The following is a 54,441-nucleotide window of genomic DNA, read 5'->3' as shown; positions in this document are numbered from 1 at the left end:
CCCTACCGGAACCTTCCGGTAGGGCGCCCCGCTGGCTTTGACGGCAGTAGTTGACGGCAACATCAGCGGACGGGTGCTGCACAAAGTGGCGGTTCGTCGCCGTCGTCAGGCCGGGCGGCGGGCTCGACGGGAGCACGGAGGGCATTGCCGAGGAGGTCTATGGCATCGCGCTGGAGGCGGAGCCGGACGTGGGCGTACACCGTCGCGGTCACCCCGATGTGGGCATGACCCAACAGTTCCTTGATGACGACGAGTTCGACGCCCTGTTCCAGGAGAAGGGTCGCCGCCGAGTGGCGGAGGTCGTGGAACCGGATGCGTCGGAGCCTGGCCCGGCGGAGCAGGGCGGTGAAGTGCCGGGTGAGGGTGGCTCCCTCGGTCGGGGCTCCGTCGGGCCGGGTGAAGAGGTAGCCGCTGTCCTTCCAGCCCGCGCCCGCTGCTTCGCGTTCCCGGGCCTGCCGGTCGCGGTGCCGTTCGAGGGAGTGAAGGCACGGTGTGGGCAGCGCGATGCGCCGCTCGGAGCTCTGGGTCTTGGTCGGCAGGGCGGTCAGGCCGCCGGAGTTGGTGCGCTGGAGGGTGCGGCGGATGCTGGCAGTCCCGCCGGCCAGGTCGAGGTCTTCCCAGCGCAGGCCGAGGAGTTCGCCCTTGCGGAGCCCGGTGCGAAGCGCGAGTTCGAACAGCGCGTGCAGCCGATGGCCGCTGGTGGCGGCGAGGAACGCGCGCGCCTCCTCGGTGGTGAGGGGTTCGAAGCGGCGGGGCCGGGGTGTGCCCATGCGGACGTTACGGGCGACGTTGCGCGGAATCTCCTCTTCGCGGACGGCGTGCTCCAGGGCCGACTTGAGCACGGAGTGCACGTAGGCCAGCGTCAGCGGGGAGAGGCGCTTGGAGCAGCACTTCCCGATCGCGCAGCAGTGAGGCTGATCGCGGGTGGCGTCGAGGCCGCGTGCGCAGCACTGGCAGGTGGTGCGGAGTTGATCGAGCCAGGTGCGGACGTCCTTGGCGGTGAGCTTGGCGAGCTTCTTCTTACCGAGGCCGGGGATGAGGTAGAGGCGGGTGCAGGCGGTGTAGCGGGTGTGAGTGTTCTCGCGGAGCCGGTGGACGGCGACGGTCTCCAGCCAGTACGTGAGGAACGCGGCGACGCTGCCCTGCGCGGAGGGGGCGGGGACGCCGCGGTTGCTGGTGGCGATCTTCTCGGTGAGCTTGGCCAGGGCCTCTTTGCGGGTGCTGCCGTAGACGCGGACGCGCTTGCGGGTGTCGCCGACGGCCAGGACGTAGCCAGCGGCTTCCCAGCCGCGGAGATCATGAAGCTCACCGTTGCCCAGTCCGGTCTTCCCGAAGGGCTGAAGCCGGGCGTCATGGTGCGGCCGGTGGACCTGTTCGCCACCCCGTGGGCGCGGCTCTTCAACGGCCAGCTCTCCGAGGGCATCGCCTACCGGGCGGGCCGCCTGGAGACGGTCAAGTGATCTGCACTGTAGAGACGTTGACATACCCGATGCCCGTTCCGACCGGCGCCGACAGCCGGTTCGCCCTCGGCTTCATCTACAGCGTGGAAGGCAAGAAGTGAAGGACGTGAACGAGATCGCCCCGGTCCTGATCGGGGCGATCCGCGCTCTGGGCATCCCCACGGCGGCACTCATCGCGTCCGACGCACCGGAGCCCGTGGGTCGGGCGGAGGAGCCGAACCGGCTCAACCTCATCCAGCTTCGCGCCGCGCTCACCCCGGCGGTGGGGCTGGTGGACCAGGACGCCCAGGCCGTGGGCGAGGAACCGAACCTGCGTGCCTACGCGCGAACGGTTCGAGACGCGCGGGTGCTGTACTTCTCCGACAGCTACAAGAGCGTCGCCGCCCAACTGCCCGGTCTGCTGCGGGACGCCGCGCGGGCCGTCGCCCACTACGACAGCGGCGAAGAGCACCAACAAGCCCTGCTCGCCCGCGCCGAGGCGTTGCGCCTGGCCGGCACGTACCTCACGCAGGTGAGGCAGTACGACATCGCCTACACGGCCCTGCGAGGAGCCATCTCGGACGCGCGGGAGGGCGGGGACCTGCTCGCGGCTGGCTCCGGAGTCGGCTGCATGTGCTGGCTGCTGGTGCGGCAAGGCCGGCTGGAGGAGGCGGAGCGGATCGCCGCACAGAGCATGGACGTGGTGGAGCCGAAGATCACCGGCGCCGAGCCCGACCACTACGCGGTGTGGGGCGGTCTGGCCATGGAGGCCGCAGCCGCGGCGGCACGCAACAACCGCCCGGACGAGGCCAAGGAGTACCGCAGGGCGGCGCGGGTGGCGGCAGCCGCCGTCGGCACGGCGCACCGCAACGTCTCCCGGCACTGGTCTGTCTTCGGACCGGTGACCGCCGCCATCAAGGCGCTCGAAGACTCCATGGTCGTCGGTGACGCCCGCGCGGTGGTGCGCAAGGCAGGCGAAGAGGTCGAGCTGTCGCCGAAGGTGTGGAAGCGACTGGGCAGGCCCAGCACGAACGACGGGAACCGCTTCACCCTGGACATGGCGCGCGCCCACACGCGAACCGGTGACCTGTCGGCTGCCATGGACGAGCTGACCCGCGCTCGTGAAGTCGCCCCCGAGTGGCTGAGGCACCAGAACTCGGCGGCCGAGACGATGCAGGAGATCCTGAGCAAGCGCAAGCGCACCCTGACCAGCGACATGCGCGAGATGGCCAGCTACCTGGGCGTCGTCGGATAGCTGCTAAGCAGCGTGGCAGTTCACGGACCTTACGTTGCAATCTGCCCTGCTGGGCCCGTGGATTGACGTGTAGTCAGGTCGTTACGGTCGCCGTGTCCTATTCCAGCGACCAAGGCCGGAGATCCACTATGGGCATGCCGAGGAGCGACGCGGACCGTCTGCGTCGCAGGGAGTTGCACGAAGCGGCGTCGGGCATGGCGGGACCCCGCCTGCTGCCATGGACCACCGAGGACGGGCGCCCCTGCTACGTGAGCACCGACGGCAAGGGCTACATCTCGACGCTCGCCGACGGCATTGAAACCGTGCAGCTCGGCATGGGTCAGGAGCTGCTGGAGTACGCCCGGGGCATCCTGGCCCCCGGAGCCAAGGCGCAGTCGGCTATCGAATACCGCTGGCTCGCCTGCCGGCTGACCGAGGCCCTGTCGGATGCGCTCAGGGTCGCCGAGTCGCGCGGAGAGCGCATCCCGGTGCCGCAGGAGGAGGCGGCCGAGGAGGGTGAACCTGCGAACGCCAGCCCCCTTGGCGGACAGGAGGAAGGCTGATGGGTAAGGCCACCCGTTACCGCTTCCGCGAGTACCACGTGACCACCGGGACCGACCCCATGGCGCTGCCGACCTTCGAAGCGGTCTGCGTCACCGGCGAAGAACGGAACTGCGCCGCCGCGTCCGGCGAGCTGCACACCCCCGAGGAACTCACCCGCTGGATCGCCGGACACTGCGCGCAGACCGGACATCAGTCGTACGAGCAGACCACCCGCACCATCGTCCGCGCCGAGCCCGGAGCTTGGCAGTAGGATCACGCGCGCCGCCGTTGGCGAGGGCGATTGGTCTACACCTCTGACGGCAGCGGCGACGGCAACAACCACGGACTTCAGCGCACATCCACGGACACCGAGGGACCGTCAAACCACCGTTGACCTGCGAAAAAGCAGGTAGAGAGGGGCCGCGTAGCACACGTACTATGTCCTCGCAGGCACCACGCCGGTCCTGGTTCATAACTGTGGAAATGCAAGTGCCGACGACCTTTATGCGGCAGCCACGGGAAATGCCAAGGGTCAGTTGACGCCCGCCGGTCGAGCTCTTCAGAAGCATGGAGATCCCAGCCCTGGAAATATCGCTAAGCGCGGGCAGGCGCATGTCGATCGATATGAATTCGGCAAGGTAAATAATAGCCAGAGGTCCGAGATTGCCGATGAGATGATTCAGGAGATCCTCTCGCACCCGAACGCCACCGATATGCTCGATACATCGGCATCCGCCCATTATGGCGGCGTCACTCGAGATATCAAGATGCCTGGTGGCTGGGGTGCGCGGTGGAGCATGCGTGGCGGGAATCTCACCTTTGAAGGGTTCCTCTAATCGAGCCGAGAAATGGAGAAGCAAGGATGCGCTATCAACGTGAGGACTTCCTGGTAGACGGGGCGCTGCGTGATCTCTGCATCCTTGACGCCAGCGTTGAGGACTGGCAGCGGATGATCTCTTCGCTCTCATCTTCTGAGTGGGAGGTGTCGTTCACCACGACCCTTTCAGAGGAGCCCCCGGGAGTTCTGAACAACGCGAGGGAGCTGTTTGAATCACTTGCTATTGATGGGGAAGCTTCGGCTACATTGGCGATCCTTGTTGATGGCATATGGTTCACGTGCTACTTCTTTGACATGGAGGAGGTCGAATTCACCTTCGATCCCGGGGACGTGTCGGACGAGGCTTCTTTCCGGTCGGTAGAGAGATTCATGAAGTGGCTCGGCGATACTTGCGAAAGGCGAGTGATCATGACAATGGAAGGCACTGATCACCGTTCAATGCCTGCTCTTCTGGAGTACGCACCCGCTTAACACAGAAGCCCTTCCGGAGTTGGTTCCGGAAGGGCTTCTTGGCGTCTTGACGGCAGTAGTTGACGGCAACGTCAGCGGACGGGTGCTGCACAAAGCGGTGGGTCGTCGCCGTCGTCGGGATCGGTGCCGGCCTCGGAGAGCTTGCCGAGAGTGCGACCGAGGAGGTCGATGGCGTCGCGCTGGAGGCGGAGTCGGACGTGGGCGTAGACGGTGGCGGTGACGCCGATGTGGGCGTGGCCGAGGAGTTCCTTGATGACGACGAGTTCGACGCCCTGTTCCAGGAGGAGGGTCGCGGTCGAGTGCCTGAGGTCGTGGAAGCGGATCTGGCGCAGGTGCGCTCGGCGGAGGAGTGCGTTGAAGTGGCGGGTGAGAGTGGCAGGCTCGATGGGGTGACCGTCGGGCCGGGTGAAGACGTGGCCGCTGTCCACCCAGCCCGCGCCGGCCTTTTGCTTCTCCTGGGCCTGGTGCTTGCGGTGGGCTGGACCACTTCGAGGGCCGCTCCTGGACCGGCTGGCACCGCCACGTCACCCTCGTCAGTGCCGCCCACCTCTTCCTCACCGAACAGCGCACCCTCCCAAAAGCCCTGTCCAGGGCCTGACCTTCGGCCAGGCCCTGGACCTCCTCCAACTTCTCATCGCGACATGGACCGGAACCTGCCCCACCTGCCGACAACCCACCCCATGGCAGCCCTACGGCACCACCTAACAAAGCACTACTAGTCGTCCAGATACTGGTTCTTCCAGGGAACGCAGGTGGGGCGTTGTCCTCCTGACGACAGGAACTCCTTCACGGCCTCCCGGACAAGGTCGAGGGGGATTTCCACCTGGTCCGGGAACTGGGTCCAGTGTCCGGCGAGGTAGTACTCGGGGGCGTTCCTCGAATCTGCGGGGCCGGCGGTCACGAAGTTCCCGCTGCGGTCGATGAAGAGCAGAACCCCCACCTGGAGTTCCTTGTCCACTCCGACCTGGAGCTCGTGGTCCGGGATCTCCGTCCCGGGGCGGGCGGGGCCCCCGATGATGATCCTTTCCCGGTCCAGGTGGATGATCTGGGCCAGGTTCTCGTTCACCGGGCCCGCGAGGAGCTCGTCGATCAGGACGTCGACGTCCTCCAGGGAGTTGAGATGGTCGGGGGGCTCGATCCGGTCCCGCCTGTATCGGACCTCAGCACGTAGCGACATCCCGTCACCCTAGAACCGACCATAGAAGTGCGAGGCCGCCGCCGGGTCACCAGGGCGCCGGGCTGCCGTGGCGGCCGGGCAACAGCCTCCAACAGGGCCTGCCGCGCGCCCCACAGCCGGCCCCGCTCGGCGGCCAGGGCATCAGCCGCACACACCGGCAACGGCCGCCCGAGCGCCTTCGCCTCCATCGCCTTCGCCAGCGCGGCATCGGCCTGTTTCCAGTCCTCCAACTGCCGGACCAGGCCCTGCACGAAGACGTTGACGGCCCCCAGCAGGGCCCTGCCCGTCCTGGCGAGCCTCCTGGGCGACCTCGCCGAGGACGTCCTCGTCCAGGTCCTCGAACACGGCCTCCCACCGTGCGGCCGCCAGCCGCCGATGGTCGCCAACACGTTCTGCAGCCCGTCGTCGACCGCCTCCTGCGACCAGGGAAGCGGGGACCGCGGCGCCCGGCCCACGACGGCGAGGGCCCGCCCGGCGATGCACGGCCCCAACCCGGCGCCCCCGCGCCGCGGGCGGGCAGAGGCAGTGCTGCTCACCCCCGCTCCAACGCCAACGACCCCGGATCCGTCACCCCGGCCATCGAAACCCCCAGCCCGTGACTGCACTTCGTCGCCGAGCGTGCCGACCGCAGCCCAGCATCGCCGAGTTCGCCCTCCTGCTGGTGTGCCAGGTCCTGGAGGACGGACTGGTCGACGTCGACGCCGTCCCGGTCCTCGGCTGGTCGGCCGCGCAGCTTGTGAGGTGTCTTCCCAGACACCCTGTCAGGCGCCTTGCAGGGCACCTACCCGGGTGTCGTGTGAGCACCCGACGACTCGCCTCCGCAGGGTGTCACCCCAGGCCAGAGCCTGTATGGAGGGGCCGGGAAATGCCGACAACCCCTTCTTCTCCTTCCTGGTCTTGGTGGCTATGGTCGGTTCGGGGTCCGCGCCTTCGGCGGGCTGTTGGTCCCTTCGCGTCCGGCGGTGCCGGCTGCACCGCCCGGCGAGCAGCCTGCGCCACCGGGCCACCCCCGGACTCGTTGAACCGCCGTGAGCAACCCGCCGTCCACCCGACCTCGCCCGCGACCTCGGCGACGGCCTCACCGCCCACGGCTGGACCACCCACCCGGACCTGATCGCCGTCGCCCACCACGGACACCACCTCGGCCTGGTCGAGGACAGCCCGGCCGGCCTCTCCGGCTGGGCCGCCACCGACGCCGCGCCCACCTGCTCCTCGACGCCGACGACCACCACGTCCTCCTCGCCGACCACCCCCGACGCGCGATCGACCTGCTGCGCCTGGCCCGCCACCAGGGCATCCTCTGAGCCCGGGCGGTGCGCGCGCGGGCAACGGGGAAGCGGCGCGCACCGCCCACCCCGGTCCTCCCCGGGCCGCCCGTGCCCATCCCATCAGGCCCCGTCATGTGCCTTTGCACGCTCGTTGGCCAAACGGTGCACCGTGGTTGGCCAGGCCAGCGGTGCCGATTCTGAGCAGCTGTCAGCTGCTCAGCGGAGTTGGTCGACGGATGGCAGGGAGGTCGGCGCGTCGTCGGTGACCCAGGCGTACTCCAGGGCCGACAGGGTCGTGCCTCCCTCTGCCCAGAGCAGTAGTTCGCCGATGTACTGGCCGGAACAGTCGTAGACGTCGGCGCCGGTCGGCAGGAGCGTGGATGGCGCGGCGGGGTGCTGTTCCAGTCCGCGCACCCGGAGGTCGACGCTCACCGATCCGGGGCCCCAGGTGGCGACCACCTCGGTGTGGTCCAGCTGGCCACGCAGCGCCGCAGCGCCGGCGAAGTCGGCTTCCAGGAGGTGTTTCAGCACGGCTCGCTCAGAGGCGTTGAGGGGTCGAGGCTCGATGGATACGGCAGGCATGCATCCATCGTCGCGGGTCACCGCGGTTCGAGCTGCCCCGGTGCAGGCCAGCAGCACCTGGCCAACAACGCTGAACAGCCTGGCCAACCAGCCTGCAAGGTAGGCCACCTGCCGTGCAAAGCACATGCCCACCGGGTTGCCCCGGAGGTTGCTTCGGGACGACCCTTCAAAGTCACTGAAATCGCAGGTCAGCCCCTACGGGCAAGGGTCCTCGAACAGGCCGACTGCTTCTCTCCACGGGGTCTTCGGCACGGGAGCGGAGCAGTACTCGGGGTGTCCTGTAGGCCCTGGGTCCGGTGGTGTGGAGGCTGCGTGCGTGCGGTCGGCGGGCGCCCCGGCCCAGGCCCGGCCCCGGTCCCTGGCCTGGGCCTGGGCTGGTGGAGCGGCCGCGCGGGGGCCGGGCCGGCCCTGGTACCCGGCGGTCTGCCGGGTACCAGGGCGCCCGCCGGCCGCCAGGGCGTCGTCCGGGTCCGGGTGGTGGCCGTCACCCGGGGCGGGGCCGGTTCGTTGGTCCGCCTGTGAACGACGACGATCTCGGTGGTGGTTTCGGGTTCGGCCGGGTGGAGGTGTGCCCGGAACTGGGTGCGGGTCCGCTGGGCTGCGTGGACTGTGCGCGCACGCTGCTGATGGTCCAGGCGCTGGCCGGGCCGGGGGTGTCGGCCGCGCCGGGCGCCTGCACGCAGTGCGGCACCCTGACGGCCGATGTCGCCGCTCTGGTCGGCGTTCCCGCCCTGGCCGGTCTCGCCACCGCGGCGGACCGTGCCGTGCCGGGTACCCGCCCGGCGCCGGCCGTGCGCCACCGCCGGGGCGGGCCCGTGTCCGCCGCGGGCCTGCCGGGTTCGGGCGGGCGCCACCGCAGGGCCTGAGCGGCCCCGGGCTGCGGGCGGGCGGTGCGCGCGCACAGGCAATCGGGAGCGGCGCGCACCGCCCACCCGATCCTCCCAGGCCGGCACGGCCCGCCCCGCAGCAGCCCCCGGAGCTCTGTTCGCCGAACGGTCACCGTGACGGTTCGGGCGGTACTCAGAGCGCTGCCGGCCGTCCGTCCGCGGGCCCCGCCCCCTTGGGCCCCGCCCTTTCGGCGGGAGGCCCGCCGGCCCAGTCGTCGGCTGCCCTGCGCATGGCGGTCTCGGCTGCCTCGGCGGCGTGCCGCCATACCGCCCGCTCCGCCCTGGACAGGTCGGCCGGCGGTGCCATACGCCGCAGGCCTGAGGCCGCAGTCTCAACAGCCCCGGCCTCGGCCTGCACCAGCAGCACCCCGACAGGAGGTGTATCCCAGAGCCCGCTCAGCCGTGCGGCCGCCGGCCCGCGTCCTGTTTCTCAGAATTTCCCATGCCCTGGTCAACGGCCGCACCACGCAACGAGCACGCCGGGAGACCCACCGAACCACCGCCCTGGCGGCCGGCCCCGGTGGCCCGTGCGGGGTACCGGCGCAGCCCCCCGGGGGGGCGGGTGGCGCCCACCGGCCCCCCGCCCCCGAAAAGGTGCGGAACTGCCCCGCACGGCGCCCCCGGAGCCGGTCCTCGGCGACACGCCGCCGTCCGGCGGTCCCCGGCCGGGACCACTCGTTGGATCCGGCACGACCGAAACTACCGGGCCCGCCCCAGCCCCCCGCAGGCCGCCCCACCGGCCCACCGACGAAGGGCCGCCAGCCGGCTCCGGCCCGTGGTCCGCCCGCAACGACAGACCTGGGCCGACACCGCAAGCCGGACCGTCGTCGTCAGGATGGAAATCATCAACAGCATCGCGATCACCCGCCAATGAGCTCATTTCCGGTTTCCTATCTGGTTTCCCTTCCGGTTTTGCAGCCGGTTTCGTTCCGGTTTCTTCTCTGGTTTCGACTGGGGTGCCGGGCCGAATCCGGAAGGAAAAGAAGGCGCAGGCCGGCGCCGGTTTGTTCGCCGCCTGGGTGCCGACTTGCCTCTGTACGCCCCCGCCTTTTTGCCGATCGCATGGGGGGAGGGGTGCGCGCGGTCCGGGGGACGCTGCATTGTGCCTTTTCCTTCTCGCCCCGGCCGGGCGGGGTGCCCACCGGTCGGCGGGCGGCCGGCCCGGCCGGGGCCGCCCGGCGCGGGTCCTGACGCAGCTCCTGACGTGACCCCTGCCCCGGGTTCTGACGTGACTCCTGACGCGGGCACCCCCGGCCTCGGGCCGGTCCCGGTACCGCCGCAGGTCGGACGGTCTGTGGGAGGGGCCGGAAATTCCGGCATCCCTCCTGTGGCCCCTGCTCCTGCTCTTCTGGTGGTGGTCGTGGTGGTGGGTGCCGGGCCGTGGTCGGGACCTGGGCGCTGCGCTGTGCCGGGGCGTGCGGCCGGACGCGGGGTGCACCGCCCGCCGCTACAGTCGCCCTCTGTGGAGACAGTGAGCGTGGAGCTGTACGACGGCCCCCTGGGCGGCATGCGCGTGCGTGGACGTCGACCCCGCCGACCCCGACCCCTGGATCGCGGTCGTCGCCGACGGCTGCCACTTCCCCGGGGGCCGCAGCCTCTGCGTCCCCGTCCCCGGGCCCCGCTGGACTCTGACACCCGCGCGGGCTCCGGGCCCGCGCGCCTACGCCGATCTCCAGGGCCGCGCGAGTGTCCATGCCGTCGACCTCCCGGCGGCGCTCTAGCAGATGACCTTCAGGTGCAGCATTATGTCTAATAGTGATACTTATCAGGAGAAAATCGACTACTTGGTCGACTATGCCGAGATGTCTCTCGTTTACTTCCATCCCGTCCGCTGGTCTGCGGAGAGCCTTGCAGGTGAGGATGCGACGGAGGGGGAGATCAGGAGTTTCACCTTGCGGATCATCGGTGACATGATTGACCGTGGGGTCACTGTCGGGGACGTCAGCCCCAACCCTGGCGAGGATCTGATTCCGTGGAGGCTTTCCAGGGCCGAAACTTTGTCCAGGATCTCTGATGAGATGGAACGGAAGTCCACCGTGAAGGATTTCATTGAGATCTGTTGGTTCAGGACGATCTGACGTTGGCTCTGGCGTCCCGAGCATAGCGGGGGTTTTTACGCTGTGGTGGTGCCTTTGGGCTGGGGGGTTGGTGGGTTGGGCGAGGCAGGGTTTCGGGGCGATAGGTGGTCGGACGGGGCCCGGCGCCGACTCCGGGCGCCGATCCCGACCCCGGCGCCCGGAAGCGCCGCACCGCCGGCCGGTCGGAGTGTGGAGGCCTGATGCGCTCCGGCTTCCCGGGGGTGGGGCGCGAGGGCGTCGGGTGCTGGTGCCCGCCGGCCCCTGCCCGGTGCCGTACGCCCCGTGCGCCCGGGTGCCGGAAGCCGTCCGGGGCGTGCTGCCAGTGCTCCAGTGCTGCGCCGTACGGTGACGGGCGATCCGGACGCGGACGGGCCGCTGCGGGTTTCCGCAGGCCTGTGGGTACTGACGGAGGCATCGGACACCACGCCGTTCACCCCGACGTGCCCGGTTCGGCGCCTCACCGCGAACCTGGAGCCGGTGGTGGCGGGGCCGAGCCTTGTGCTTCACGGCCGCACCCGCCGGCGAGGTACGGCAGCGGCCCCACCCCGCTGCCCTGGGCAAACCCGGTGGCACGGACAGCCTTCCGGCGGCAAGACTGCACCGGTGAACACCCTGCCACCGCCGCCCGACCTGCTCCTCCTGCCGTTACGGGACCCGCGCGCCGGCGACCTCGTTCTCGACTATGCGCAGATGCACGCCCTGGTCGGCGACCTCGTTCTGCCCCACGGCGCGTCGATGTACGTCATGAGCGCCTTGGAGACCTCCCGCGAACTCATCCGGCACTCCTACTACCGGTACGAGTTCGCCACCGTCGCCGTCACGCATTCCCTGTTCGCCCTGGAGCACGTCCTCGCTGACCGTACGACAACGAACGAACTGCTCCACGCCCTCATCGAGCGGGCCACGGACGCAGGGCTCATCACGGCCGAACTCGCCGCCGAACTCGATCGCGGCCGACTGCTGCGCGACAGGCTCGCACAGGGCACCGCCTCGAGTGCCGCCCTGCGCCCGCTCCGGGCCCTCGCCATGCTGCGCGCCGTCTTCGACGCCGTCTCCCTGCTCCTTCGCCCACCGCCCGCGCCAGAGACAACAGCCGCCGACGCGGGCGGAGCACAGCCCGAAGGCGCACTCGCCCGGCTGTGGGAGGACCACCTGCGCGCACCGTTCCCCGACGGTTTCCGCGGCGTGGACTTCGACGGCGTGGACCTGGTCCTCCTGGACGCCGACGTCGCCGGCCTCGTGCAGAGGGACCTGAAGGGCGGACTCGACGACAGCGGCATCGCCTACCTCTGGGGCTGCATCGCTGACCTCGACAAGACCGTTCCTCGCATCAACGAGGAGTACTGCGCCTCCTACTTCGCGAAACTCCGGACGATGGCCCAGCTCGCAGCAGCGCCCCACGTCCCCACCGCCACCTGACAACCACGGCACAGATGCCCTCCCACGGCCTCGTCAGGGTCCGGCCCGGTCCCGTCCGACGATGCTCTCGGGCCGCTCGACCCCCTTGCTTGACGTCGCAGCGGGCGGCAGGTCGTCTGGGAGGTGGATGCCGCCGAGCGCTGCGAGGCCGGGGGCGGGGATGCCGAGCACGCCGGCGAGGCCGGCGACCAGTTCGGGGGTTGCTTCGACGGTGCCGCGGCCGATCCCGCCGATGGTGGACGGTGACAGGCAGATCCGTCCGTCGGTGACCGCATACAGGGCCTTGGCCGTGCCCGTCCAGGTGAGGTTCCGGCTGTGGGCGAGTTGCAGGAGCACCGCGCCGAAGTCCGGCTCGTACCGGTGCTACGGCCGGTCGACCCCGCCACGTCCCTCGCGTCGCACCAGGGGCTGGGCTCGGATCGCGTCCAGCAGCGGTCGCCGGTTCTCGGCGGGCATGACCATCGTGTTGTAGACGACGGTGCCGATCGACCAGTTCGGGTTGCAGGTGATCGGCGTCAGGTCGTCGGGCACCGGGTGTCCGGCGAGGACGAACAGGTCGGCGGCGTGCAGGCCGAGTACCGGTCCGAGGTCTCTGAGCAGCCGTCCGCTCGGCGCCTGCCCGCCGAGCACGGCTGGCAGATCTGCCGGGTCGGTGCCGGCCGCCGCCGCGAGCGTGGCGCAGTCGAGCGCCCGCTGGCCCGTCAGGTGTGCCAGCAGCGGGCCGAACCGCAGTAGGCCTGTCATGCCGTCAGCCTAACGACGGCCGATCCGCCGTTTTGGAACGTCGTCTGGATCTGCGGGTTCCCGCTGCCGCGCCCCGCCGCTCTGCTGCCGCAGTCTTGCACCTTGCGTTGCACCGGGCTGCGCCGGTCGAGTGGCAGAAGCCACCATCCGTTGTCCCGTCTCAAATGATCCGGTCTGCGGGTAGGGCTGTGACCTGCGGCGACCAGATCAATTGAGACGCCGGGCTGATGAGAATCTCGGTTGATCCGGTCCCGGAGGGTTGGATGCCGGGTGCTGTCTCAGTCGATCTGGTCTGGTGACGCCGTTTCGAGCTGATACCAAGGCCGGGTGGTCAAAAATCGGTGAAGCACCGGGCTGCGGCGGCGTCATCCACCGGCCGCTCGCCCTCCCGCACGGCAAGGCCATAGCTCATGGGCGCAGCCTGCCGCCCGTCACCGACGGTGGCACTTCTCCTGCCGCGACGAGTTTGGTCGGGATGGGTGCCGCTGACCTGGGCGGACTGCAATGGACGCAACAACAGTCACGCCCCGGGACGAGGCGTCAGGTTCTGCTCCTCCCATGCCTCGTTCGCCTCGATATAGAGCGGCTCCAGGTACTCCCAAGGGTCGAGGCCCTGCTCGCGCATCTCGCGCTCAACACGCCAGTGGATGAACCGTGAATGGGGAGCCCCGAAGACCAAGCGCCGATCGAAGTCGATGTTCGAGGCCTCGGTCAGCCACTTCACCAGGAGGCCGGTCATGCTCAGATCGAATTCGACGAAGGGGCGGGGACGTTCCCACAGGACAACCGGCCATTGCTCGGGAACGGACCCCGTCGTGCGCCAGTAGACGGCACCCCACAGGTCGCCGTTGCCGTCCACCAAGCGGAGCCCGCACACCAGCGCCCCGGGCTCTGGCCACAGTGGATAGCGGGACTTCGTGTGCAAAAGCCACGCGGTCTTCTCAGGAGTCGGGGTCATCTGACCCACGGACGCGATCCCCGACTCGTGCTCTCCGCTCACAGCTGGGAGCACCATCAGACACTCGTCGACAGTGCCCACGCCATAGACGGCGATAAGGTCACGGAAATCGGCCGGCAACTCGCACCCGAGCTCCCGCTCAACCTCCAGCCAGTCGACTCGCTCCCCGTCCTCCGGGCCGGGCGGCATCAGCGCCATGAGGCGCTCCACGTCAGGGTGCACAGTCGCCGTTCCTTCACAGCCGCATGAGCATGAGCGGCCCAACTGTACGCCCGCCTCAGCACGCCCACGCTGCCTCGACTGGATGAGAACAGTCGGCAGCAACGGACCCATCTGAGACAACGAGCGAATCAGACCAGATCATCTGAGACGGGGACCAGATCGCCTGAGACCCGACATCCGTCATACCCTGAACTGGTGATGTTCGTTTGAATTGTGTGATCCGTAAGTTACTTTCACGGTAGGGTGCGGGCTGGAGGTGAGGTGTTGATGAGTGAGGATCTGTTCGCGTCGATCGATGCGCTGCTGGCGCGGCCGAAGCCGGTGGAGGACCTGCCGGTGCCTGCGGAGCGGGAGCGGCTGCGCAAGGCCGGCGAGTACACGCAGGAGGAGCTGGCGGCGGCGCTGAGGACGCGGCGGGAGACGATCGTGCGCTGGGAGGCCGGGACGACCGAGCCCCGCGCGCCGAAGCGCGAGGTGTACATCCGGTTCCTGGCGACGCTGGCGCTGCAGCACGGCACGGTCGAACCGTCCGAGTGGCTGCGCCGTGCGCAGGCCGCCGGTCTCGTGCGGCTCGTCGACCGGCCGGCCGCCGCCCCGGCCCCGGGTGCTCCGGCGGTGGCCGTTGTGCCCGCGCCTGCGGTGCTTCCGGCGCCGGCTCCGGCTGCCTCCGCTGCTACTCCGCCTGTCCCGGCGCTACCGGCGGCGTTCGGGGGCGGGGGCGGGGACCGGGCGGTGGTGGAGCTGGACCGGACGGCGGGCGGGGAGCTGGTCGCCGGTCCGTCGGCGCCGTGTGTGCGGTGCGGTCGGCTGACGCCGTATCGCGCGCAGGGCCGGCCGATGCACGTGGGCGGCTGGTGCACTCCCGACACCGGCGTCGCCGGACTTCTCCAGGCCGGTCCGGCCGCTGCGGCCGTGCTCGTCGAGGCCGTCACCGCCGAGCGCCCCGTGTCCGCTCCCGCGGCTGCCACGGCCTCGCCGACCGCCCCCGCGCCCGGACCGGCGAACACGCCGCACCGCGCGGCCTCGTCGCGCCCGGCCTCCTCGGCGCGGGCTCCGAAGGCCCCAGCGCGCAAGGCCCCGGCGAGGAAGCCGGCCGCCAAGGCGGAGGGGCCGTCGGACTGGGAGACGGCCGCGGCCGCGAGGTTCCCGGCCGGCCCGCTGGCGGTGCTGGACGTCGCACCGTCGGGCAAGGCCGTGGTGGCCTACCTCGCCGACGGCACCCCCGCGCCGGCCGCGCCGGCCGGGCGTACGCTCGCCGACGTCGTCGAGTGGGCGCTGGAGACCAGGCTCGGTTCGCCGCGGCTGCACCGGCACGGCAAGGACGGCGACGCCCTGGTCGTCGTCTCCGACGCCGCGCTCGCCGAACTCGGCCTCCCGGCGACGGGCCGCGACGAGAAGCGCGACTTCGTGCAGCGCCTGGGCGCGCTGCCGAAGACCCACAGGGCGGTCAAGGCACTGGAGAAGGCCGGCTGGCTGCTCACCCAGCGCGGCCTGGGCCCGTGGGCCAGGGTCTACCGCATCCCCGAGGACGGCAAGCGGGTCTGCGTGCAGCTGTGCATCCCCGGCTGGGGCGCCCTCGCCAGCGGCGGCTGGGCCATCCCCGACGGCCTGGACGCCCCCGGTCTGGCCCGCCTGCTCGGTACCTACGCCACCCGCGTCCTCACCCCGCGCGGCTCCACCGCCGTCTCCGGCCTCGAACTCGTCACCGCGCTGCGCCCGCCCACCCGCGCGGTGCGCACCGAGGCCGGCTGGACGTCGGGTGCGGTGGAGGGCTCCCGCCCGAAGGTGGCGTTTGACCCGGCGCCGCCGGAGGTCCCGGACGTCCACCCGCTTGCCCAGGACCGGGAGCCGGGCGGCGAGCTGGTGACCGAGGCGTGGGACTGGCACCGCGACCTGACCGACGAGGAGGCTGCGGCGCCGTTCGCGGTGGGCCTCGATGTGAACATGGCCTTCCTCGCGGCCGCCGGCCGCTTGTCGCTGCCGCTGTCCGGCCCGGTCCACGAGCTGAACCCCGCCTTCGACAAGACGGTGCCCGGCTCCTGGCTGGTCGACCTCTCCCACGCCGACACGGACCCGCTGCTGCCCAGCCCGTTCTCCGCGGACGGCTCCCGGCCGACCGGGCCGGCCTGGTACTCCACGGTGAAGGTCGCCTACGCCGTCGAGCTCGGTGCCGCCGTGCGGCCGGCCGAGGGGTGGCTGCGCCACGAGAGCGGCCCGTACCTGGACCCGTGGCACAAGCACCTGCGCGCCGCGTACCTGGACACGATGGCCGCCCTCGGCATCCCGGGCGACCTCGCCGGCACCGACCCGCTCGCGTTCCTCGACGCCATGGCGAACCTCAAGACCGCCGGCGACCCGGCGGAGCTCGCCGTCCTCACCGCGATCAAGCAGACCGCCAAGGGCACCATCGGCAAGATGCGCGAACGCCCCCGCGGGCACGGCTACAAGCCGGGCGAACGCTGGCCGGCGCTGGAGCGGGCGACCTGGGACCCGCTGATGCGCGCCCTGGTCATCGACACCGCCACCGTCAACCTCCACCGCAAACTGTGCAAGATGGCCGCCGACACCGGCCTGCGCTGCTTCGCCGTCCTCTCCGACTGCGCCGTCTTCGCAGCCCCCGGCCCCGGCGCCCTGGACATCCTCACCAAGCCCGACGGCACCCTCACCACCTCCCTGCGCCTCGGAGTCAGCCCCGGGATGGTGAAGTTCGAGGGCTCCCGGCCCATGGCTGAGATCGCCGAACTCATCGCCGACGACGCGAACCCGGCCCGGTACATCAAGACCGGCGGTCAGGTGTCCGCCGACGAGTAGCACCTGCGCGGCCCGCCGCCACCCGCCCGGCGGGCCGCCCACCCCACCGCCACACGAACACGAGCCGCCCCGGCCCGGGGCGGGGAAGGACCTGATGCCCCGTGGGGGAGATCGACGAGGGCCTGGAGCGCGCCGAGCGCACCCGCCCCATCCCGGCGCACCTCAACACCCGCGTGCGTTTCCTGTGGGAGAAGGTCGCCAAGGAGGACACCACCGCTCTCGCCCGCGCGGCCGGCGTCTCGGTGCGCACCGCGCAGCGCTGGGTGCACGCCCTCAAGGCCGCCGCCGAGGGCGAGCTCAAGGGCGACATCCCGATGACCAAAGCGAACGCGGCGAAGGTCGAGCGCGCGGTGCGGGCCACCTGGCAGCCGCGGGTGAGGAAGCGGGTGCGCCGCGACGCCGAGCAGCGCGGCTTCATGCTCCACATCCAGGCGACCTTCGGCTACAGCGCGGCGGCCGCCTCCACCGACGACCCCCGCCAGCGTTCGATCACGCAGAAGATGCCCGGCGAGGTCGCCCAGCGGCTGTACGCGGCCCGCGACGCCGGAGCCACCCAGGCCGAACAGGAACAGATCCTGGCTGACGCCCTCGGCGAGCACTACTTCCGCCAGGGCGGCCGCGCCCGGCGCCTGGACGTCGACCTGAACGACATCGCCTGGATGGACCTGGAGCTGTAGCCAGGCCCCGACACCCCTCGTGTCGCCGAAAGATGTGACTGAGCGCTTCAGTTGGCCGGTGAGCGGTTGAACTGGCCAGTTGAGCAGAACCCACAGAAAGGACGACGTGTGAAGACGCTGGTGGCGGAAGACGTTGTGGAGGAACTCCGGACCGGGGGAGACGAGGCGGTTCGCCTGTACGTTGCAGCCTGCGCCGAGCGGATGGCGCCATTGTTCATCGGTCTGCGGGCGGGCGAGGCGGCACGGGAAACCGACGTGGACCTGTACGTGGCGGCGGTGGGCGACCTGTGGAAGACCGACCGCCCGCTGTCCGACAGTGCCGACCGGCTGCACTCGCTGGACCGTTTCCCTGAGCTGCAGCTCGCCGAGGACGGCATCACTGAAACCATCGACACGTACGTCTTCTTCGCGTGCCTGGTCCTGCGCCATGCCCTGCGGGCCGGCAGTTCTGGGAACGCGGACCAAGCCATCTCGTGCGGCCACGCGGTTCTGACTGCGATGGGCATGCTGGACCAGAACATCGTGGGTGCCGTGTTCAAGACTGACGAGCAGCGGCTTCAGAGCCTCTCGGCGTCCGGTAGCGCTGCGGGCCTGTGGGACGCGAGCGTGGCGGCCGGGCGGGAGCGCCTTCGCGCGGTGTTGAGCCGCGTCGCGAGAGAGACCCTTGAAACGGCTGCTCAACTGGCCAACTGAAGCGCTCGGTCACAAAGTCGCGGGCGCGAGGCGCAGGGCGATCTCTCCCGGCGCCCGGTGGTTCTTCTGCTGCTCGGCGGTCAAGGACCGGCCGGTGGTGATGTGCCGTCGCCATGCCCCCGGTGTGGCGCTGCGCCGTGGTCCAGCGTTCGGTGTCCGTGGCGGCGTTCCGGCGGTGCCGGAACGCCGTGTCCGTGTGTCGGCCCGCTCCTGGCCTGGGCGGCGTTCGGGTCGGCTCGCCGGGGATGTGTACCCGGTGGTTGCCGTGTGCGTGTCCGGGAACTATCGGATCAGTTTGTGCAGGGCGGGCACGCCCGCTCCGGAGGCGGTCAGTCCGGCCAGGACCGCGCCGGCGGTGGGCCCGCCGCCGAGGAAGGCGAGCCCGCCGGTGACGAGGCCGATGACGGCGGCGGAGAGAAGGACGACGGTGGTACGGACGGTCAGCAGCGGGGCGGGGTCGGTGGGCGGGGTGCCCGGGGTCGGGTCGGACGGCGTCATGTGATCCTCCATCGGGCGGGCAGGGGGCAGCGGCGTGCTTGCTCGCCCCCTTGGATCGGTCCGGCGGTCACCGGCCCTGGGAGCAGCGTGGGACCGGTTGCGGCAGTCCCCGAGCCGGGGAGACGTTCGCGCAGGTAAGGTCCGGACAACGCGGGGTTGTCCCGGATTGTCCGGACCAGGGGGCCTGCCAGGAAGGGGAGTTGGGTATGGGGAGGCCGTGGGGGCCGGTTCGGGCGCGAACGCCCGAAGCGGAGGAGTTGGCGCTCTTCCTGCGGAAGCGGGTCGATGAGTCTGCGTTGACGATGACCGAGGTTGCGGCGCGGCTTCCCTTCTCGAAGTCGCGGGTCGGGGCGTTCCTCCCTGGCGACCCGGTGCCCGAGCGGGCCTTCGTGGTCGCGCTGGTACGGGTGACGGTGCCCGAGCCGGTTCTGCGGCAGCGGCACGAGGCCGACGCCTGTCGTCTGTGGGAGGGGGCCGAGCACCCGCAGAACCGGGACGGGCGGGACGGCGGTGGGGACCTTGCCGGGGAGCTGGAGTCGGTGCGCGCTCGGCAGGTGGACACCTACGAGCAGCTGACCCGTTCCCTGGAACAGCGTGCCGAGCTCCAGCAGGCGGCGCAGAGCTCCATTCAGCTGGTCATGCTTCTGCTGACCATGATCAACGATCTGGAGGGGAGGGTGCAGGCCCTGTCCGCGGAGCGTGACCGGCTCCTCGGCCGCGTCGGCGACCGCAGCGAACTGGAGGAGACACAGGCGAGGCTCGCCCGTGCGCTGGATCAGGAGCGGCGGGCGAAGGAGGAACTCGACCGGGCGCGGGGCAAACAGAGGCAGACGGATGAGCTCGCCCGCCGTATCGAGGCCCAGGTGCGCGAGCTGACCGACGAGCTCGACCGGCTGCGCGCCGACGGCCCCGATCCCGAACCACCGGTGGTGGCCGCCGGTGCCGCGCAGACGGCGCCGGGTGCTGCGTCCCTCGTAACGGACCCGGCTGCCGACGTCGTCGACCGGGCCCTCGCTCGCGCGGCCGCCGTCAACGACGCCGATGACGAGACCCTGCGGCGCATCACCGACGCACTCGGGGACAGCGTTCGGAGCCGGGCTCCCGAAGGGGCCCGGCCGGCTCCACCACCGGCCCGGCCGTCACCGTCGCCGCGGAGAGACCTGCCGGCCGGCGCCGGTCCGACAGATGGCCGGCAGCCACCCAACTGCTCCTCAAGGTCCTGCCGAACGCCGATATCCCCGCCGGCCGCTACGACCGTGCCGTGCACCTGGGCGCAGCCGGTGATCACAGGGAGGCCGCCCTACTGTTCGCGGGGCTGGCCCGGGACCGTGCGCGGGTGCTGGGGCCCAACCACCACGACAGTCTCACCGCCCGCCGCCAGTGCGCCATAGAGCTCGGCAGGGCCGGTGACCACCGGGAGGCGGCCCGTCTCTTCGCCGGCCTGGCCCAGGAGCAGGCACAGGTAATAGGCCCGGACCACCCCGACACCCTCATCAACTGCCAGTACCACGCAATGCATCTCGGCGAGGCCGGTGATCGCCGGGGCGCGGTCCGCCTTTTCGCGGACCTCGTCCAGGACTACGCCAGGGTGTGGGGCCCCGACCAGCTCATGACCTTCTCTGTCCGCCATCACCACGCCCTGCAGCTCTGGAGCGCCGGTGAATACCGGGAAACGATCGGCCTTCTCGGTGACCTGGCCCGGGATCAGGAGCGGGTGCTGGGTCCCGACCACCGCGGAACCCTCTCCGCCCGCTACCACCACGCAGTGAACCTCGGCCGGGCCGGTGAGCATCAGGAAGCGGCCCGGCTGCTCGCGAAACTCGCACAGGCCTATGCGTGGGTGCAGGGTTCCGATGATCCCGCTACCGGTCTGGTCTGCGGAAACCACGCTCATTTCTCATCCTGAAGCGATCATGATCAAGGACTTGCGCCAGCTCGGGCCGATCTGTCGGTACCGGTCGCATGGCGTGACGACAGAGTGTCAGCCATGAGTGATCATTCCGGTCTTCCGGCCCGCCCCCTGTTGTGGCGGCCGTTGTCCGAGCCTGCCGCCGCGAGGCCGCCCCGGCGGGCGGTGGCCGGGGCCCGGGAGCGGGCACGAGCGGCGCGCTGCTGTGCCTGCGCGGCGGCGTCCTCGCGCTCGGCCGCGAGCTGGACGCGCGGGGCCTCGGCGAGGACGCCGCCGAGTGCGGGCAGTGCGCAGCGGCTGGAGCGGCTGGAGCGGCTGGAGGTGCGCGTGTGCCCGTGGCCCGACCGAGCCGGTCCGGCCGCCGTCGAGGCCGGTGTTCTTCAGGGGGTCGGGCGCTGAAGCGGCGGGCCTGGGGCGGCGGTGCGGCCGGCCTCGACGGCGGCGCCCCTTGTGGCGGCGAGTGCGGGCAGCTCGCGTGCCAGATGGCCGAGTACCGCTCCGGGTATCGCCGCGGCCGGCGCGCGCACCGCCGCCGGTGCGACCCGCTCACCGGTCGTCGGCTCGGGCAGCCCGTTGGCGAGCGGAGTGCCGGTCACGGTACCGGTGCCGAGGTCGTAGGCCGGTTCCTCGTCCAGCTGCCCCTCCCCGCCCGGCACGATCTCCCGCCCGCAGGCCTGTGCGATGGCGTCGGCCGCCCGCCCCGGCACCGTGCGGTGCGCCTCCTCGGCCTGCCGCCCGGCGAGCCCGCGCACCCGCCCGGCCGTCCGCCGGCCCGACTCGCGGTCTGCGAGGGCCACTTCATGGGCGACCCGGTCGCCCTGGAGCACGCCTGCACGCCACCCCGGAGCATGCCGCCCGCACCGTGCACCAGGTCTGCCTGCAGAACCTCTGAGGCCATGACCCGGTGGGGTGCTCACTCCGCAGCCGGGTGCGTGGACACCCTGTCGCCCGTGCGGGGCAGGATCCGAACGCCGCAGGCGGGCCGCTCCGGGTGAGGCGGGCGGGTCGCGCTCCAGCGCGTCCGACGAGGGCCTGGAGCGCGGCGGGCGCCGCCGCGGTCGCCCCGGTCGGGCGCCCCCGCGCCCTTTGTCGGCCTGGCTCTCAGGGCTGGCTGGCGTCCGGTGGTGTGTCCCGTCGTGCTGTGCTCCCGTGCTCGTGCGGGGCGTGGGAGGCAGGGTCCTGCGGGCGTGAGCGTTCCCACAAGGTTCTCCACCATGCGAGGCGGTCGGCCGAGTCCTGGGGGAAGACCAGGTGGACGGTAGTGGCGAGGAAAGCGAGCAGGACCCCACCTGCCTGGGCCCACCAGGGCGCTCCGGCGAGCGCGGGAACGAGGACGGCGGGCCCCCAGTACGGTGACGGTGTCCGGGCTGGTCGTCTCGGCATGGTCTTCGTTCCCCTCCGTCGGGTCGGTCGTGGTCCCTTCACAGTGGCGGCCTGCGTGATCCTGCAGAACCGGGAACCGCTGTTTTCCGGGGGTTGGTAACCACGGGAGCGGGCATGGTGGGAGGATCGCGGCCACGGCCGTCTGGCCGGGAGGGACTTCCGGGGGGCGGGAGCGATGGGCGAGGCCGATGAGGGCCATGAGAACGCGCTGGTTTACGGGCAGAGGATGAGGGCCCTGTTCGAGGCATGCGGCAGGCCGCCGGACGTCACCCAGAAACGCCTCGCCGCAGCCCTGTTCATCGCCGAGGGCACCCTCTCGCGCTACCTGGCCGGCAAACGGATCGCCCCCGAGCGCATCCTCGACCTCTTCATCGCCTTCCTCGCCGACCACGGCCAGCCGCTGGACGACCGGGAACGGACAGGCCTGCACGAACTGCGGGAAGAGGCACAGAGGACCAGCTCACAGCCTGCGGTGCGGCTGGCCTACACCCAGGGCGTCGTCCGCAAGCTGCGAGCCGAGGTCGCACAGCTGATCCAGGAGCAGGAACAGGAGCGGGCCGTCCGACAAGCGCGCGAGCGCGCCGCGGCCGCGGACCTGGCGGAGGAACGTGGACTGCGCCGCGCGGAGGCGGACGCCGCCGACAAGGAGCTGGAAGCCGCACGCGAAGAGCTGGACCGGGAACGCGTCCGCGCCGAGAGACAGGAGGCGGCCACGGCCGAGGAACTGGTCTCGCTGAGAAGCCGTCTCACGGTCGCGGAGCAGGAACGCGGCCGACTGGTGGAACTGGTCCGCGTCCAGGAGAAGAAACTCCGGGACGCGGCCTCCTACAGCCGCGGCATCGAGGACGACTACAGCCGCGTCCGCGAGAAGGCTGCGGACCTCGCCCGCGAACTGGCCACCGTCCGACACCAGGTCGAGATGCTCAACGCCGAGCAGGTCCACCCCACCGCCGCTCACGTTCTCCGTCTCGCCGGCGCACCGGGAGAACTACGTGTCACGCCCACCGTTTCCGCCCCGGAAACGCCTGCCGCCATCGCCTCGCAGCAGACCACAGGCACCCCCGCCGTGCCACCGCCCCGCAGGAACACCCCCTCGGGAGAGCGCCGCCCCCCAGGTCGGCTGCGTGCGAGGTGGACCGGTTTCCCCAACGACCGGGAGGCCTCGAACCGCAGGCGCCGACGGCGGGTCCTTATGCTGGTGGCCGCCGTCGCGGCACTGTCCGTCGGCGTGGCCCGCTGGCCGGGCGAGCACCGGGACGCGACGGCGGATCTGTACGCGCCTGCCTGCGCGGTGGCCAGCCCCCTCCAAGAAGGTTGTGTCGTCCACGAGAAGGGACAGGTGACGGACAAGCATTCCGAAGGCAGCGACCCGCCCGACCTGGACCTCACCATCCTCCACGAATCCGGCCACAGCGCGACATACACCGTCGGGGGCGACATCTACAACGCGGCCCAGCACGGTTCCACCGCCGATCTCAAGATCTGGAAAGGCCGCGTCACCGCAATCACGGTCGCCGGCAAGACCGACCGGCAACCCGCCGACCTGGACTGGCCCGAGATCTGGACCGCGCTCCTGATCGGGCTGGGAACCGCGCTGTCCGGGTACACCCTGCTGCGCTGGCGTCGGGGCCCGAACCAGATGTCCGTCATCGGTATCCTTTTCGCTGCTGCGTGGACTGGGCTGGTGGCGGCCATTTCCCTTGGCGTCACCACTCTTCTGGCACTCCTCGGCGGGGCTGCGTTCTGGCTCTTCGGCGCGGCTATCGCGGCAGTCTTCATCGGCATTGAATGAGACGTCCGGCACCTGCACCGACCGCTCAGCGCTGCCCGGGCCACCAGCGAGCCGACCTCACGAGCGCAGGTCACCGCCCCGCGAGGCCGACGGCCGCTGCGTCGGCCGCACTTCGGCGCGGGGGTGCAGCAACAGGACACGGTGGCGCAGCCGCGCTACCGTGCTGGTCGGGTCTCGCCCCACGCCGGGCAGCAGGGCGAAACCCGGCAGGGCCGTCGGGCCCGGTGGCCAGGATCCCGGGCATGGACAGCGCCCCGCCGACCGCCACCACCGGCCAGCCGTCCACCGGCGCGGAACCGGCCCTGCTGTGCGCCCGGCCAGGCTGCTCCCACCCCGTCCCCCGGCACACACCGGCCGGCCGCGCACCCACTGCTCGCGCTCGTGCCGCAGCAAGGTCGACCGCGCCGAGGCCAAGGCCCGCGACGAATCAGCACAAGCAGCAGACGCCCCTGCACCCGCCCCGGCCGCCGCACCGCCCGGTGCAGCAACCGGCCCCGCCGCTGGACCGCCCGGTGCAGCACCCGGCCCCGCTGCTGGACCGCCCGGTGCAGCACCCGGCCCCGCTGCTGGACCGCCCGGTGCAGCAACCGGCCCCGCTGCTGGACCGTCCGGTGCAGCACCCGCTGCGCCTGCCGCACCGGCGGCGGCCGCCGGGGCCGACGACGTCCCGGCCCGCTGGGGAGAGGACGGCCGACACCTCCTCGGCACCGCCGACGCGCTGCGCCGCCGGCTGACCCGCTTCCTTCAGGAGACCGCCGCCGGCGACCCGGCCGCCGCGTTCGCGGACCTGGCCAAGACGTTGCCCTCCTACGGCACCCGCGCCTGCATGGCCGAGCAGGAGATCCGGGACAAGGCCCGCCGGCCGCACCTGGACGAGCAGGAGCGCCTCATGGCCCGCTCGTGCGAGCGGATCGACCGCTGGGACCACGACGAGGACCCGGACGACGTTGCCGTCCCGGAGGAGACGAACGCCCCGCGAGGCGAAACCCCGACCATCCCCGCCCCCGCCTTGGCTCCTGCACCGGCCGTCGGGCCGGTGCAGGCCCGGCGGCCGGCAGCCGCCGCAGCCGACCAGGCTGTGCAGGCCTGCCGGGAGGCCTGCACCGACCCCGAGCACCGCTTCGACTTCCCCGATCTCCTGGACGGCCTGGAACCCACCTTCGGCCCCGGTCGGGAACTCGGCTCCTGGCTCGACCCCGCCGCCCAGGGCGTCCTCCAGCTGCGCCTCGACAGCACGCCGATCGGCTGGACCGCGCCCCTGCCCGACGGGCCGTGGGGACAGGCCGGCTGGATCTCCTGCCTCTACCAGCCGGACGGCGCCCGGCTCCTCGTCGACACCCTGTCCCGGCCCGTCCCAGGACTGTTCCCACCGCGGACCAGGCGCTGGACGCCATCCTGTGCGCGCACCTGACCAGGGCGTCGGCTTCCGCTCGCTGGCCTGGCCTCACCAGGGCGGGGCCGCCGTGGTGAGGCCAGGCGACAGGGTCCGGCAATGCCGGCCGCGCACCCCGCAGCCGGCGGTGTCTACACGTTCGGCTGCAGCTCGGCGGCCGGCTCCACCGACGACCCCCGCCCCCGTACCATCACCCACGAGATGCCCGGCGACGTCGTCGCCCGCCTCTACGAGACCCGCGACGCCGGAGCCGGCCAGGCCGAGTGGGAACGCATCCTCGCCGACGCCCTGCGCGAGCACTGCTTCAAGGACGGCGGCCGCCGCGCCCGCGGCCTCGATGTCGAGCTGAACGGCGTCTCCTGGATGGACCTGGAAGGGCTGTGGACGCCCCGGACACCCCGCCGCACCCCTCCGTGTCGCCGGAAACGAAGTCCCGGCCGCCTTGAGCGGCCGGGGCTTTCTGTTTACGCGACCCCGTACGCGAATTCACCGACAGAATTCGGATCACTGAATGAGCGGCCGTTACGACCACGCCGACGGCCTGCTGTCCCTGCCGCCGGCCGCCGTCCCCGGCCTGCCGAGCGGCCGGCTGATGATCCCGGCCGCCGTCGGACCGCGGAGGTGTGCGCTGTCTCCCTCACTGGCTGCGCCGACCAGCTGAACGTCGATTGCACTGCGGCCGCCAGGCGGGCTACCGATCCCGTTTGCTGACCCTGCTCGCGCCGGCTGACCCGCCGCTCAACCCGCCCGCAGAGGGCCCGCCTCCCCGCACACCGGTGAGGCGGGCCCTCTGCGCATGTCCCGGACGAAGGAGGCCGTGATGCCGACGCCGCACTGCACCCCCGCCGCCAGCACCCTCAGCTGCCCGGAACACGGACGGCGGGCCGACTCGGTGAAGCTGCGCCGGGTGCGCCGCGCCCTCGATCGCCTGGCCGTTGACCCGCGCAACCCGGGCCTGCGCACCCACCCGTACCGGGCTCTGCCCGGACACGGCCGCTTTGCCGGGCGTGGACGTTGTACGTCGACCAGGGCGCCGACGCCCGGCGACTCTTCTGGACCTGGGGCCCGGCCGACAACGACCAGGACCACGTCGGCCGGGACGGCGGGGTACTCACGGTGCTGTTGATCGGCCCGTACCGTCGATCAGCCCCCGCCGAACCACCACGCTGCGACTGATGCCGTCGGCCCACGTCCGGCGCCGGGCCCGGGTCACCGGGCGAATGAACCCGGCGAACGCCGGCAGAGCGTCCAGCAGATTCAGAAAGCTCCGCTGGCCGGGGCCCGCCGAGTGCTGCCGATCGTGATCGCCGGGACCGTCGACGACGTGGCCGCCCGACCGACCTGACCCGGCCGCGGGCGGGTCCGGCCACCGGCCCGATGCCTGTCCCTTCCCGCTCCGTCGTGGACCGGCGGTTGCTGCGCAGGTCCCTCGACGACAACGGCTACGGCGAGGTCCGCATCGACACCAGGCGGGACGGCAGCATCAACCTCAGCCGGTAGGCCGGCGTGACGCGCGCGCCCCGGGCGGGCGCCGCCCGGTGAACGGGACCGGGCACCGGCCGGGTGAGAGTGGTAGCGGTCCCGGCCGCACGGGACGTACAGAGGAACTGGGAGTGCCCACTCCGTGTACGGGATCGTCGGTGTCGTCTTCAGGCACGCAGGGCGCTCGGCCGGGGAACCCGGCCGAGCGCCCTGCGGAGGCGGTCTGTGGCGTTATCGACCGACCGTACCGGTGGTGCAACGGCCGTTGGGAGTCGTGGTGCTGATGGTGGTTCCTTTGTGCGGGAGGGATCAGTACCAGCGCTGGTTGTCGTTGTTCCAGTCGGTTCCGTTCACGTAGACACCGCCCCAGCCGCCGTTCCCGCTGTAGTCCAGGAATCCGCCGCTCTGGACGTTCTGGAGTTTGAACCCGGATCCGGTGTAGATCTCACGCCACCGCTGCCAGGCGTTCGTTCCGTCCCGGCCGGAGTTGCAGTCCTCCGTGTAGGCCAGGTTGCCGTACCCCGTCAGGCACCGCCCGTAGGAGTCGACTTCGTTCCAGGTGCCGTCGCTGTTCTGGACATCGTGCCAGCCGAATCGGTAGTTCGTGACCCCGACGCTGCCGCCGGCCGAGTTCGATATGAGATAGAGGCCCGCTCCGCCACTGGTGTGGGAGGGGTTGCCGACCCCGTTCTTCCAGGTGATGTTTCCGTCGGCCGAGGCGGGGCCGGCGAACCCGATCGTCAGGGCAGGGATGATAGAGGCCGCTGCCAGGATCTTGAACATTCGAGCCTTGGTCATCAGAAATCCCCCAATGAAGACATTTCCTGTGCCGAGAGTTGTCGGACGTCCTCGAACGGTCTGACCATATCACCGGATCGCAGGAAGAATTGCCCCATGAAGTCTTCTTTGTCTGGCTTCAGTTCGAATTCAACGTATGTCTATTCCGGCGGTCACCCTGGATCGCAGTTCGCTATTTCGCCTGGTCGGCCGACATATTGCAGGACTGATGAACGGCTTTCCGGCAGTCATGGGCTCGGCCCGAGAAATCATCCGACAGGATGGTTTCGGGCGGGTGTGGGCCTCCTACCAGCTTCTTCCCGGTGGTCGGTGGTCGGTGGTCTGCGGTGGGGAGCGGCGTGCGGCGGTCGGGATGCTCTGCGACCGGTGGCGGGCTCGCGAGGCCCGGCCTCGCCCGGGAGGCGGGGTGCGACATACGCCCTTGCTGCCGATCGGCGTGCGGCGAACGGGCTTCTGTCCCGTCTGGCCGGTGTCGGCCGATCGGTCTGGTGGTGCCGGAACATGCCTCGTCGCGCAGGCATGTCTCCGTGGGGCCGGAGCTGACAGCGGGCAGGGGCCCGCTGGTCCTCGGGGCGGGGCCGGCCTCACTGCTGTGTGTGGAGGCGGGCGGTCGCCTTGCCGTTCCGGCGGGGCGGCCCTCGCGGGACCGACGCGGCCGTTGCAGCGCCTGGCCCGAGGTTTCCCGGATCGGGCTCTCTCCTGGCGCGGCGTCAGTCCCAAGGCTCGCCATCCGGTCGTTGCGCGGATGAAGCGGCGGACCGTAGATGGAGAGCCGGAGAGCCGGAGAGCCGGGGCGCACGCCGGTATGCCGGCATGCGCCCCTGGGCAGCCGGGAGGCTAGATGGAAACGAGCCCGGACTGGTCGAAATTCCCTCCCCAATCCCGGATCATTCCGACCATGTGGTCCCAGGCGCCTGTCAGAAGCAGTACCCCCACGATCACCAGCATGCTGCCACCCAGCCTCATGACCAGGACATAGTTTCGCTTCACCCAGCCAAACGCCCCCAGTGCCCCGCGGAAGGCGATCGCTGTGACCAGGAATGGAAGGCCCAGTCCGATGCAGTAGGCGGCACTGAGAAGGGCTCCACGTCCGGCGCTCGCCTGGTCCATCGCCAGTACTTGTACGGCGCTCAGCGTTGGACCCAGACATGGCGTCCAGCCGACACCGAATACCAGGCCGAGAACGGGAGCGCCGATCAAGCCGACGACCGGCCTCCGATGTATCCTGAGCTCGCGCTGGGAAAATTTCGGCAGCAATCCGGCGAATGCCAGTCCCATCAGGATTGAAAATATCCCGGATGCTTGCTGAATGATGCGCTGATGTTCTTGGAAGAAGTATCCAAAAGATCCAAAGAGCGCCCCTGTGGATACGAATACGATCGTGAACCCTGAAACGAACAGGGAGGCGCCCAATAGAACTCGGCCGCGCTTTCTTCCATCGGCTTCGGCGAGATCGGCGGCGGAAAATCCGGTGACATATGAAAGATAGCCGGGAACAAGGGGGAGTACGCACGGAGAAAGGAACGAGAAGAGGCCGCCGAGCATTGCCACCGGCACTGCCAGGACGAGGGCTCCCGTAAAGATGGTCTGGCTTCCGTCGAAAGCCAGAAATAACTGTGCATTCTCGCTCACGTCGCCACCATGATCACGGCACAGTGCATCTCTTGTCGGCAGCCGGGTAACGAGACGAGCGCTCGGAGGCGCTGAATCAGAGTGCAGCACATGAGACAGAGCCTCTCACGCACTTGGACGGAGCCTGAGTGCAGGGCCGACCGCGCCGAGCCCGCCCGGGTGGTGGGCACGCTCGTCTGCGGCTGCCCGGTGCGGTTCCAGCCCTGGCCGTCGCCATTGTCGTTGGTGTCGGGAGCAGGGGCCCGGCTCCAGCATCCGGTCCTCCTGAACGGTGTCCTCCTCGTCGGGCAAGAGATTGGCGGGCAGGAGGTGGCGGAGAACACAGGGAGACCCAGTTGGTGGGCGGGCGGCCGTGCGCCGGGCGTCCGGCATCGTCAGCTCGACGAGCCGCTCACCGACCCGCTGACCAGGGGAGAAGATGACGACCGACACCGCCGGCGCCGAGCGGCGGCCGTGGCTGCGCACCGAGCACGGCGCCACCATCGGGCACGCCGAGGCGTGGTGCTGGGGGCGCACCGTGCGGCTGCAACTGCGCAGGATCCTGCATGAGGACGACGGCGAGAGTGGCATCATCGACGCCCGCCAGCTGGTGATGGCGCTGCGGATGGTCCTGCGCGGCGCCCAGATGACCCACCGGCACCTGACCACCGACGCGGGCCGGGCGATCCTCGACGAGGGTCTGGCCGCGTTCACCGCCGCCGTTCCCGGCGGCAAGGAGGCCCGGGACGTCATCGAGCACTTCGACGAGTACACCCAGGGCACGGGCCGGCTCCAGCAGCCCGCCCGCCCCCGGCTGCGGGTGCCCGACGAGGAGCAGGCCCAGCGCTTCCACATCGACTTCCGCCGGGACGACGGCGCCGACGGCCGGCAGCGCCCCGTCCTGGTCGTCGGCCTCTGCCCGGTCGACCTGATCACCGCCGCCGGCGCCGCCGAGCGCCTCGAATGCGACATCTACGAAGCGCTGCGCATGGACCAGGGCAACCCCCTCCCGCGGGGCTGGGCCTACGACGTCCGAACCGTCCCGGGACCCTGACCGCCCCCGCGCCGCCCCGCACCCGGTCCCGGCCGCTGCGCCGCATGTTCCTGCGGCGCTCACCGTTCCTCGCCGTGCCGGGCGAGGAGGTCGCGGGCCTGGCGGCCGCGGTAGTCGTCCTCGCCGGCGCGCCGGTCGCCGGTGATGACGTACCGGCGGCAGGCCAGGAACAGCTCCGGGTCCTGGCCGACGTCGTCGGCGTAGACCGCGGGGGCGGGCAGGGCGTTGCGGTCGGAGAGGTGCGCGGGCGCGAGGCGCGGGGCGGTCTCGCCCAGCGCCCGGTCGCTGCGCTGCTGCTCGGCGGCCAGGGTTCGGCCGGTGGTGACGTGGCGCCGCCATGCCTCGGTGTCGTACCCGTCCGGCCCGCCGGCGACGGCGAGCCCGACGGTCGGCACGTCCGGGCGCTCGCGCAGTTCGGCGACGGCTGCGGCGACGATCTCGCCGACCCGGCCGGGCTCCAGCGGCGCGGCGCCGGCCTCGGCCTGGGCGTCTGCCAGGTGCTCGGCGATCAGGTCGGTGAGCTCCGCGATCCGCCCTTGAGGTCGACGACCGCCCGCACCGGTAGCACGAGGCCGGTGTCCCACGCGTGGGACAGCTTGGGGCCGGCCTGGCGGGCGACGGCGTCCTCGGTCGCCTCGGCCGCGGCCGCGAGGCCGGGCAGCCGGTAGGCGGTCGAGCGGCTCACCCCGAACTCGGCGCCCGCGTACGCGGCCCACCCGCTGTACCCGAGCGCGGTCCACACCCGCGCCCGGTGGGGGCGGCGCGCACCCGCGCGGCCAGAACCAGGACGACGGAGCGGACCTCCTCGATCGCATCCCGCAGCTCCCCGGTCAGCCGCCGGGCCTCGGCCTGCGAGGCCGGGCCGACGGGCTCCCGGCTCCGGCCGCCGCGCTCGCCGATACGCGGCACCTTCTCCGCGCCGGGCGCCGGAACCCGGCCGCGAGGGTCAGGCCGCGGCCGGGTCCTGCCCCGGGTCCGCCGGCCGGGTCGTCGTCCAGGGCTCTGGTTCTGCCGGGGGTGCGCGGGGGAGGGGTTGTGACTTGGGGGATGGCCCCGGTGGCGGGTGCGGTGTGCCGCCGGGGCCGTTGTGCGGGGTCAGAAGTTGGAGATGACGTTGGTGAGGGTGTCGAGGATGGTCTTGGGGTCTTCGGCGTGGTAGGCGCGGGCTTTGGACTCGCGGGCGATGGTCTGCAGGTCGGTCCAGGCGTCGGTGGTGTCCTTGTCCTTCTTGTTGGGGTCGATGCCGTAGCCGATGGTGAACACCCGGATCGTCTTCTGGGCGGGGTCAGTGAGCTGCTGCGTCAGCTGGTCGATGCTGACCTGGGGGCCGGCGGTGCCATCGTTGTCGTTCTTTCCGTCGGTCAGGACGAGGACGGCGTTGATGGCGTTCGGGTCGTAGTGGTCCCGTAGTTCCTTGACCGCGGCGGCGGTGGTCTCGTAGAGGGCGGTCCCGCCGCCGGCGCGTACGGCCCGGATGTTGTCGGTCAGCGCGGTGCGGCGGGTGCGGCCGCTGTAGGGGTCTTTGACCGGTCCGATGTCGACGAGGGCGCGGTGGTTGGAGGTTCCGTTGAGGACGTCGGCGGAGGAGAACGTCCACAGCCCGACGCGGTCCTGGTCGGCGAATCCCTGGACCAGCTTGTCGGCGACCTGCTTGAGGAGTTCGAGCTTGCTCAGGCCGATGCCGTCGATCTTGCCCTGGTCCATGGAGGCGGAGGTGTCGATGACCAGCAGGACGTTGGCGCGTTTGCGCAGGTCGGGCCAGGCGCTGAGGATCTTGTCGAGGACCTCCGGGGCGGGCAGGGGGAACGGGGTGAGCGGGGCGTCGGGGAGCGCCCCGTTGTCCTGGTTGATGTACGCGGTGGGCTTGGCGTCGTGGGTGCGCAGCCCGATGTCGCCGAACCGGTCCTGGGCGGGTGCGGAGTGCAGGTAGGTCAGGAAGTCGTCGGCGAGGGTCTTCTTCGGCGCGCCGATGTCGGTGAGGGCGATGTAGGGGTGGTCGGAGTAGAGCGTCTTGTCGGTCGGGTAGAAGGCGGCGAGCTTGGTCTTGGGGGGCGTCTTCTGCTGGCAGCCGTCGTCGTCGCTGCGGGTTCCGCAGGGCAGGCCGCGGTTGTAGGCGACGACGGCGCTCTCCTCGACGGTGACGGCGGAGATGTAGGAGTAGCCGGGCTGGGAGCCGGCGGGGGCGGTGTCGTCGGCGCGGCGCTGGTTGGCGAGGAAGGTGAGGCTGGTGTCGCCGTAGTGGACGACGGACTGCTCGATCCTGCTCACGGCGGTGCGGGCGGTGTCGGTGGCGATGCCGCCGGGGGTGAGCGGTCCGGCAGAGGCGAACGCCGTGATGGTGGCGTTCAGCCCGGACGTGGAGTAGCGGGGGTCGGTCTTGCCGAGGAGGAAGTCACCCCACTCGGGGTGCTGGTGCTGGGCCCAGAAGTTCTGCGGGTTCTGGGCCCAGGCCGCGAAGTCGTTCCAGGTGATCCGCTTGTCCGGCCAGCCCAGCGCGCGGGCCATGGGCTCGGGCATCGCGACCACCAGCGGGGTGGTCGCGATCAGCGGCGGGTCCTGGGCGGGGAGCGCGGCGGCCGTGGCGGGGGCGGCGTTCTGGCGGGCCAGGGGGAGCCAGACCGCTGAGGCCGGCGACCACACGTCGGGCCTGGGCCCGCGGTTCTCCGGCCATCCCTTCCGCAGGGCCTCCATCGCGAGGCCGGAGTTCATTGCCATGACCTTCACCCGCAGGCACTGGTCGCCGACCTGGCGGGAACCGTAGCTGTCGGCCAGACCGCCGAGGACGGCGGAGGCGTCGGCCGAGGCGGTGAGGATCAGCTCGGTCCCGGGGTTCGAGCACGCGGGCAGGGCGGAGGCGGCAACCGGCTGCCCCGGCGCGGTGGAGGGCTGCGCGGCGGATGCGGGGGCGGAGCGGGCCGGCGAGGTGGACGGCGGCGCCGTCGACTGGCCAGTGGATCCGTCGTGGACGGGCCACAGGACCGCTGCGATGACGGCGGCGGCCACCAGGGCCGCGGGGACCGGGTGGCGCCGGGGCCAGGCCGGCACCGGGCGCAGCCAGGACCACGGGTGCCGGGCGGGCGTGGCCGGCGGGACGGGCTCCTCCCGCGGCACAGGCCCGGCGGGCATCGGCGATGCCGGGGAACCGGCGGCCTGCGCCGGCTCCCCGGAAGCGGCCCGCTCCAGTTCCTGCGCGACCGGTCCGGGCGGCGGCGGCGCGTTCGTGCCGGTGACAACCTCCCCCGGCTCCCCCGGTTGCGGCGGTGCGGTCGGCAGCAGGACGGGGGCGGCCGGCGGCTCCGCTGACCTGCCGGGGTCCGCGGCGGGCGCGCCCTCGTCGTCCGGCGGAAGGTTCGGCTCGGCGGTGCGCTGCTCGGGCGTCATCCGCCGGAGCCTCGCCCATTCCGCACGCCACGGTTTGGGATCCGCGCCCAGCACCCTCAGGTAGCGGAGCATTGCCTGCTCGCTGCACAGCACGGTCGTGCTGGTGACCCTCGACATGGCCGATTCCCTGTAGCCCGCGGCTTTGGCGACCTCGGTGAGGGACTTCCCCGCCTCGGCCCGCAGGTCGGCGAGGCCCTTGGCGAAGACGGTCAGCGGCGCGTTCCCACTCATGTCGCGCTTCCGCCCGCGCGCCCGGAGCGGGTCCTGTGCGGCGTCGGGCCGGGAGGGGAGAGCCTGCGACGGCCGCTGCTCCTGCCCGGGGGCGTCCTCGGGCTCCTCGGGCCCGTTGCCGATGCCGGCCCTCACCGCGCGCTCCGGCGGCGGCCCGGGCGGTCGGCGGTCGCGGGGCCGGCGAGGAACAGGCCGGCCACCTTCGCGGCGGCCAGGCCCCCACCACCCGCGACCGCCAGCGCGGTCTCCGGCGAGCTGCCCATCAGCACCAGCACGATGATGATCGCCTGGATGACCGCCAGCACACTGAACTGGAAGGCGTACGGGGACCGTCGGCGGTGCCGGGAATCGTTCCCGATCATGACTTGTCTCTTCTCTCCACGTGTCCGGGCAGACCCCACCTCAGCGGGGCCGGCGGCCGCCCGTCGTCACTGGCGTCCGGGCTGCAACCCGGCTGCCTGGCGGCTGACTTCAACAATGCTCAGCCTGGCCCGGCCGCACCAGAGACGACGGCCTTTCAGCAATTTCGAGGCGGCACCGAGATCTGGCGCGGCCGTGCCCGCAAGACGCCCGGGGCGGCCCGGCATGTGCTGCCCGCCCGGGGGAAGCCGTCGTCGCCGCCGCTGCGGCACGCCGTTCCTGACATCCCGCCCGTCATTCGGGAGCCGAGGCATCACCCCAGCTCACGGCCTGTTTCCTAGTTTCCAACCGAGGTTGGAAAGCCGTTCGGGCTGGCCGGTCACTCCGTGGTCGGTAACACTGGAAACGCCGGAAATGCTCACTCCACGTGTCCGGGCGAGCCACGGCATCCTGGGGCGGGCCCCCGCTGCAACGGAGGGCCCGCCCTGCCGCATCAGCATGTGCTCCGAGCTCTTGCCCTGATTCCCGGAACCTTTCCCGCAACGGATGGGCGGCGGCGAGTGGCGGGCGGGCGGGGCGGCCCCGGTGTCGGTGGTGTGCGGTACAGCAGAGAAGATCACCACCACGAACCATCAGGGGGCAGGGCATGGACCACGACCAGGACGGCGGCCAGGGCGAGCGGCACGGCGGCGAACAGCCGGCCCGGCCCGGCCGGGTGCACTTCCGCCGCTCCGCCCGCAACCCCAACGGCAGCACGGCCCCGCTGCGCGCCGACGTCCTCGCGGCGCTGGGCGTGTTGAAGGTCGCCACCTACAAGCAGCTGCACGCCCTGATCGCCGCCGACGAGTACCGCGCCCACCACCGCGTGGATCACGTGGCCGAAGCGGTCCGGGACCTGACCGAGCACAAGCTGGTCGACGTCCGCGGCACCACCTCGCCGCCGGGCCGCCGACCCGCCCCCAAGACCGCCCCGGCCGACGGAGGGGCCGGGGGAGGCGAGGGGGCCGCGAAGCCGAAGCCGGGCGGGCCCGGAGCGGAGAAGATCGTCGGCCTCACCCCGCTCGGCCTGGCCGCCGCCTAAGCCCTCGGCGACGGCCGCGACATGGGCGGCCACGCCCGCGGTGCCGGCCTCACCGGCGCACCCCACGCCATGCTCGTCAACGAGCTCATCATCACCGCCGTCACCGGCACCACCACCCACGGCGCCCCGCCCCGCACCGACAAGCGCCAGGCACCCCCGCGCCGCGCGCTGCCCTCCGGCCCGCTGCCCGGCGGCATCGAGGCCTGGGCCACCGAGACGTCCCACACCATCACCGGCAAGTTCAACGTCATCCCCGACGCGATCGTCCATCTGCCCGAGCTCGGCATCCCGGTCGCCTTTCCGGAGCTGGACCGGGGCACCATGACCGACATCCGCAAGGTCGCCGGCAAGCTCGACAACTACAAGCGCTACTTCGACCGCACCGTCCACGACGGCGGCCAGGAGCGCCTGGAGGTCGAGGTCCGCTACAACGTCCCCGAACCCGCCCACGGCTACCGCCACCGCCTCGCCGTCCGCCCGCCGGTCCTGTTCGTCCTGGACCAGGGCACCCGGGGAAGCCGCGCCCGCTACAGCCCCCAGGCCCTGGAACAGCGCCTCGAAGAGCTGCGCAACGCCACCTGGGAGCACTGGCAGGGCAGGCACACGAGCAGGAAGGCGTCACCTACGCGACCTTCGACGGCAAGATCCCCGTGCTCGGCACCACCGTCGAGCGCCTGCGCGAGCACGGCTTGCAAGGGCCCGTCTGGTGGCGCTTCGGCCGGCCCGGCCGGCACTCCCTCACCGACGCCCTCGACGACGAACCCGACTGGGACCTGATCGACCAGCGCCGCCAGGAACGCGAGGACCAGGAACACGCCGAACGGGAGCGGGCCGCCAAGGCTGAGCAGGACACCGAACTGGCGAAGCTGCGCAAGGCGCTGCTCGCCGCCCGCACCCACAACGACGCCCTGCACCCCTGCCACACCTGCCACGGCCCCCTCGCCGGTACCCACGACTCCGAAGACGAGCTGGACGAGAACGCCCACCCGGACCGCCTGGAATGCCCCTCCTGCGACCGCCGGCGCCGCACCGACAAGCACCGGCCCATCGTCCTGGACCTGCCCACCACCCGCGCCCTGCGCCGCGCCGAGAAGCACGGCCCACCCAGCGACGACCCCCGGTGGAACATCCGCCTTCTCCACGCAAAGCGCTGGACGAAGTACGACCGAAGCAACGGAGAAGCCCCCCACACCATGACTCAGATCCCCCACGGCCGCTCAATGCCAGAAAGGTACTGAAAACACCGCAGCGCGCGGCGCCACCCGGTGGCGCCAGCGCTCCCGGCTCACCCTGCCGGCACCCCTCCGCCCCGTGGCCCGCGCGGTGACCCGCCGCAGCCGCTCCGGGAACCGCCTCGCCACGCTGTCCCAGGCGCCCGTGCCCCCGAGGCCGCCACTCGGACAAGGCCTACCCCCCCGGACACTCCGACCAGCCCTCCCTCCGCTGCGTCGTTGCCGCAGTACACATCAGCCTCCTACGGATGCCACCGGCCCGGGTCTCCGCAGCTCTGCGCCCGGCCCTCGGTTCCTTTCCTGGTGGCGGCGAACCCCCGGGCGTCGACGGCGGCTCCAGCGCCGCTTCGTCGAAGGTGTCGTTCAGGGCGTCGGCATGTTCCTGGTGAATCTGCTCGGAAACCTGCTGCCCTAGTCTCCGGACCGGCAGAGCGGGGGCGACATGCCCTGACCGGGTGCGCGGCCCCGAGCTGGCCGCGCACCCGGGGGTGCGCGGCTTACCGGCCTTCCGGTAGCTGGACCTCGCCGTTTCGCCGGGAGCGGCGGACGGCGTCGGTGGGTGTGGCCGGACCACCTAGCGGACCACCGGCCGACCCTTGGTGCCGGCACCGGCGACCGTTCGGACACGGGTCGGCAGAGAGCAGGCGGCAGGCCGTGCCAGCGCCTGATCACCGCCGACCCCGCTGTCCGGCTGGGCGCAAGGCGCCGTCCAGAGGCGGTGGGACGGGTGACGGGAGCGGCGCGGGCTGCTCTTCCTGAACGCGCCGCCGCTTCTCGCGGCGCTCGTCGCGACGTTCCTGGCGGCGTTCCTTGCGGTCGCGCCCGTCCTTCCACCAGTCCAGCTTGTGCTTGGAGTCCTGCGGGATGACGATCTGCGGCCCGACCAGAACCGCGACCACAGCGACGACCGGCAGCACCACGAACCACGGCGCGCCGCCCAACAACGCCACCACGCCGCCCATCACGCCGATGCCGCCGCCCAACCCGGCCCTGCCCATCACGCACCACCCCGGGTGCCCGCGGATCCGCTGCGGACAGTGGGCAGGAACCGGGCCGGGACATCGACCACCCCGGCATCGACCATCCGCTTCGCCGACAGCCGCAGCCGCCGCATCTGCCCCTCCACCGCGCGGCCCGTCAGCCCGCCCAGCTCCGCTCCGATCTCCTTGTACGTCAGGTCGCCCGAGTAGACGTACCAGCAGATCGCCTGCTGGTCCCGGCTCGCCTCCCGCAGGATCCGGCGAAGGGCGTCGCGCAGTTCTATCGCCTGCTGCGGGCCGGGAGCGCGGTCCTCACGAGCGGTCTTCATGAGGTCCAGGGCCGTCTGTGTCGCGCGTTCGCGCGTCGTGCGCCACTTACGGACGGCGTTGCGGAACTCGGTGAGGCAAGCGCCGACGAAGAAGGTGTTCAGCGAAGCGCCGCCGTAGGGGTCCCAGGTACGCAGACCGTAGGGCGCGTCCGGGGCGAACCACCACTGGTCCACCTTCATCAGGGTTTCCAGGGCGAGCTCCTCCCGGAGGTCCTGGGACCGGCGGAGCATGGGGAGCTCCTTCTCCCAGAGCCTGATCCCGGCTCGCGCTCCGATGGTGCCCTCGTACATCCACGCGGCAAGGACCCGCAGACCGTAGGCCCACAGCTGCTCGCGGAACAGCTCGAACCTGACCCCGACGAAGTCCGCCGCCCGGAGGTGTGCGTAGAGCTCAAGGTCCTGGTGGGGTAGGTGGGCACCGGTGGCCTGGTCCTCGGTCATCTCGTTGATCATTTCGGCAGCACAGCCTCTCGCACTGGGAAGTCATAGCGCAGGCTTGTATGTCGAAAGAATCCTGTTGCCCCACACGACCGTGAGAATGAATTTTTCAGACCTGCTGGATGGTGATCTGAGCTGCATAGATGTCGGCTGCCGCACTGAGATCCGGGAACTGACTCTCCGGACGGGAAGTCCCTGGCAACGAGCCCACGGCTCCGCTCCCACACGCGTCAGGACGCTGCCCCGAGGCCGTTCAGGGCGCTGGCCTCCGACGGCCGCTGCCCGTGCCAAGGTGACGCCGGCATCGCGGCCCGGCCGCGTGGTGCCGGAAACGGCAGCCAACGGACCGGGTCCGCCCGTTCGGACGGCGGCCGAGCGCCCACACGGTCAAGGTCAGCGGTCCCCAGGCCTCTGACCCGCCAGCTACGAGAAAGCCGCCGCTGTGCGGTCCGGGACGCGACCGTGCCTCCGGACCGGCTGGCACTCAGCGTCGGAGACGGCCCAGCGCGACACTCAGTACCACCAAGGCGGCGCCCGTTGCTGGCCTTCGCGGCGACGAAGACCCAGGACGCGACCACACATCCGCTCCGGCGAGCGCCAGGCCGACCGCCCGGCCATACCGGCGGGGTGGAGGAGTGAGCGCTCCGGGGGGCTGCGCGAGGGAGTGGGCCTCACCGGCACCGACCCGGCCGCCGTCCACGTCCGGCTGCGCTCCCTCACCCGCCGCTCCTGCTGATAGCCGCCCCGCTGTCGCGGGGTAGCCGTCGGCCGGCTTCCTCCGTCTGCGGGCGGAGGAAGCCAGCCTTCGCGGGCACCGGCGGCAGCGCCTTGCTGGTCGTCCTGCTCCGGGTCGGGGTCTTCTTCACCGAGGTGTTCTTGACGGTGCGGGTGGTCTTGGGGTGGTGCTGCTCGGCGTCGGCTACGACCCGGCCGCCGGCCACCGACGGATCGCCGCGAAGATTGCCGCACTCAAGCGCGCCGCCGGCCAGTCCGCGGACACCGCCCCCGTGAGCCCAGCGAGTGCCCCGAGCACGCCGTCGACGAGCAGGGCCTGACCTTCCAGCAGCACGCCGAACGCGACCTGCGCAACCTCTCCGCCTGCGTCATCAACGAAGCGTCCGCCCCCGGCCGCCTCCACGCGATGGCCGACACCAGCGAATTCGACCCCAAGGGAGGCCTCGTCTTCGCCGCCCTGCTCTACCTCAGCGGACACCCACGCCATGCCCAGTTCTGGTTCCAGTTCGCCGTCGGCTCCGGCGAGAGCACCGCCGCCTACGGCCTTTACCTCCACCACGCCGCCCTCGGTGAACTGCGCGTCGCCGAGCACCGGTACCACGAGACCGCCAAGCTTACGGACCAGAACGTCCGCAGTTGGCCCACCGCCTTCGCACCGGCGCCGCCCAGCCTCCCCCCGGTCGACGTCTACCTCTTCAACACCCCCTGGCACAGTGCGGCCATGCGCCTGCCCGACGACACCACCGACCTCCACCACCCCGACCAGGCACTGCGCCGAGCGGTCGACCACCTCGACACAGTCCGCGAGGACGACCGGTTCGGCACGTTCGTGCTGCCCACCGAGATCATCGCGGAGCAGCTCCACGACTTGGTCTGCCCTTAGCCGGCCCGTGGGACCGGGACGACTGGCCGTCAGCGCCCGCAGGCGAGGCAGCCCATGGCACATCTGGTGACTAGTCAGCTACGGTAGGTGGTTCTTGTGGGATATCTCCGACATGGATTCGATCCGGACTGTGTCGTGCATCTAAGCTCGAAGCGTGCACTTCCCCGCCTTCGCCGGCCTGTCCGGCGGGCCGGCCAGGAGCCGTCCACCACCAAGCGGTGGCGGGATGACCCGGGCCATCGACGCCCGGGAGAGCGGAGATGCGCACGATGTCGGTCCACGGCAACGGCGGGCACCAGCCCGGCCAGACCCAGCCCAACGGGAACACGAACGCCCAGTTCCCGCGGGTGGAGACCGGCGGCAGCACGGAGGGGAAGCAGAGGTCCCTCGACCTGGCGGTGAGGATCGCCAGCCTGGTCGTCGGCCTGACCAACCTCGGGCTCACGATCTGGGAGAAGCTCAACGGTTTCTTCCAGGCCTGAAACGCAGCAGCGCCTCAGCTGAGGGCTGAGGCGCTGGAAGGTGCTGCTTGCTGAAGCAGTTGGCCCTGCCCCGTACAGGATGGCCGTCCTGGGGTGGGGCCTTCTGCGTGCCCTCGCTGCCCGACACCGAGCGACGTCGAGTGACGTCGAACAGCATCCAGCGGCATTCAGGCGCGCACCACTCACTCTACGGGACTCATACAGGCAGAGCCAGAATCCGAAAGCGCTCCAGGCCCGACGTCAATCGGTCGGACGGCACCGCCGCCCGCACGGACACCGACCCGTCCCACCCCCGGCCGCTCCACCGGTACAGCCCGTACCGCGGGGCGCCTTCCTCGCGCTTCCCGGCACCCCGCGCCCGACTCCCCGCCAAGCCCTGCCCCCTACCATCCCCCGGGCCGGCCACGGTGACCGCCGCCGGCCCGGACATGCTGCGCCGGCGCCCGGCGCACCCCGCTGCTCCCTACGCGCTGTCCCCGGAAGGGCCGGCGTGGGAACCTGCACCGGCCCCGCCGCGGACCTGGCCGCGGGCGGCCCGCGGCGGGCCAGGACCACGTCGACTGCAGCGCTGCGCCGCCGTGCCGGTGGCGCACCGTGTCCCGCGCCGCAGAGCCGGGGTCCGGCCCGCAACTGCAGTGCGGTGTCGCGGTGTGCTGCACGAAGATGTCGCCCTGCGCTGCATGAGGGTGTCGCCGCTGTGCGCCGCCACCGGCGCTGCTGTGCCACCGCGGCCCTGCCCCTACATGTTCTCCCCGTACGAGTTCTCGCGTTCGTACGGGGCCCCCAGCTCCGCTATCAGGTCGCAGGTGCAGGCACTGCCCTCGTACAGTTCGCCGTCGCACTCGTCGTGGTGCTCCCGGGGCCGCCGCGGCGGCCCCGGGAGCACGGGCACCGGGTACCCCGTCCGGGGGCCCGCTACGCCCACTCCACGCCGTGCTCGGCGAGCTGCGCGAGCTGGCCCGGGGTGAGTTCCGCTCGGCGTGCCTTCTGGTTGTTGAGCCAGGTGCCGAGGGCGAAGTGCGATACCACCACCTGCTCCTCGCCACCGGGGCTGGCCTCCACGGCCTCCACCGGCTCCTTGTGGGGGCGGGGCACCCGCGGGTGTTGCTCGCGCTCGACGAGCCGGGCGAGCGCGGTCAGGCCCTGGGCGAACCGATCCATCCGGGAGAGTGTCGGCTTCGCCTCGGCGGCGGCCTTCACGGCCACCAACTCGAGGTCGGCCTTGATGCCGATTGCCGCGAGCAGGTCCCGCTGATCGGCCTCGAGGCCGATTACCGTTGCGCCTGCACTCGCCGGCCGGGTGCCGGGTGCCGGGTGCCCTGCCCGTTCGGTGGCGGGCGGGCAGGGCGGCAGGGAGCTTCAGCGGGGTGTGGCCCTGGCGGGTGTGCGGCCGGTGGTGTAGCCGGTCAGGACCGTCGCGGTCCAGACGGTGATCTGGTGGACGATGCGGTCGGCCCGGCGCTGTCCGCGGGTGGTGGCGGAAAGCAGGAGAACAGCGGGCAGGCTCGCCAGGACCACGAGCAGCAGAAGCGTGCTGAGCACGACGACGGAGGCGGTGCGCGCCGGGGTGGCGGCCAGACATACGACAAGGGGATCGGTCATGGGTGCGGTGACGTGCTCAGCCGATGATTTGTGGGGTTTCCAGTGACCGAGCGAAGTCGGCGAGCGTGTGGAAGTCGTCCTCGCGCAGACCGATTCGTGGGTTAACGTGGTGCAGAAGCCCAGGCGCCCGATGGTGGGCGGCGACGTAGTCCTCGTCGAGATCGCTCTGCTCGTCGTCTATCCAGGCGAAGGGGTGGCTGTTGGCGTAGTTCACAAGGGGAGCAGTTTTCCAGTGGACCCCGTCAACGCGTTCTTGGAACAGGTTGTCGCCGAAGTCGACGAAGGGGAGTTCGGGAAGGCCGAGCACCGGGGCGATCCACCGGTTGGCGTCGGCCATCCATGTAGTGGCCCAGCACAGCTCGTAGCCGAGCTGGAGCAAGGCTTGCCCGTGCGCCGGGTTGAGCCAGACGCACAGGGGCCGTCGCCGGACCGAGAGCCCTGCGTGTTCCCCGGGGGTTCCGCTGTCCCAGGGCACCCTGAGTGTGGTGTAGCCGTCGGGACGCTTCTCCGGCTTGGCCGCATAGGGGTTGAGCGGCCCGTCCACATCGAGGAACAGCAGTGGTCGGTTCATGACTTTCCCCTTGCTCAGCATCGGCTGCGTCGTAGAAGGGTAGCTGCAACGATCAACTCGGCGTCGGGTTGATCTGACCGGCTGTGAGGCCATCCCCGGCATGCTGATGGCCTTCCGGAGCCTTTTTCGGGGCCCCGGCAGCCTGCCACCGGCCAACGGCAGCCAGCCCGGCCGGGACGGCGCCGCTACGCCCACTCCACGCCGTGCTCGGCGGGTTGCGCGAGCTGCGCGATGGTCAGGGTTTCGTGGTCATGGGCCGCGGGGCTCTGGTAGCCGTAGGGCAGGAAGTCCTGGACGTCCTCGGCGTCCCAGCCCATCACGGCGTTCGCGGCCTGGTGGACCTGCGGGCCGCCCACGTTCATCAGCTGTGACAGCTTGACGCGGTCGTCGTGTTCCCCGGGGTTGTACTGCCCGACGCTGAGGAACTGGTTGACGTCCTCCAGCGTGCCGGCCATCGCCTTGTTCGCGGCGTCCTGCACCGCCGGGCTGCCGGTGGATATGATCTGGGACAGCAGGACCCGCTGGTCGTGCTCGTACGGGTTCTGGAGTCCCTTGTCGAGGAAGGCCTGGATGCCGGCCGCGTTGCCCGCCAGCGCGGCGGTCGCGGCTTCGCGCACGCCCGGGCCGGAGATGGCGATCAGTTCCTCGACACGGGCCCGCAGGTCGTGTTCCGCGGCGGCGGCCATGCCCGCCGTGACGAACGCCGTGACGTCGGCGTCGGATCCCGCCAGGGCGCTCTCCGCCGCGCGGCGGACGTTCGGCCCGCCGTCGTGCCAGGCCGCCACCGCCGTGACCCTGTCGGCGACCGGGCCCGTCGCCGGCGGGGCCCCGGCCGCGGCCGCCGGGACTGCCAGCAGCCCCACCAGCAGGCTGCCGGTTACGAGTCCGGCGGCGAGTCTGCGCCGTCCGCCCCGTGAACGTGGTGAGGGCGCCGGCGAGGGCCACTGCGAGGGCGCCGGCCCTGAGGACGGGGCGTATGGGCTTGCGGGACAAGGGTTCGGTCTTCGATGGGTGAGGCGGGGTTCGGGGCGGACCGGGCAGGGCACCGGACCGACCGTGGCAGGGCCGCGGCTGTGCGCATGCCGTGGCCGGGTCGGCTGTGATCGGTGGGGTGTTGGTGGTGGGGCCGCGTCCCCGGGCGGGTGTGTCCCGGGGGCGCGGCCGGCCGTGTTCTAGAGGAGGGTCCAGCCTTCGCCGGCGGGGTCGACGGACCAGAGGGTGTTCTGGGTGTCGCGGATGTAGGTGACGAGGTGGTTGTCGGCGGGGTCGACAACGGTGTGGGGCTTGGTGTCGGGGGCCATGACGGTGTTGTCGGGGGTGCTTATGAACGGAGTCCAGCCCGCACCGTCGGGTTCGAAGGAGTGAAGGACGTTGTTGGGGCCGTTGACGTGGACGACGACGACGATGTGGTTGGTGGCGGGGTTGATGCTGGCGACGGGGTCGGTGGCGGCCATGGCCTGGTGGTCCTGCCAGCCCGGGCCGAGGGGGTCGACGGACCACAGGTGGTTCTGGGTGTCGCGGATGTAGGTGACGAAGTGGCCGTTGACGGGGTTGACGACGGTGCTGGGGACGGCGTCGGGGGCCATGACGGTGCCGGAGGGGATGGCGGTGAACTCGATGCGGCCGGCGCCGCGTTCGTCGATGGAGTTCAGCCGGTTGTCGGGGCCGTTGACGTAGACGACGATGTGCTTGTCGTTGGGGTTGATCACGGGGGCGGGGTCGGCCGCGGCGATCGGGCCGAGGTCGTGCCAGCCCTCGCCCTGGGGGTCGACGGACCACAGGTGGCTGCTGGTGTCGCGGATGTAGGTGACGAGGTGGTTGTTGAGGGGGTCGACGATCGTCCGCGGGACGGCGGTCGGCGCGAGCGCGGTGCCGGAGGGGGTGAGGGGGAAGGGGGTCCACACGGCGGCCTGCTGGTCGTAGGACCAGAGCCGGTTGTTGGGGCCGTTGACGTAGACGACGATGTGCTGGTTGGCCGGGTTGACCACGGCGGTGGGGGAGGTGGCGGCGTAGGCGCCGAGGTCCTTCCACCGCTCGCCCCGGGGGTCGACGGACCACAGGTGGCTGTTGCTGTCCTGGGTGAAGGTGACCAGGTGGTTGTCGGCGGGGTCGACGACGGTGAAGGGCGATCCGGCGAGGACCGACCCGGACGGGGTCGTGCGGCGGGTCCTGTTCATCCAGTCGACGACATCGTCGACACGTGAGTTCGAGGCGCCGGTGCGGGTCTCGGTCTCGCCGAGGCACCCGCCGAGCAGGGACCGCGAGGCCACGGCGACTAGCTCGGTCCGGCCGTTCGTCTCACGCAGGACCGGCGCGCCGGTGTCGCCCTTGCAGATCGCCGCGCCGTTCGTGCCGGTGGTGGCGACCGCGTTCGCGCTGACGGCGTCGAGGGTGAAGACACCGGTGTGCAGCTTGTTGGGAACCCACTCGGCTTTGGTGCGGCCGTAGGCGGGCACGCGCACGCTCTCTCCCGCGGCCGGAGCGGCGGTGGCGAGCGCGAGCGGGACGATGCCGTCCACGGGGGAGCCGAGCCTGGCCATCACCAGGTCTCGGTCCTGGCGGGGCACCAGGGACACGATTTCCACGGTCCGCCCGGTGCTGGTGGTCAGGTCGGTGCGGCCGACGGTGGCGGTGCTGCGCCACTTCGGCGCGCCGGCCTGCAGGGTCTGGGGCTGGGCCGGGTCGTCGGCGAAGCAGGACGCCGCGGTCATGACCCAGTTGCGGTCGACGAGGGCGCCGGTGCAGGCGCGGACGTTGTCGCCGACCGCGATGCGCGCGGTGAAGGTGTAGGCGCCGCTGGCGGCCGGGGTGCCGGAGACGGCGCCGGCGGGTGCGTGCGCGAGGGCGAACAGTGCACTGGCGGCCAGGACGGCGGCTGCCGCGCGGGCCTTCCGCAGGTGTGGCAGGGGTGTGTGGAGCACGGGTTGTGATGTCCAAACGTGAACGGGATGGATAGCTGGTGATGCCGGCCGGAGGCGGTGGGGTGGACCGCGTTCGGCCGGCGGGTGGCGAAGGAAGAGCACCGGGGCCGGCTCCGGATGGCAGGGGCGAGGGCCGCTGGCGCCCGGCTGCGTCGGGCGGCGGCCGGTGATCAGCCGGTGACGCGCAGTTCGACGAGGGCAGCCTGTGGTTCGCCGGGTATCGAGACGCCGACGTTCACGACCTGGTTGGGACTGGCATTGACCCGCTTCTCCTGGCCGGCGACGACGACCCTGGCGCTGATGCTGCGGTCCTGGGTCCAGAGCATATAGACGCTCGGGAGTTCCATCGCGAGGTAGCCGGTCGTGCCGGAGACGGTGAAGCAGTATCCGTTCGTGTCGAGGCGGGACTCGACGAAGATGTCGTTCGCCCCCCGGCAGGCGGTCTGCGTGTTGTTCTCGGCTCCTTCCTTGAGCCTGATGTGTCCGTCCCCCTGCTTGAGAGTGATCCGACGCTCCGTCAGAAGTCTTTCGGCGCCGGGATGCTGGAAGTCCTCCACGGCCACGGGGAATGCAGGCTCTGTGGTCGAACCGGTGGGGGCCTGTGTCGGTGCCGTGCCGGTGGAGGCCTGCGCGGCTGGCAGGGAGGCGAATCCGATACAGGCCACAAGGGCACCGAAGGCGCCGGCCAGGAGGGCTTTCGGAGAACGGGTTTTGAACACGGCAACTCCTCGATATCTAATGCAGCGTCAGATCAATGTTCTGGCGCTGGCGCGCTTGTTCGATGCGAGTAAAGCATGCGTAAGATACCAGCGCCCACCAGCAGGGATGTCTCCCGCACTGCCCAGAAGTGACAACCAGACGGATGACATCTGTTCGTCAGCGCCCGGAATGGGAGATTGGGCCCTTGCTTGCCACCCATGCCTGCTGTGGGAACTTCAGAGTTCGTTTGCATGTTCATATTTGTCCCTTTTGGAAGGAATTGATTTTGAATCACCCATCACGTTCTTCGGGAGCGCCGGGCGCTGTCGGGAGGAAGCCTCGCCGCCGTGGGCGGACAGCCGCGCTGAGTCGTGCCTTCGCCGGCCTGCTGCCCGTGGCGCTGACGGCCGGTCTGCTCGGTGCGGCCCCGGTCTTCGCGCAGGACACCGTGCCCGGGCCGGGATCGCTGACGGACCGTGGCCGTGTTGTCGGGCTGTGGCTGAACGGCAGTCCCGGTGTGAGTGCGGCGGCGGAAGCCGCTCTGACCGGTTCGGACGAGGACATCAAGCGGTTCCTCGACTCTGGGCTGGACTTCGAGGAGTACCACGACGAGCGCATCGCCGCAGCGCAGATGCTCGGCCTCGCCGGGGACGGGGTACGCGAGGCCGCCACCAAGGCGTTGAAGGGCACCAGAGAGGAGCTGCGGGCGTTCCTCAACGACGGTTGGCGGGCCCCTTTGGACCAGGACCGCCGCATACAGGCTGCGCAGTTCCTGACCACCGGCGGCATGACGGTGCGCGAGCGGGCCGTTGAGGCCCTCAAGGGCACACCCGCCGATGTCAGGGCGTTTCTCGAGAAGGGCCAGTTCGACGGCCAGCTGATTGACAACCGGGTCCGGACGGCACAGATCATGTACGTCGGCGGCCCGGCGACGAAGGAGGCGGCCAAGCTCGCGCTCCAGGGCACGCCCGCGGATGTCGTCGAGTTTCTGGCGGTCGGGCAGTTTGTGTCCCTGGCCCGTGACCAGGAACGGTCGACGATCTGGCAGCTGGCCGAGCAGGCCCAGGAAGCCGGCCGGCAGGCGCAGGCGGCCAAGGACGCCGCGAAGGCGGCCTCCGCGCGCGCGGTCGACACCTCACGGCTGGCGAAGGAGGCCGCCGAGACCGCGGCTCGGGAGACCGAGGCTGCCGGGCAGGACCTGGCCCGTGTGAAGGAGGCTACCGCGCGGGCGGCCGACGCGGCGGAGGCCGCGGCTTCCGCCGCGGGCCAGTCCGTCGCTGCTGCGGCCGCCGCGAACCAGGCCTCGCGCACCGCCGCGAGTGCTGCGAGCGCCGCCGCGAGCGCCGCAGGCGGAGCAGCCCTGGCGGCGGCCAACGCCCGCAAGGCCGCGAATGCCGCGGCCTCCGACCGGAACAAGGCGGCCGAAGCGCGTCAGCGGGCGGAAGAGGCGCGCAATGCCGCCGGTGACGCCCAGCGGGCCGCAGACGCCGCGGACAGCGCCGGGGCCGCTTCCCAGGCCGCCCGTGATGCGTCGAACGCGGCCAAGAGCGCCGGCGCGGACGCGAACGCGGCCGCCGGCTCCGCGGAGAAGGCGGGCCGGCTGGCGAACGCCGCGGGCGTGAACGACAAGCGTGCCCAGGCTGCCGCCGACCAGGCCCGCCGCCAGGCCAAGGAGGCCGACCGCGCGGCGACCGCGTCCGCGGCACTGGCCGACCAGTCCGCGCAGGCCGCCTTCCAGGCCCGTGACGCCGCCCGTTCCGCCGCCACCCATGCCCAGAACGCGGCCGCCGCGGCCGACCAGGCGGCCGAACATGCCGGCGAGTCCGCCACCTCCGCAGCCGAGGCCACCCGCCAGGCCGAAGCCGCCCGGACCGCGGCCGCCGCGGCGAGCGCGGCGGTGACCACCGCAGGCAGCGTCTACGACCTCGCCCGCAAAGCCGAGGCCGAAGACCTTACCGCCCGCACCGCCGCCGCCCTTGAGGGCGCTTACGCGATGAGGAGCGCCGAGGACGAGGCCACCGCCGGCATCGGCACTTTCCTCGCCGACTGGAGGGCCCAGGACCAGGAGGCTGCCGACCTGGCCGCCGAGGCCGCCCGCCCCGGCGCCGACCCCAAGACCGTGGCGGCCAAGGGCCGCAAGGTCGCGATCCAGACCATGCGCAGCGGCGGCCCCTGGAGCCAGGAAGCCGCGAAGACGGCCCTGTCCGGCACCGACGAGACCATCGTGGACTGGGTACGCACCGGACGGCACAAGGCCGAGCTCGACGACATGCGCCAGAGTGTGGTCGAACTCGCCCAGGACAGCCCCGACGAGCCCGTACGCACCGCCGCCGCCACCGCGCTCAAGGGCACTGCCCAGCAGATCGAGGCCTTCTACACCACCGGCCGGCACGAAGCCGCGGTCACCGACAACCGCATCCGCGCGGCCCAGATGCTCACCACCGGCGGACCCAGCGTCAGGGAAGCCGCCGAGAAGGCCCTGCGGGCCGCCTCACCCAAGGCCGTCACCGCGTTCCTGATGACAGGCCAGTACATGGCCCGCCGAATCGACGAACGCGTCGAGGCCGCGCAGACGCTCACCACCGGCGGCCCCGAGGCCCAGGCCGCAGCCAAACTCGCCCTCTCCGGCCCTCCCGACCTCGTCACCTCCTTCCTGCAGACCGGCCGGTACATGGCTGACCGCAAGGACCAGCTCGCCGCCACCCACGCCGCCCAGATGCGCCGCCTCATTGCCGAGGCGTCCCAGACCGCGGCCAGGGCCCAGCAGGACGCCTGGGAGGCCACCGCCGCAGCGGCCACCGCCAACAACGCCGCGACCGAGGCCGCGGCCGCCAGCGGCCAGGCCCGCACCTACGCCGACCAGGCCGGAAAGCACGCCGCCGACGCCAAGGCCTCCGCCCAGGACGCCGAAGCCGCCGCCACCCGCGCTGGCCAGTCCGCCATCACCGCCCGCACCGCGGCCCAGACCGCAGCAGGCGACGCAGGCAAGGCCACCGTCTCCGCAGTCCGCGCCCGCACCTCCGCCGCCCAGGCCCGCTGGTCCGCCAGCACTGCCCGCAGCGCCGCCAACACCGCCTACGCCTCCGCGCGCGCGGCGGGCAAGGACGCCACCCAGGCCCAGCAGGCCGCCGACCAGGCCTGGGCCATCACCGCCGAGAAGCAGAGCCAGGAACGCCAGGCCGAACTCGCGAAGATGGAGGAGCAACTCCAGGCGGAAGGCAAGCAGCTCGCCGAAGAACTGAAGAAGGAGCTGGACACACAGATCCAGGCGGCAACAGACCAGGCCCTGGCCGAATACTGGCGCTACCTCTACCCGACGACCTGCAGCGCTGCCACCCTTGCGGAGATCTGGAAATGCTCGCTGCCCCAGTCGAACAAGGCCCCCATGCTCGGCGGAGTCCCGGGGCTCGTCAGCGAATGGGGATCCTACTTCAAGGACATCAGCGACGAAGCCGCGCTCGTCAAGGAGGTCATCAAGACACTTCTCGGTGCGGACAGCGTCGAGGAGTGCATTGAGAAGAAGAACGTTGTCGTCTGCGCGGAAGGCGCCGCAGGTCTTCTGCCCGCCGGAAAGATTCTGAAGCTCAAGCAGCTCGCCAAGAGGGTCAAGACTGTCGAGGAAGCAGCGGAGAAGTCCCGCGTCGGCCGGATGGCCGCGCAATGCCTGCGGCCACCGCACAGCTTCCCGGCCGGCACCCCCGTTCTCATGGCCGACGGCTCCACCGTCCCCATCGAGCGGGTCCGCACCGGCGACTACGTACTTGCCACCGACCCGGCATCCGGCAGCACCGGACCCCGTCGCGTCGACGCCACCATCTACACACCGGACGACCGCGACTTCGTCGACCTCACCGTCCAGACACCGGGCAACCCCACCGGAACGCTCACCTCGACGGCCACACACCCGTTCTGGGCGGAGAACCAGCACGCCTGGCGGAACGCGGCCGACCTCACAACCGCCGACACCTTGCGTACCGCCGACGGCCAAGCCGCAAAGATAACCGTGACTAATAGTAGGGCGACTGTCCGTCCTGCCTATGACCTCACGATCAACGAAGTCCACACATACTATGTGTTGGCAGGTGCTACGTCGCTCCTGGCTCACAACTCTAGCTTCTGTGAGCACAATGTCCCAGGTCTCCCAAGGGCTGCCAAGGAGATCACATCGGGTCCAGGCGACTGCAAGATCTGTGCAGAAAAGATTCGGGACAGTCTTGGTGGAGGTGATCTCGTCAGATTTGACCCGCCTAGGTTTTTTGGTCCCTATCGAAAGCAAGATACGATGAACTGGACTCATCACTGGGTTGTGGTGAGAGATGGCAGAGTATATGACGCCTTCACTCCTAGAGGAGGGGAGACAATTGCTGAGTACAAGGCACAGTGGGACTATGGCGACGTCATCAACTTTGGATTCTGATCGGCATGCATGACAGGGAAATGATCCAGCAGATTCATCTTCGGCCTGCACTATTCGGATTGAACGGATCTTATGGTCAGAGTGTAGCGTTCCTTCTCGGATTGGACTTGGGCTGTGCTGGGGGACTGCTCCGAGGATTTGATGAATGGCTTATCGTCCGCCGCGGTCGAGAGACTAGTTTGCGATGGACTGGGCTCGTTCTTGAGGAGGCATTCCCGGGTTCTGGGATCAGGGCGGCTGCCAGTCTGGGGGAAGGGCAGGATGCTCATGCAAACGATCTCCTTTTCTCGTTGCTCCTCGAATTTTTGAAAATTCGGGAGAGTGGGGAAGGTATTGCTCTAATGTATATCGCTTACGGAAATCTGTGCGGACTGATAAATGATGGTCAATAGGAATTGAGTGGATGGCGGTTGGCTCCATCGAATTTATTTCGCTGGGGCCAACCGTTGCATACTGAGGAGGAGCGCCATCGTGGCAGGCGAGGATCGTGGGGGTGTCGTTGGGTTGTGATGGCTTCTGTGGGCTGGGGTTTGGCGATGCAGATGCAACTCTTCGCCACAACGGACGCCTTCGTCGCCACCGCGCGAGAAGACCTTGGATACGAGGCCCGGTGGTGGCAGCTGCTGCGCAAACACAAGGAGAAGCGCTTCCTGCGGAGCCGTGAGCTCGATGCTGGTACCCGCTGAGGCGGTCCCCTGGCTCTGGCTGTGACAACACGATCCTGGACCTCCTCAACTCTCCCGCAGCCAAAGGCGCCCTCGCCCAGACCCTGGCCATCGCCGCATGATTCGCAGCGAAAACCTGAACAGCTGACCCTGAGCTACGGGTATTACGGCCAGCGCTCCTGGTACCGCACATAAGCATCGGCACAGCACCAGGAACCCGAGCGTCTTACGCCCACTCCACCCCGTGCTCGGCGAGCTGCGCGAGCTGGCCCGCGGTCAGCTTCGCCCGGCGTGCCTTCTGGTTGTTGAGCCAGGTGCCCAGCGCGAAGTGCGACACCACCACCTGCTCCTCGCCGCCGGGGCCGGCCTCCACGGTCTCCAGCGGCTCCTTGTGCGGGCGGGGTACCCGGGGGTGCCGCTCGCGCTCGACGAACTGGGCGAGCGCGGCCAGGCCCTGCTGGAAGCGGTCGGTGCGGGACACGGTCGGCTTCGCCTGGGCGGCGGCCTTCGCGGCTACCAGCTCGGGGTCGGCCTCGATGCCGATCGCCGTCAGCAGGTCCTGCTGGTCGGCCTCCAGGCCGGGCCAGCCGCTGCGCTGCGCTTGCACCCAGCGGCCGAGCTGCTCGCCTTCGAACACCGTGTCCAGGGGCAGGGTGGTCCAGTCGGCTTGGCCGTCGGTGTCCAGCCACCACAGCCGGGCGGTGGCGTAGGCGCGCTGCCAGGTGATCGGCCACACCGGGCACCACCACGGGTCGATCTCCTCCAGCGCCCGCCGCCGCTCCGGCCACAGCGCCCCCTGCTCCCCGGCCGGCACCTGGGCCGCGGCCCGCAGCTCCGACAACCAGGTGCCGATCGCATACCCGCCGACCGACGCCCGCGCCGGCGCCGCCAGGCTCCCACCGTGGCCCTTCGCCCAGACCCGCGCCCAGTCCAACCCGGCCTCGAACCGAGCATCGCTCACGGACCAGATCATGCCGAGCGCGTCCAGCATCTCCACCCGGTACGACGCCAGCTCACCATTCGCATTCTCCCCACGCCGGTCCGACAGCCACTTTCCCAGCGGGTAATTCCCGTTCTCCCCGACCAGCGCCGAATAAGGCACGTCAAGCCCGCCGGTCTCCTCGAACCACCGCCGCGCGTGACCGATCCCCTCACGCCACAACTGCGTCTCACCGACCAGCACCCGCGAGGCGATGAACAGCGCGAGCACGTTCTCGTCCACCGGAGCCTGGAACCGAACCGGCAGCGTGAACGCCCCCGACCCGCCACCCCCACCAACCATGCTCTCACCAGGCCCAACAGCCTCCTCAGCGCTGCGCCCCTTGGTCCGCTTGCCGGACTTCTGCGGCACAGCGAGGGCCTCGACCACCTTGGCGTCGTGGCTGCGCAGCGCGGTCAGGATCTTGACCAGCGGGCCGTAGGAGTCGGACTCCAGAATGTCTCCGGGTTCCTCTCCGGGCTTGAGGAAGACCGGCACGATCAGGCTGGCGGTCTTTCCCTCTCCGGGCTGCATGCGCAGGGCCCGGCCGATGGCCTGGACGATATCCACTATGCTGCCCCGGCCCTGCAGAAGAACAGAATCAGCGTTCGGCATGTCGACGCCTTCGCCCAGGACTTTGCAGTTACTGAAAATACGGTGCTTCAGCCCGTCGTCCTCTTCGCCCTTCCCGAAGTCCCCGATCAGCTCCTTGCGGTAATCGATCTCGTGCTCGCCGGAGAGCCACTGAGCCCAGAACTCCGGCGGGTATTTCTGCGGGTTCTCGAAGTGCAGCTTCTCGACCGTCTGGTTCAGCGTCTCCGAGAAGTAGCGGGCCTCGATCGTGCGGCTGTGGAACGTGATGCACCGCTCCAGCCCCCGCTCGACCACGGTCTTGACCAGCCCGGCCTGGATCGCCGCGATCCGCGTGGCCGGCACCTCGTCCTCGCTCCCGTCCTCCGCCTCACCGACCCCCGGACCCCACGGCACGCCCTGCGCCTGGGCCGCGGCCCGGTCGCCGAGCGGGTCCCGCAGTTCCAGGACCACGATCTCGAACGGGGCCAACAACTTCCTGTCGATCGCCTCCGCCAGACCCAGGGAGTACACGTGCGGCCCGTAGATCCGCTGGTCGTCCATCGACACCGCCAGCTCCTCCGGCAGCGGCTGGTGAGCCGCCTCACGGCCCTTCACCGGGCGCCTGGGCGGCGCCCAGATCCGCGGCGTCGCCGTCATGTAGAGCCGGCGTTCCGCCGGGATGGCGGCCTGGTCGTGCACCACGGTCCAGGTCTTCTCGACACTGCCCGAGGAGCGGTGCGCCTCGTCGCAGACCATCAGGCCCAGCGGGGGCAGCACCTCGCCCTGGCGTTCCGCCCAGTACTCGTAGGCGTCCGCGACGGCCCCGACCGAGGTGTAGGTGGCGAACAGAGTTGTCGGCCGGCGGTTCCTCGCGGCGTGCTCCAGCCACCTGCCGATCATCCGCGGGCTGGTGCTCGCCATCACCCCGAACGGCAGCTCACGGTCGACCAGGGAACAGATGGCGTGCATGTCCCCGGACCGGCCGGCCGCCCGCCAGGCGCCGACCATCTGCACCAGCAGGTCCAGCGTCGGCACGACCACCAGGACCACGCCGCGGGGCACCAGCTTCTGGCCGGCCGCAGCACCGACGTACGACTTCCCGGAGCCGGTGGCCATCTGCACCGTCACCCGCAGCCCGTTCGGCGACAGGTGCCCCGGACGGGGCGTCAGGCCCCGCACGATGGCCTCCAGCGCCTCCTCCTGGTGCCCCCGCAGCGAGATGCCGGCGGCCAACTGAGCGGCCTTCAGACCAGGCTTTACGACGTTCACGAAGACGTGTCTCCCCTCACCCATTCCCGGACCCACAGCAGGGATCACGCGGGAAATGCTGACAGTGCCCTACTGATACATTCGACGGTCGCCCAGGAAATCGGGGTAACCGGAAAAGCGCGCGACAGAAGCGACTATCCGGCAGGATATCAGTCCCCGGTCACGAATTCCCGCGAACGCCCGAAAAGCAGGGGGCCGGACCCTGCTCACGGCGGGATCACCTGACGTTCCAAGACTGATACACTGGAGACCGTTGCTCACCCTCCGAGGGTAGCGCACCCCGACCCGTCGTGAGGCCGAAACAGTGGTCTAGGCCGTGGACTAGACCAATCCGGCGGGAGTGAAGCCGACCCGCACGCACCCCTGGCGCGCCACCCTCCTCCCAGTCAGCCTGTCATGAGGTCAGCCAAAATTCCAGCTCAACGATATGATCAGGCCTCAGCCCACGGGCCTCATGGAGCGAAGCGGAGTGAGGCCGGCCAAGGCGCGAAGCGCCGGGCCCACCCGGGCGAAGCCCGGGTGGGGACACGCGGAGCGGGTCCGCCGCCTGACCGAAGGTCAGGCGCGAACGGAGGGCCGAAGGCCCGTAGAGCTGTCTCTTATAAACAAATCCCAGCCCACGAGACAAGTAACGATAGCGGTTTGCGGGGTG

General features: G+C 70.8%; 52 protein-coding genes and 2 pseudogenes. 28 read left to right on the top strand and 26 right to left on the bottom strand.

Features of this window, described 5'->3' with window-relative positions:
- Positions 1-62 precede the first annotated feature (62 nt).
- A complete protein-coding gene (locus ACFCX4_RS05510) occupies positions 63-1,484 on the bottom strand; it encodes a tyrosine-type recombinase/integrase (protein ID WP_376139134.1) in 1,422 nt (473 codons plus the stop codon).
- Between the two features lie 82 nt (positions 1,485-1,566).
- Between ACFCX4_RS05510 and ACFCX4_RS05505 the strand changes: the two genes are divergently transcribed.
- From ACFCX4_RS05505 to ACFCX4_RS05490, 4 genes are all read left to right on the top strand, one after another.
- Positions 1,567-2,694, top strand: coding sequence for a transcriptional regulator (locus tag ACFCX4_RS05505; RefSeq protein WP_376139133.1), 1,128 nt, complete (start codon positions 1,567-1,569; stop codon positions 2,692-2,694).
- Positions 2,695-2,828: 134 nt separating this feature from the next.
- Positions 2,829-3,236 carry a hypothetical protein gene (locus ACFCX4_RS05500; RefSeq protein WP_376139132.1) on the top strand — a complete coding sequence of 136 codons (408 nt, stop codon included), beginning with the start codon at positions 2,829-2,831 and terminating at the stop codon, positions 3,234-3,236.
- A complete protein-coding gene (locus tag ACFCX4_RS05495; RefSeq protein ID WP_376139131.1) occupies positions 3,236-3,487 on the top strand; it encodes a hypothetical protein in 252 nt (83 codons plus the stop codon). The genes ACFCX4_RS05500 and ACFCX4_RS05495 overlap by 1 nt, the downstream gene beginning before the upstream one ends.
- Before the next feature lie 591 nt (positions 3,488-4,078).
- Entirely contained in the window at positions 4,079-4,525 is a 447-nt protein-coding gene (locus tag ACFCX4_RS05490; protein ID WP_376139130.1) for a hypothetical protein, read from the top strand.
- 71 nt (positions 4,526-4,596) lie between these two features.
- Here the strand turns inward: ACFCX4_RS05490 and ACFCX4_RS05485 are convergent.
- Positions 4,597-5,001, bottom strand: a pseudogene (locus tag ACFCX4_RS05485) (tyrosine-type recombinase/integrase); the annotation flags it as partial.
- Between ACFCX4_RS05485 and ACFCX4_RS05480 the strand changes: the two are divergent.
- A pseudogene (locus tag ACFCX4_RS05480) lies at positions 5,001-5,123 on the top strand (IS701 family transposase); the annotation flags it as partial. The pseudogenes ACFCX4_RS05485 and ACFCX4_RS05480 sit on opposite strands and share 1 nt — an antisense overlap.
- A gap of 117 nt (positions 5,124-5,240) precedes the next feature.
- Here the strand turns inward: ACFCX4_RS05480 and ACFCX4_RS05475 are convergent.
- Both ACFCX4_RS05475 and ACFCX4_RS05470 read right to left on the bottom strand, forming a co-directional pair.
- A complete protein-coding gene (locus ACFCX4_RS05475; protein WP_376139129.1) occupies positions 5,241-5,702 on the bottom strand; it encodes an Imm1 family immunity protein in 462 nt (153 codons plus the stop codon).
- Positions 5,703-7,186: 1,484 nt separating this feature from the next.
- On the bottom strand, positions 7,187-7,501 hold the full coding sequence (locus ACFCX4_RS05470; RefSeq protein ID WP_376139128.1) for a hypothetical protein: 315 nt from the start codon (positions 7,499-7,501) through the stop codon (positions 7,187-7,189).
- Between the two features lie 569 nt (positions 7,502-8,070).
- Between ACFCX4_RS05470 and ACFCX4_RS05465 the strand changes: the two genes are divergently transcribed.
- From ACFCX4_RS05465 to ACFCX4_RS05450, 4 genes are all read left to right on the top strand, one after another.
- On the top strand, positions 8,071-8,418 hold the full coding sequence (locus ACFCX4_RS05465) for a hypothetical protein (RefSeq protein WP_376139127.1): 348 nt from the start codon (positions 8,071-8,073) through the stop codon (positions 8,416-8,418).
- Positions 8,419-9,956: 1,538 nt separating this feature from the next.
- On the top strand, positions 9,957-10,160 hold the full coding sequence (locus tag ACFCX4_RS05460) for a hypothetical protein (RefSeq protein WP_376139126.1): 204 nt from the start codon (positions 9,957-9,959) through the stop codon (positions 10,158-10,160).
- 63 nt (positions 10,161-10,223) lie between these two features.
- Positions 10,224-10,517, top strand: a complete 294-nt coding sequence (locus tag ACFCX4_RS05455; protein WP_376139125.1) for a hypothetical protein — start codon at positions 10,224-10,226, stop codon at positions 10,515-10,517.
- Between the two features lie 603 nt (positions 10,518-11,120).
- Positions 11,121-11,936, top strand: a complete 816-nt coding sequence (locus ACFCX4_RS05450; RefSeq protein WP_376139124.1) for a hypothetical protein — start codon at positions 11,121-11,123, stop codon at positions 11,934-11,936.
- A 33-nt stretch (positions 11,937-11,969) separates the two neighbouring features.
- On the opposite strand, the gene ACFCX4_RS05445 is transcribed toward ACFCX4_RS05450, so the two are convergent.
- From ACFCX4_RS05445 to ACFCX4_RS05435, 3 genes are all read right to left on the bottom strand, one after another.
- Positions 11,970-12,272, bottom strand: a complete 303-nt coding sequence (locus ACFCX4_RS05445; protein WP_376139123.1) for a hypothetical protein — start codon at positions 12,270-12,272, stop codon at positions 11,970-11,972.
- 27 nt (positions 12,273-12,299) lie between these two features.
- The gene (locus ACFCX4_RS05440) at positions 12,300-12,680 is read right to left on the bottom strand and encodes a hypothetical protein (protein ID WP_376139122.1); all 381 of its coding nucleotides are present in this window, start codon (positions 12,678-12,680) and stop codon (positions 12,300-12,302) included.
- 520 nt (positions 12,681-13,200) lie between these two features.
- Positions 13,201-13,836 carry an SMI1/KNR4 family protein gene (locus ACFCX4_RS05435; RefSeq protein WP_376139121.1) on the bottom strand — a complete coding sequence of 212 codons (636 nt, stop codon included), beginning with the start codon at positions 13,834-13,836 and terminating at the stop codon, positions 13,201-13,203.
- Between the two features lie 291 nt (positions 13,837-14,127).
- Between ACFCX4_RS05435 and tap the strand changes: the two genes are divergently transcribed.
- The 3 genes from tap (at position 14,128) to ACFCX4_RS05420 (ending at position 18,041) form a co-directional block, all read left to right on the top strand.
- Positions 14,128-16,671 carry a telomere-associated protein Tap gene (gene tap, locus ACFCX4_RS05430; protein ID WP_376139120.1) on the top strand — a complete coding sequence of 848 codons (2,544 nt, stop codon included), beginning with the start codon at positions 14,128-14,130 and terminating at the stop codon, positions 16,669-16,671.
- A gap of 101 nt (positions 16,672-16,772) precedes the next feature.
- On the top strand, positions 16,773-17,348 hold the full coding sequence (tpg, locus tag ACFCX4_RS05425) for a telomere-protecting terminal protein Tpg (protein WP_376139119.1): 576 nt from the start codon (positions 16,773-16,775) through the stop codon (positions 17,346-17,348).
- Between the two features lie 108 nt (positions 17,349-17,456).
- Entirely contained in the window at positions 17,457-18,041 is a 585-nt protein-coding gene (locus ACFCX4_RS05420; RefSeq protein WP_376139118.1) for a hypothetical protein, read from the top strand.
- A gap of 282 nt (positions 18,042-18,323) precedes the next feature.
- Here ACFCX4_RS05420 and ACFCX4_RS05415 read toward each other — a convergent pair whose 3' ends face one another.
- Positions 18,324-18,539 carry a hypothetical protein gene (locus ACFCX4_RS05415; RefSeq protein WP_376139117.1) on the bottom strand — a complete coding sequence of 72 codons (216 nt, stop codon included), beginning with the start codon at positions 18,537-18,539 and terminating at the stop codon, positions 18,324-18,326.
- 257 nt (positions 18,540-18,796) lie between these two features.
- Between ACFCX4_RS05415 and ACFCX4_RS05410 the strand changes: the two genes are divergently transcribed.
- Positions 18,797-19,930, top strand: a complete 1,134-nt coding sequence (locus ACFCX4_RS05410; RefSeq protein WP_376139116.1) for a hypothetical protein — start codon at positions 18,797-18,799, stop codon at positions 19,928-19,930.
- The gene (locus ACFCX4_RS05405) at positions 19,876-20,445 is read left to right on the top strand and encodes a hypothetical protein (RefSeq protein ID WP_376139115.1); all 570 of its coding nucleotides are present in this window, start codon (positions 19,876-19,878) and stop codon (positions 20,443-20,445) included. The genes ACFCX4_RS05410 and ACFCX4_RS05405 overlap by 55 nt, the downstream gene beginning before the upstream one ends.
- A 383-nt stretch (positions 20,446-20,828) precedes the next feature.
- Here ACFCX4_RS05405 and ACFCX4_RS05400 read toward each other — a convergent pair whose 3' ends face one another.
- On the bottom strand, positions 20,829-21,275 hold the full coding sequence (locus ACFCX4_RS05400; protein ID WP_376139114.1) for a hypothetical protein: 447 nt from the start codon (positions 21,273-21,275) through the stop codon (positions 20,829-20,831).
- A 731-nt stretch (positions 21,276-22,006) separates the two neighbouring features.
- Here ACFCX4_RS05400 and ACFCX4_RS05395 point away from each other — a divergent pair.
- The 6 genes from ACFCX4_RS05395 (at position 22,007) to ACFCX4_RS05370 (ending at position 26,516) form a co-directional block, all read left to right on the top strand.
- Positions 22,007-23,623 (top strand): hypothetical protein, encoded by a 1,617-nt coding sequence (locus tag ACFCX4_RS05395; RefSeq protein ID WP_376139113.1) that lies wholly within the window; start codon positions 22,007-22,009, stop codon positions 23,621-23,623.
- Positions 23,624-24,102: 479 nt separating this feature from the next.
- Positions 24,103-24,357: a hypothetical protein gene (locus tag ACFCX4_RS05390; protein ID WP_376139112.1), complete on the top strand. Its 255-nt coding sequence runs from the start codon at positions 24,103-24,105 to the stop codon at positions 24,355-24,357.
- Positions 24,358-24,449: 92 nt separating this feature from the next.
- Positions 24,450-25,034, top strand: coding sequence for a hypothetical protein (locus ACFCX4_RS05385; RefSeq protein ID WP_376139111.1), 585 nt, complete (start codon positions 24,450-24,452; stop codon positions 25,032-25,034).
- A gap of 493 nt (positions 25,035-25,527) precedes the next feature.
- Positions 25,528-25,677, top strand: coding sequence for a hypothetical protein (locus tag ACFCX4_RS05380; RefSeq protein WP_376139110.1), 150 nt, complete (start codon positions 25,528-25,530; stop codon positions 25,675-25,677).
- Positions 25,678-26,030: 353 nt separating this feature from the next.
- Entirely contained in the window at positions 26,031-26,192 is a 162-nt protein-coding gene (locus tag ACFCX4_RS05375) for a hypothetical protein (RefSeq protein WP_376139109.1), read from the top strand.
- A 201-nt stretch (positions 26,193-26,393) separates the two neighbouring features.
- Positions 26,394-26,516: a hypothetical protein gene (locus ACFCX4_RS05370; protein WP_376139108.1), complete on the top strand. Its 123-nt coding sequence runs from the start codon at positions 26,394-26,396 to the stop codon at positions 26,514-26,516.
- A 291-nt stretch (positions 26,517-26,807) separates the two neighbouring features.
- On the opposite strand, the gene ACFCX4_RS05365 is transcribed toward ACFCX4_RS05370, so the two are convergent.
- The gene (locus ACFCX4_RS05365) at positions 26,808-27,296 is read right to left on the bottom strand and encodes a hypothetical protein (RefSeq protein WP_376139107.1); all 489 of its coding nucleotides are present in this window, start codon (positions 27,294-27,296) and stop codon (positions 26,808-26,810) included.
- Between the two features lie 837 nt (positions 27,297-28,133).
- A complete protein-coding gene (locus tag ACFCX4_RS05360; RefSeq protein ID WP_376139106.1) occupies positions 28,134-28,928 on the bottom strand; it encodes a cytochrome c biogenesis CcdA family protein in 795 nt (264 codons plus the stop codon).
- 418 nt (positions 28,929-29,346) lie between these two features.
- On the opposite strand from ACFCX4_RS05360, the gene ACFCX4_RS05355 reads away from it, so the two are divergent.
- Entirely contained in the window at positions 29,347-29,961 is a 615-nt protein-coding gene (locus ACFCX4_RS05355; protein ID WP_376139105.1) for a hypothetical protein, read from the top strand.
- A gap of 59 nt (positions 29,962-30,020) precedes the next feature.
- Here the strand turns inward: ACFCX4_RS05355 and ACFCX4_RS05350 are convergent, their stop codons facing one another.
- The 4 genes from ACFCX4_RS05350 to ACFCX4_RS05335 all read right to left on the bottom strand — a co-directional run bounded on the left by ACFCX4_RS05350 (position 30,021) and on the right by ACFCX4_RS05335 (position 33,935).
- Positions 30,021-30,545 carry a hypothetical protein gene (locus ACFCX4_RS05350; protein ID WP_376139104.1) on the bottom strand — a complete coding sequence of 175 codons (525 nt, stop codon included), beginning with the start codon at positions 30,543-30,545 and terminating at the stop codon, positions 30,021-30,023.
- Positions 30,470-30,703, bottom strand: coding sequence for a hypothetical protein (locus tag ACFCX4_RS05345; protein WP_376139103.1), 234 nt, complete (start codon positions 30,701-30,703; stop codon positions 30,470-30,472). The genes ACFCX4_RS05350 and ACFCX4_RS05345 overlap by 76 nt, the downstream gene beginning before the upstream one ends.
- A 353-nt stretch (positions 30,704-31,056) precedes the next feature.
- Positions 31,057-33,573, bottom strand: a complete 2,517-nt coding sequence (locus tag ACFCX4_RS05340) for a substrate-binding domain-containing protein (protein ID WP_376139102.1) — start codon at positions 33,571-33,573, stop codon at positions 31,057-31,059.
- Between the two features lie 131 nt (positions 33,574-33,704).
- On the bottom strand, positions 33,705-33,935 hold the full coding sequence (locus ACFCX4_RS05335) for a hypothetical protein (RefSeq protein WP_376139101.1): 231 nt from the start codon (positions 33,933-33,935) through the stop codon (positions 33,705-33,707).
- Positions 33,936-34,579: 644 nt separating this feature from the next.
- Between ACFCX4_RS05335 and ACFCX4_RS05330 the strand changes: the two genes are divergently transcribed.
- The 3 genes from ACFCX4_RS05330 to ACFCX4_RS05320 are packed head-to-tail and all read left to right on the top strand — an operon-like array spanning position 34,580 to position 36,252.
- Positions 34,580-35,014, top strand: a complete 435-nt coding sequence (locus tag ACFCX4_RS05330; protein WP_376139100.1) for a hypothetical protein — start codon at positions 34,580-34,582, stop codon at positions 35,012-35,014.
- Positions 35,015-35,035: 21 nt separating this feature from the next.
- Positions 35,036-35,791, top strand: a complete 756-nt coding sequence (locus tag ACFCX4_RS05325) for a replication-relaxation family protein (RefSeq protein ID WP_376139099.1) — start codon at positions 35,036-35,038, stop codon at positions 35,789-35,791.
- Entirely contained in the window at positions 35,704-36,252 is a 549-nt protein-coding gene (locus ACFCX4_RS05320) for a hypothetical protein (RefSeq protein WP_376139098.1), read from the top strand. Before ACFCX4_RS05325 ends, ACFCX4_RS05320 begins: the two co-directional genes overlap by 88 nt.
- A gap of 662 nt (positions 36,253-36,914) precedes the next feature.
- Here ACFCX4_RS05320 and ACFCX4_RS05315 read toward each other — a convergent pair.
- The 3 genes from ACFCX4_RS05315 to ACFCX4_RS05305 form a co-directional block, all read right to left on the bottom strand.
- On the bottom strand, positions 36,915-37,244 hold the full coding sequence (locus ACFCX4_RS05315) for a hypothetical protein (RefSeq protein WP_376139097.1): 330 nt from the start codon (positions 37,242-37,244) through the stop codon (positions 36,915-36,917).
- Entirely contained in the window at positions 37,244-37,996 is a 753-nt protein-coding gene (locus ACFCX4_RS05310) for an RNA polymerase sigma factor (protein ID WP_376139096.1), read from the bottom strand. The genes ACFCX4_RS05315 and ACFCX4_RS05310 overlap by 1 nt, the downstream gene beginning before the upstream one ends.
- Positions 37,997-38,709: 713 nt before the next feature.
- The gene (locus tag ACFCX4_RS05305) at positions 38,710-38,934 is read right to left on the bottom strand and encodes a hypothetical protein (RefSeq protein ID WP_376139095.1); all 225 of its coding nucleotides are present in this window, start codon (positions 38,932-38,934) and stop codon (positions 38,710-38,712) included.
- 200 nt (positions 38,935-39,134) lie between these two features.
- On the opposite strand from ACFCX4_RS05305, the gene ACFCX4_RS05300 reads away from it, so the two are divergent.
- Together ACFCX4_RS05300 and ACFCX4_RS05295 are read left to right on the top strand one after the other, a co-directional pair.
- Complete coding sequence (locus ACFCX4_RS05300; RefSeq protein WP_376139094.1) at positions 39,135-39,611, top strand: hypothetical protein; 477 nt, start codon at positions 39,135-39,137, stop codon at positions 39,609-39,611.
- A 260-nt stretch (positions 39,612-39,871) separates the two neighbouring features.
- Positions 39,872-40,093 carry a hypothetical protein gene (locus ACFCX4_RS05295; protein ID WP_376139093.1) on the top strand — a complete coding sequence of 74 codons (222 nt, stop codon included), beginning with the start codon at positions 39,872-39,874 and terminating at the stop codon, positions 40,091-40,093.
- Positions 40,094-40,832: 739 nt separating this feature from the next.
- On the opposite strand, the gene ACFCX4_RS05290 is transcribed toward ACFCX4_RS05295, so the two are convergent.
- From ACFCX4_RS05290 to ACFCX4_RS05260, 7 genes are all read right to left on the bottom strand, one after another.
- The gene (locus ACFCX4_RS05290) at positions 40,833-40,985 is read right to left on the bottom strand and encodes a hypothetical protein (protein WP_376139092.1); all 153 of its coding nucleotides are present in this window, start codon (positions 40,983-40,985) and stop codon (positions 40,833-40,835) included.
- Between the two features lie 23 nt (positions 40,986-41,008).
- Positions 41,009-41,254, bottom strand: a complete 246-nt coding sequence (locus ACFCX4_RS05285; protein ID WP_376139091.1) for a helicase associated domain-containing protein — start codon at positions 41,252-41,254, stop codon at positions 41,009-41,011.
- A gap of 198 nt (positions 41,255-41,452) precedes the next feature.
- Positions 41,453-41,635, bottom strand: a complete 183-nt coding sequence (locus ACFCX4_RS05280) for a hypothetical protein (RefSeq protein WP_376139090.1) — start codon at positions 41,633-41,635, stop codon at positions 41,453-41,455.
- Between the two features lie 76 nt (positions 41,636-41,711).
- Positions 41,712-42,266 (bottom strand): hypothetical protein, encoded by a 555-nt coding sequence (locus ACFCX4_RS05275; protein ID WP_376139135.1) that lies wholly within the window; start codon positions 42,264-42,266, stop codon positions 41,712-41,714.
- Positions 42,267-42,451: 185 nt separating this feature from the next.
- The gene (locus ACFCX4_RS05270) at positions 42,452-43,051 is read right to left on the bottom strand and encodes an ALF repeat-containing protein (RefSeq protein ID WP_376139089.1); all 600 of its coding nucleotides are present in this window, start codon (positions 43,049-43,051) and stop codon (positions 42,452-42,454) included.
- A gap of 387 nt (positions 43,052-43,438) precedes the next feature.
- Positions 43,439-45,187, bottom strand: a complete 1,749-nt coding sequence (locus ACFCX4_RS05265) for a trypsin-like serine protease (RefSeq protein ID WP_376139088.1) — start codon at positions 45,185-45,187, stop codon at positions 43,439-43,441.
- Positions 45,188-45,357: 170 nt separating this feature from the next.
- The gene (locus tag ACFCX4_RS05260; protein WP_376139087.1) at positions 45,358-45,906 is read right to left on the bottom strand and encodes a hypothetical protein; all 549 of its coding nucleotides are present in this window, start codon (positions 45,904-45,906) and stop codon (positions 45,358-45,360) included.
- Between the two features lie 374 nt (positions 45,907-46,280).
- On the opposite strand from ACFCX4_RS05260, the gene ACFCX4_RS05255 reads away from it, so the two are divergent.
- Together ACFCX4_RS05255 and ACFCX4_RS05250 are read left to right on the top strand one after the other, a co-directional pair.
- Positions 46,281-50,303 (top strand): polymorphic toxin-type HINT domain-containing protein, encoded by a 4,023-nt coding sequence (locus tag ACFCX4_RS05255; RefSeq protein WP_376139086.1) that lies wholly within the window; start codon positions 46,281-46,283, stop codon positions 50,301-50,303.
- Positions 50,304-50,839: 536 nt separating this feature from the next.
- Complete coding sequence (locus ACFCX4_RS05250) at positions 50,840-50,989, top strand: hypothetical protein (protein WP_376139085.1); 150 nt, start codon at positions 50,840-50,842, stop codon at positions 50,987-50,989.
- 205 nt (positions 50,990-51,194) lie between these two features.
- On the opposite strand, the gene ACFCX4_RS05245 is transcribed toward ACFCX4_RS05250, so the two are convergent.
- On the bottom strand, positions 51,195-53,789 hold the full coding sequence (locus tag ACFCX4_RS05245) for a Helicase associated domain protein (protein WP_376139084.1): 2,595 nt from the start codon (positions 53,787-53,789) through the stop codon (positions 51,195-51,197).
- Positions 53,790-54,441: the final 652 nt, after the last annotated feature.

The sequence above is a fragment of the Kitasatospora sp. NPDC056327 genome (genome assembly GCF_042261735.1).
Lineage (GTDB): Bacteria > Actinomycetota > Actinomycetes > Streptomycetales > Streptomycetaceae > Kitasatospora.
Note: the sequence above shows the minus strand (reverse complement) of the source record. Positions and strands in the feature narration are given on the sequence as shown.

Coding starts and splice junctions, on each gene's coding strand:
- ACFCX4_RS05510 (WP_376139134.1), bottom strand. CDS start 1,484: ATGTCAACGTCTCTACAGTGCAGATCACTTGACCGTCTCCAGGCGGCC.
- ACFCX4_RS05500 (WP_376139132.1), top strand. CDS start 2,829: ATGCCGAGGAGCGACGCGGACCGTCTGCGTCGCAGGGAGTTGCACGAA.
- ACFCX4_RS05495 (WP_376139131.1), top strand. CDS start 3,236: ATGGGTAAGGCCACCCGTTACCGCTTCCGCGAGTACCACGTGACCACC.
- ACFCX4_RS05490 (WP_376139130.1), top strand. CDS start 4,079: ATGCGCTATCAACGTGAGGACTTCCTGGTAGACGGGGCGCTGCGTGAT.
- ACFCX4_RS05475 (WP_376139129.1), bottom strand. CDS start 5,702: ATGTCGCTACGTGCTGAGGTCCGATACAGGCGGGACCGGATCGAGCCC.
- ACFCX4_RS05440 (WP_376139122.1), bottom strand. CDS start 12,680: ATGACAGGCCTACTGCGGTTCGGCCCGCTGCTGGCACACCTGACGGGC.
- ACFCX4_RS05435 (WP_376139121.1), bottom strand. CDS start 13,836: ATGGCGCTGATGCCGCCCGGCCCGGAGGACGGGGAGCGAGTCGACTGG.
- tap (WP_376139120.1), top strand. CDS start 14,128: ATGAGTGAGGATCTGTTCGCGTCGATCGATGCGCTGCTGGCGCGGCCG.
- ACFCX4_RS05415 (WP_376139117.1), bottom strand. CDS start 18,539: ATGACGCCGTCCGACCCGACCCCGGGCACCCCGCCCACCGACCCCGCC.
- ACFCX4_RS05395 (WP_376139113.1), top strand. CDS start 22,007: ATGGGCGAGGCCGATGAGGGCCATGAGAACGCGCTGGTTTACGGGCAG.
- ACFCX4_RS05385 (WP_376139111.1), top strand. CDS start 24,450: ATGGCCGAGCAGGAGATCCGGGACAAGGCCCGCCGGCCGCACCTGGAC.
- ACFCX4_RS05380 (WP_376139110.1), top strand. CDS start 25,528: ATGAGCGGCCGTTACGACCACGCCGACGGCCTGCTGTCCCTGCCGCCG.
- ACFCX4_RS05370 (WP_376139108.1), top strand. CDS start 26,394: ATGCCTGTCCCTTCCCGCTCCGTCGTGGACCGGCGGTTGCTGCGCAGG.
- ACFCX4_RS05365 (WP_376139107.1), bottom strand. CDS start 27,296: ATGACCAAGGCTCGAATGTTCAAGATCCTGGCAGCGGCCTCTATCATC.
- ACFCX4_RS05355 (WP_376139105.1), top strand. CDS start 29,347: ATGACGACCGACACCGCCGGCGCCGAGCGGCGGCCGTGGCTGCGCACC.
- ACFCX4_RS05340 (WP_376139102.1), bottom strand. CDS start 33,573: ATGAGTGGGAACGCGCCGCTGACCGTCTTCGCCAAGGGCCTCGCCGAC.
- ACFCX4_RS05335 (WP_376139101.1), bottom strand. CDS start 33,935: ATGATCGGGAACGATTCCCGGCACCGCCGACGGTCCCCGTACGCCTTC.
- ACFCX4_RS05330 (WP_376139100.1), top strand. CDS start 34,580: ATGGACCACGACCAGGACGGCGGCCAGGGCGAGCGGCACGGCGGCGAA.
- ACFCX4_RS05325 (WP_376139099.1), top strand. CDS start 35,036: ATGGGCGGCCACGCCCGCGGTGCCGGCCTCACCGGCGCACCCCACGCC.
- ACFCX4_RS05315 (WP_376139097.1), bottom strand. CDS start 37,244: ATGGGCAGGGCCGGGTTGGGCGGCGGCATCGGCGTGATGGGCGGCGTG.
- ACFCX4_RS05310 (WP_376139096.1), bottom strand. CDS start 37,996: ATGACCGAGGACCAGGCCACCGGTGCCCACCTACCCCACCAGGACCTT.
- ACFCX4_RS05300 (WP_376139094.1), top strand. CDS start 39,135: ATGGCCGACACCAGCGAATTCGACCCCAAGGGAGGCCTCGTCTTCGCC.
- ACFCX4_RS05295 (WP_376139093.1), top strand. CDS start 39,872: ATGCGCACGATGTCGGTCCACGGCAACGGCGGGCACCAGCCCGGCCAG.
- ACFCX4_RS05285 (WP_376139091.1), bottom strand. CDS start 41,254: ATGGATCGGTTCGCCCAGGGCCTGACCGCGCTCGCCCGGCTCGTCGAG.
- ACFCX4_RS05275 (WP_376139135.1), bottom strand. CDS start 42,266: ATGAACCGACCACTGCTGTTCCTCGATGTGGACGGGCCGCTCAACCCC.
- ACFCX4_RS05250 (WP_376139085.1), top strand. CDS start 50,840: ATGCAGATGCAACTCTTCGCCACAACGGACGCCTTCGTCGCCACCGCG.